Origin of the sequence: Pseudomonas sp. NPDC089918 (assembly GCF_050280605.1) — a bacterium.
Classification (GTDB): domain Bacteria; phylum Pseudomonadota; class Gammaproteobacteria; order Pseudomonadales; family Pseudomonadaceae; genus Aquipseudomonas.
In genome coordinates, this window is the sequence record NZ_JBNNVP010000011.1 from 113,604 (window position 1) to 160,730 (window position 47,127).

At 59.8% G+C, this 47,127-nt stretch carries 36 protein-coding genes and 7 tRNA genes; 36 read left to right on the forward strand and 7 right to left on the reverse strand.

The window, feature by feature from the left end:
• Nucleotides 1-177 precede the first annotated feature (177 nt).
• The gene (locus ACQKPC_RS10800; protein ID WP_427624529.1) at nt 178-1,695 is read right to left on the reverse strand and encodes an efflux transporter outer membrane subunit; all 1,518 of its coding nucleotides are present in this window, start codon (nt 1,693-1,695) and stop codon (nt 178-180) included.
• Between the two features lie 87 nt (nt 1,696-1,782).
• Here ACQKPC_RS10800 and ACQKPC_RS10805 point away from each other — a divergent pair, with 87 nt between their 5' ends.
• From ACQKPC_RS10805 to ACQKPC_RS10815, 3 genes are all read left to right on the forward strand, one after another.
• Nucleotides 1,783-2,403 carry a TetR/AcrR family transcriptional regulator gene (locus tag ACQKPC_RS10805; protein WP_007905997.1) on the forward strand — a complete coding sequence of 207 codons (621 nt, stop codon included), beginning with the start codon at nt 1,783-1,785 and terminating at the stop codon, nt 2,401-2,403.
• A gap of 179 nt (nt 2,404-2,582) precedes the next feature.
• Nucleotides 2,583-3,704 carry an efflux RND transporter periplasmic adaptor subunit gene (locus ACQKPC_RS10810; protein ID WP_427624531.1) on the forward strand — a complete coding sequence of 374 codons (1,122 nt, stop codon included), beginning with the start codon at nt 2,583-2,585 and terminating at the stop codon, nt 3,702-3,704.
• The gene (locus tag ACQKPC_RS10815; protein WP_008075954.1) at nt 3,701-6,787 is read left to right on the forward strand and encodes an efflux RND transporter permease subunit; all 3,087 of its coding nucleotides are present in this window, start codon (nt 3,701-3,703) and stop codon (nt 6,785-6,787) included. The genes ACQKPC_RS10810 and ACQKPC_RS10815 overlap by 4 nt, the downstream gene beginning before the upstream one ends.
• A gap of 99 nt (nt 6,788-6,886) precedes the next feature.
• Here the strand turns inward: ACQKPC_RS10815 and ACQKPC_RS10820 are convergent.
• Nucleotides 6,887-6,962, reverse strand: a tRNA-Asn gene (locus tag ACQKPC_RS10820).
• 225 nt (nt 6,963-7,187) lie between these two features.
• On the opposite strand from ACQKPC_RS10820, the gene ACQKPC_RS10825 reads away from it, so the two are divergent.
• Nucleotides 7,188-7,418: a hypothetical protein gene (locus ACQKPC_RS10825; RefSeq protein ID WP_008007186.1), complete on the forward strand. Its 231-nt coding sequence runs from the start codon at nt 7,188-7,190 to the stop codon at nt 7,416-7,418.
• Here the strand turns inward: ACQKPC_RS10825 and ACQKPC_RS10830 are convergent.
• Nucleotides 7,415-7,615, reverse strand: coding sequence for a hypothetical protein (locus tag ACQKPC_RS10830; RefSeq protein WP_007905992.1), 201 nt, complete (start codon nt 7,613-7,615; stop codon nt 7,415-7,417). The genes ACQKPC_RS10825 and ACQKPC_RS10830 overlap by 4 nt on opposite strands.
• 233 nt (nt 7,616-7,848) lie before the next feature.
• Nucleotides 7,849-9,045, reverse strand: coding sequence for an amino acid aminotransferase (locus ACQKPC_RS10835; protein ID WP_427624533.1), 1,197 nt, complete (start codon nt 9,043-9,045; stop codon nt 7,849-7,851).
• A gap of 337 nt (nt 9,046-9,382) precedes the next feature.
• On the opposite strand from ACQKPC_RS10835, the gene uvrB reads away from it, so the two are divergent.
• From uvrB to ACQKPC_RS10880, 9 genes are all read left to right on the forward strand, one after another.
• Nucleotides 9,383-11,398: an excinuclease ABC subunit UvrB gene (gene uvrB, locus ACQKPC_RS10840; protein WP_008007189.1), complete on the forward strand. Its 2,016-nt coding sequence runs from the start codon at nt 9,383-9,385 to the stop codon at nt 11,396-11,398.
• A 279-nt stretch (nt 11,399-11,677) separates the two neighbouring features.
• Nucleotides 11,678-13,159, forward strand: coding sequence for a glutamate--tRNA ligase (gene gltX, locus ACQKPC_RS10845; RefSeq protein WP_007905986.1), 1,482 nt, complete (start codon nt 11,678-11,680; stop codon nt 13,157-13,159).
• Nucleotides 13,160-13,349: 190 nt separating this feature from the next.
• Nucleotides 13,350-13,425: transfer RNA gene (locus tag ACQKPC_RS10850), tRNA-Ala, on the forward strand.
• 80 nt (nt 13,426-13,505) lie between these two features.
• Nucleotides 13,506-13,581 (forward strand) — tRNA-Glu (locus tag ACQKPC_RS10855).
• A gap of 182 nt (nt 13,582-13,763) precedes the next feature.
• Nucleotides 13,764-14,303, forward strand: a complete 540-nt coding sequence (locus ACQKPC_RS10860) for a TetR/AcrR family transcriptional regulator (protein ID WP_427624535.1) — start codon at nt 13,764-13,766, stop codon at nt 14,301-14,303.
• Between the two features lie 30 nt (nt 14,304-14,333).
• Nucleotides 14,334-15,167 (forward strand): alpha/beta fold hydrolase, encoded by an 834-nt coding sequence (locus tag ACQKPC_RS10865; protein ID WP_427624536.1) that lies wholly within the window; start codon nt 14,334-14,336, stop codon nt 15,165-15,167.
• A 48-nt stretch (nt 15,168-15,215) separates the two neighbouring features.
• Entirely contained in the window at nt 15,216-15,653 is a 438-nt protein-coding gene (locus ACQKPC_RS10870) for an acyl-CoA thioesterase (RefSeq protein WP_017337624.1), read from the forward strand.
• A 172-nt stretch (nt 15,654-15,825) separates the two neighbouring features.
• Nucleotides 15,826-16,785, forward strand: coding sequence for a tRNA dihydrouridine synthase (locus tag ACQKPC_RS10875; RefSeq protein ID WP_038980070.1), 960 nt, complete (start codon nt 15,826-15,828; stop codon nt 16,783-16,785).
• Between the two features lie 120 nt (nt 16,786-16,905).
• On the forward strand, nt 16,906-17,352 hold the full coding sequence (locus tag ACQKPC_RS10880; protein ID WP_007905974.1) for an Hsp20 family protein: 447 nt from the start codon (nt 16,906-16,908) through the stop codon (nt 17,350-17,352).
• Between the two features lie 60 nt (nt 17,353-17,412).
• On the opposite strand, the gene ACQKPC_RS10885 is transcribed toward ACQKPC_RS10880, so the two are convergent.
• Both ACQKPC_RS10885 and ACQKPC_RS10890 read right to left on the reverse strand, forming a co-directional pair.
• Nucleotides 17,413-20,691, reverse strand: coding sequence for a sensor domain-containing protein (locus ACQKPC_RS10885; protein WP_427624537.1), 3,279 nt, complete (start codon nt 20,689-20,691; stop codon nt 17,413-17,415).
• Between the two features lie 85 nt (nt 20,692-20,776).
• On the reverse strand, nt 20,777-21,667 hold the full coding sequence (locus tag ACQKPC_RS10890; protein WP_007905966.1) for a LysR family transcriptional regulator: 891 nt from the start codon (nt 21,665-21,667) through the stop codon (nt 20,777-20,779).
• Nucleotides 21,668-21,827: 160 nt separating this feature from the next.
• Here ACQKPC_RS10890 and leuC point away from each other — a divergent pair, with 160 nt between their 5' ends.
• The 22 genes from leuC (at nt 21,828) to ACQKPC_RS11000 (ending at nt 45,307) form a co-directional block, all read left to right on the forward strand.
• A complete protein-coding gene (leuC, locus tag ACQKPC_RS10895) occupies nt 21,828-23,246 on the forward strand; it encodes a 3-isopropylmalate dehydratase large subunit (RefSeq protein WP_427624539.1) in 1,419 nt (472 codons plus the stop codon).
• Nucleotides 23,247-23,257: 11 nt separating this feature from the next.
• A complete protein-coding gene (leuD, locus tag ACQKPC_RS10900) occupies nt 23,258-23,902 on the forward strand; it encodes a 3-isopropylmalate dehydratase small subunit (protein WP_007905962.1) in 645 nt (214 codons plus the stop codon).
• Between the two features lie 147 nt (nt 23,903-24,049).
• Nucleotides 24,050-24,817, forward strand: a complete 768-nt coding sequence (locus ACQKPC_RS10905; protein ID WP_427624541.1) for a class I SAM-dependent methyltransferase — start codon at nt 24,050-24,052, stop codon at nt 24,815-24,817.
• A 79-nt stretch (nt 24,818-24,896) separates the two neighbouring features.
• Nucleotides 24,897-25,979: a 3-isopropylmalate dehydrogenase gene (gene leuB, locus ACQKPC_RS10910; RefSeq protein WP_008007203.1), complete on the forward strand. Its 1,083-nt coding sequence runs from the start codon at nt 24,897-24,899 to the stop codon at nt 25,977-25,979.
• A 67-nt stretch (nt 25,980-26,046) separates the two neighbouring features.
• Entirely contained in the window at nt 26,047-27,159 is a 1,113-nt protein-coding gene (gene asd, locus ACQKPC_RS10915) for an aspartate-semialdehyde dehydrogenase (RefSeq protein ID WP_008075929.1), read from the forward strand.
• 249 nt (nt 27,160-27,408) lie between these two features.
• A complete protein-coding gene (locus ACQKPC_RS10920; RefSeq protein WP_048395145.1) occupies nt 27,409-28,419 on the forward strand; it encodes an aspartate-semialdehyde dehydrogenase in 1,011 nt (336 codons plus the stop codon).
• A 207-nt stretch (nt 28,420-28,626) separates the two neighbouring features.
• A complete protein-coding gene (locus ACQKPC_RS10925) occupies nt 28,627-31,278 on the forward strand; it encodes a FimV/HubP family polar landmark protein (RefSeq protein ID WP_427624542.1) in 2,652 nt (883 codons plus the stop codon).
• Nucleotides 31,279-31,621: 343 nt separating this feature from the next.
• A complete protein-coding gene (truA, locus tag ACQKPC_RS10930) occupies nt 31,622-32,446 on the forward strand; it encodes a tRNA pseudouridine(38-40) synthase TruA (RefSeq protein WP_032830732.1) in 825 nt (274 codons plus the stop codon).
• Between the two features lie 63 nt (nt 32,447-32,509).
• Nucleotides 32,510-33,130, forward strand: coding sequence for a phosphoribosylanthranilate isomerase (locus ACQKPC_RS10935; protein WP_305422085.1), 621 nt, complete (start codon nt 32,510-32,512; stop codon nt 33,128-33,130).
• A gap of 183 nt (nt 33,131-33,313) precedes the next feature.
• Nucleotides 33,314-34,234: an acetyl-CoA carboxylase, carboxyltransferase subunit beta gene (gene accD / locus ACQKPC_RS10940; RefSeq protein WP_007905946.1), complete on the forward strand. Its 921-nt coding sequence runs from the start codon at nt 33,314-33,316 to the stop codon at nt 34,232-34,234.
• On the forward strand, nt 34,231-35,538 hold the full coding sequence (gene folC, locus ACQKPC_RS10945) for a bifunctional tetrahydrofolate synthase/dihydrofolate synthase (protein WP_427624543.1): 1,308 nt from the start codon (nt 34,231-34,233) through the stop codon (nt 35,536-35,538). The genes accD and folC overlap by 4 nt, the downstream gene beginning before the upstream one ends.
• Nucleotides 35,522-36,202: an SPOR domain-containing protein gene (locus ACQKPC_RS10950; protein ID WP_427624544.1), complete on the forward strand. Its 681-nt coding sequence runs from the start codon at nt 35,522-35,524 to the stop codon at nt 36,200-36,202. Before folC ends, ACQKPC_RS10950 begins: the two co-directional genes overlap by 17 nt.
• A gap of 98 nt (nt 36,203-36,300) precedes the next feature.
• Nucleotides 36,301-36,861: a CvpA family protein gene (locus ACQKPC_RS10955; protein ID WP_427624545.1), complete on the forward strand. Its 561-nt coding sequence runs from the start codon at nt 36,301-36,303 to the stop codon at nt 36,859-36,861.
• Between the two features lie 41 nt (nt 36,862-36,902).
• Nucleotides 36,903-38,408 (forward strand): amidophosphoribosyltransferase, encoded by a 1,506-nt coding sequence (purF, locus tag ACQKPC_RS10960; RefSeq protein ID WP_007905939.1) that lies wholly within the window; start codon nt 36,903-36,905, stop codon nt 38,406-38,408.
• A gap of 78 nt (nt 38,409-38,486) precedes the next feature.
• On the forward strand, nt 38,487-39,698 hold the full coding sequence (locus ACQKPC_RS10965; protein WP_427624546.1) for an O-succinylhomoserine sulfhydrylase: 1,212 nt from the start codon (nt 38,487-38,489) through the stop codon (nt 39,696-39,698).
• On the forward strand, nt 39,695-40,471 hold the full coding sequence (locus ACQKPC_RS10970) for an SDR family oxidoreductase (protein WP_007905933.1): 777 nt from the start codon (nt 39,695-39,697) through the stop codon (nt 40,469-40,471). Before ACQKPC_RS10965 ends, ACQKPC_RS10970 begins: the two co-directional genes overlap by 4 nt.
• A gap of 257 nt (nt 40,472-40,728) precedes the next feature.
• Nucleotides 40,729-40,804: transfer RNA gene (locus ACQKPC_RS10975), tRNA-Val, on the forward strand.
• A gap of 55 nt (nt 40,805-40,859) precedes the next feature.
• Nucleotides 40,860-40,936: transfer RNA gene (locus ACQKPC_RS10980), tRNA-Asp, on the forward strand.
• Between the two features lie 93 nt (nt 40,937-41,029).
• Nucleotides 41,030-41,106: transfer RNA gene (locus ACQKPC_RS10985), tRNA-Asp, on the forward strand.
• A gap of 259 nt (nt 41,107-41,365) precedes the next feature.
• On the forward strand, nt 41,366-41,875 hold the full coding sequence (locus ACQKPC_RS10990; RefSeq protein WP_427624548.1) for a sigma-70 family RNA polymerase sigma factor: 510 nt from the start codon (nt 41,366-41,368) through the stop codon (nt 41,873-41,875).
• Nucleotides 41,872-42,816, forward strand: a complete 945-nt coding sequence (locus tag ACQKPC_RS10995; protein ID WP_427624549.1) for a FecR domain-containing protein — start codon at nt 41,872-41,874, stop codon at nt 42,814-42,816. Before ACQKPC_RS10990 ends, ACQKPC_RS10995 begins: the two co-directional genes overlap by 4 nt.
• A 67-nt stretch (nt 42,817-42,883) precedes the next feature.
• Entirely contained in the window at nt 42,884-45,307 is a 2,424-nt protein-coding gene (locus tag ACQKPC_RS11000) for a TonB-dependent siderophore receptor (protein WP_427624550.1), read from the forward strand.
• A 114-nt stretch (nt 45,308-45,421) separates the two neighbouring features.
• Here the strand turns inward: ACQKPC_RS11000 and ACQKPC_RS11005 are convergent, their stop codons facing one another.
• Nucleotides 45,422-46,705 (reverse strand): NAD(P)/FAD-dependent oxidoreductase, encoded by a 1,284-nt coding sequence (locus ACQKPC_RS11005; RefSeq protein ID WP_427624552.1) that lies wholly within the window; start codon nt 46,703-46,705, stop codon nt 45,422-45,424.
• A gap of 183 nt (nt 46,706-46,888) precedes the next feature.
• On the opposite strand from ACQKPC_RS11005, the gene ACQKPC_RS11010 reads away from it, so the two are divergent.
• Nucleotides 46,889-46,965 (forward strand) — tRNA-Val (locus ACQKPC_RS11010).
• The last annotated feature ends 162 nt before the right edge of the window (nt 46,966-47,127 follow it).

Sequence of the window (47,127 nt, forward strand, 5' to 3'; positions counted from 1 at the left end):
CGGTACCCCGTAAAAAGGCAGGTAGATCAAAAGATCGCAGCCTGCGGCAGCTCCTACGGGGAATCGCGTCGCACACGAATCTCCGTAGGAGCTGCCGCAGGCTGCGATCTTTTGACTTTATGGCGAGCACAAAAAAGCCCCTGAGTCTTTCGAATCAGGGGCTTTTCGGTCCGTATTCTATTGGAGTTCTTTCGATATCCCTGGATCAGGAAAAAACATTCGAGTTCCCGCTCTTTTTGAGATAACGCGAGCATCTGAGTCGTCCCGCTGCCAACCGCCGCCCAATGCTTTGAACGTGGCCACTGCAGCGCGAGCCGATTCAGTTTGTGCCTGAGCTCTGCCATCAGATGCCGCTAAAAGGTGTTCATCGGCATCCAGTACTTCGATCAGGCTGACCACGCCTTTTTCATAGGCGACAAACGACGTCGCTCGGGCTTTCGCATACGCCGACTCACCCTGGGCGAGTTGTGTCGATTGTTGCTCGCGGTTGATCAGCGCTGAAAAAGCGCTTTCCACATCTTCGCAGGCCCGCAGAACGGACTGGCGGTAAGCGGCTAAGGCTTCGGCTTCCTGGCCTTTCGCCAAATCAATTTGAGCGTTGATGCGGCCAAAATCGAACAGCCTCCAACGTAATCCCAGTGCCGCCGAAGCCTGACTGGCGCCGTTGCTGAACAGGTTTGTGCTGGATACCGAGGTAGCACTGCCGAGCAGCGCCCCCACAGACAGTTTGGGGTAGTACTCGGACATGGCTTCGCCGATGCGTGCGTTGGATGCCGCAAGTCGGCGCTCAGCGACGATCAAGTCTGGACGCCGACGCAGCAGGTCGGCCGGAGCCCCCATGTCCGAGAGGCCTGGCACATCAGGGATGGGCGCCGGCTTAGTCAACTGCGCACTATAAGTGCCGGGCGCCTTGCCCAACATGACATCCAGCGCATTCATTGCCGCGTCAATGCCTGCTTGCAGTACCGGAACGGTGGCCTGCGCTTGATTCAGCGCGCCTTGGGTCTGGTTCAACTGCAGTTCAGCCGCCAGGCCTTTTGCGTAGAGATGTTCGATGGTGGTGAGCAGTTGTTGTCGTGTGTCTACTTGCTGGCGGGCTATTTCCAGGCGTGCTTGAAGGCCACGGAGGCTAATGTAAAGATCGGCTGTCTGCGCGACCACTGCCAGGCGTGTGGCAATCGCCCCGGCTTGTGAGGCCTGATAATCGGCGAAGGCGGCTTCTTTACCTCGGCGCAGCCCGCCAAACACATCCAGCTCCCAACCGGCATTCAAATTCGCCTCATAGGCACTGCCGTAGCGATTGTAGGAAGGGGCTGAATTCAGCACTTGACCCAACGGAGTCTCCAATGACTGACGGGCTCGGGCCGCTTGACCGTTGACGGTAGCCGACGGCAGGAGAGCTGCGTTAGCTGCGCCCAAACCGGCGCGAGCCTGCTCGATCCTTGCGCTTGCCTGGGCTAAATCGAGGTTCTGTTCAAGTGCTCGATTTATCAGCTGATTGAGTATCGGGTCATTAAATGCGTTCCACCAAGCGGCGAGATCGGCATTTGCGGCGCCCATTTGTCGTGCCTTGGACGTTTGCGCCGAGAAATGCTCGGGCAATTCCACACTGGGTTCTGAGTAGTCGGGGCCCACTGCGCAACCTGCAACCATACCCAAACACAGTAAGACGGCGAAACGAGGAGGAGGGTGCATGCGATACCTGCGAAAGGGTCGTTTTGTGACGATATTACAATTTGGTCACAAGTTGTCAACCACCTTTGGGATGAGTAAGCTGCTCGCATGAATCAGCCATCAGTTTCTTCGCCCAGCGCCCGTGGCCCAGTCGATCATGACATTCGAGACCAGATTGTCGCGGCGGCCAACGAGCATTTCAGTCAGTACGGTTATGGCAAAACAACGGTTTCTGACCTAGCCAAGGCCATCGGCTTTTCCAAGGCTTACATCTACAAATTCTTTGAATCCAAGCAGGCGATTGGTGAAGCAATCTGTACAAATTGCCTGACTGAAATCGTTGCGGCAGTTGAGCAGGCCATCAATGTAGACGGCATCTCGCCGACTGAACGTTTTCGGCGCCTGGTCAAAACCTTAATCGCTACAGGTGTGAGCCTGTTCTTTAATGACCGTAAACTCTATGACATCGCAGCGTTCGCCGCATCGGAGCGCTGGCCCAGCTCACAAGTCTATGACGCTCAGATCAAGAGCTTCGTGTCGCAAATCGTGCGTGAGGGGCGAGAGCTCGGCGAGTTTGAACGCAAGACACCGCTGGACGAGACGGTAGAGGCGATTCATCTCGCTCTGCGGCCCTTTATCAATCCTTTGCTATTGCAGTACAACCTCGATTTTGTTGAAGAAGCCCCTTCTCTTATCTCCAATCTTGTTCTGCGCAGCCTGATGCCTTAAACCGTCCGCTGACGGATGCGCTACGCATCCGTATCAGCGTGTGCGCCTGAAAAAACCAGATATCAAGCCTCTCTGCCTTGCTCTGATCAAGTTGGGGAATGTTCATTCGTCTCGGCGGTGACTATTGACAGAATTGGTCACTTGAATAAGCATGGTGCATCCGCTACCGAGAGGTCTTTATGATCCAGCGCCATCGCATGTCACTCATTTTCATTGCCTTGTTGCCGTTTGCCCTGGCGGCCTGCAACGAGGCCACGCCTGCCGATCCTCGCCTTCAAGTGCCCTTGGTGCGCATCGGCGTGGTTCAACCCTCCGCGCCTGCGGCACGGGTATTCACCGGTATCGTCGCGGCTCGAGTTCAGAGCGATCTCGGTTTTCGGGTGCCTGGGAAAGTCTTGGAGCGCTTGGTGGACGCTGGGCAGAGTGTCAAACGTGGGCAGCCACTTATGCGCATCGATGCCAACGACCTGACGCTGACCGCCAGGGCGCAGCAGGAAGCGGTGCTGGCCGCTATGGCCCGAGCCCGGCAGGCCTCCGATGATGAACTTCGCTACCGTGATTTGGTGTCCGTCGGTGCGGTATCTGCCTCAGCTTACGCAGGGATCAAAGCGGCTGCCGACTCGGCGAAGGCTCAGCTAAACGCTGCCCGGGCTCAGGCTGATGTGGCGAAAAACGCGACCGGTTATTCGACGTTGCTGGCGGATGCTGATGGGGTTGTAGTGGATACCTTGGCGGAGCCGGGTCAGGTGGTTGGCGCAGGACAGATGGTGGTAAGCGTTGCCCATTCAGGGCAGCGCGAGGCCGTGATCCAGTTACCCGAGACGCTACGTCCTGCGCTGGGCTCGGCGGCGACGGTTGAGCTCTACGGGCAGAACCAGCGTGCAGGCAGCGCCCGTTTACGTCAGCTGTCCGACTCTGCAGACCGACAGACCCGAACGTTTGAAGCGCGTTATGTGCTGGAAGGGGCGCTCTCCAACGCCACCCTGGGTTCGACGATCTCAGTGGTTATCGCCGACACGGATGTTGCTGATGCCAAGGAATTCCAGGTCCCCATGGGGGCCCTCTACGACGCGGGTAAAGGCCCGGGTGTCTGGGTGGTTGGGGGAGAGCCGGAGCATGTGGTATGGCGCCCGATCAAGGTTCGCAGCCTGAATAACGAGGCCAGCGTGCGCGTGACGGGTGATCTGCAGGTGGGTGATCGTGTTGTCGCATTGGGTGCTCACTTGCTGAGCGAGGGAGAGAAGGTCAGGACTGAACTCGCCGATGCTCCGCAAAATTCAGTGGTTGAGGTAAGTCGATGAGCGGCTTCAATCTTTCGGCGCTGGCCGTACGCGAGCGCTCAATCACCCTGTTTTTGATCCTGCTGATTTCTGTGGGTGGGTTGTACGCCTTCTTCAAACTGGGGCGTGCGGAAGATCCCGCATTCACCATTAAACAAATGACGGTGGTCACCGCCTGGCCTGGGGCGACGGCCCAGGAGATGCAAGACCAGGTGGTAGAAAAGCTGGAAAAACGCATGCAGGAACTGCGTTGGTACGACCGGACCGAGACCTTTACCCGGCCCGGCTTGGCATTCACCACGGTTTATCTGCTTGATAGCACGCCGCCCTCAGCCGTCCAGGAGGAGTTTTACCAGGCGCGCAAGAAAATCCTGGATGAGCAGAAGGGGTTGCCGTCAGGGGTGATCGGCCCGATGGTCAATGATGAGTATTCCGATGTCACCTTCGCGCTCTATGCGCTCAAGGCCAAGGGCGAGCCGCAACGTCTGTTGGTGCGCGAAGCCGAGAGCTTGCGCCAGCGTCTGCTGCATGTGGCGGGTGTGAAGAAGGTCAACATCATCGGTGAACAGGCCGAGCGCATTTTTGTCGAGCTGTCCTACGAGCGTCTGGCGACATTGGGCATTTCCGCACGAGACATCTTCAGTGCGTTGAACACGCAGAACATGATAACGCCGGCCGGCTCGGTTGAAGCTAAGGGCCCACAGGTTTTCATCCGCCTGGATGGCGCGTTTGATGACCTGCAGAAGATTCGTAATACCCCACTGACGGTGCAGGGCAGAACCCTCAAGTTGTCCGATGTGGCTGAGGTCAAGCGCGGTTATGAGGACCCTGCGACGTTCCTGGTACGCAACAACGGCGAGCCCGCATTGTTGCTCGGCGTGGTCATGCGCGATGGCTGGAACGGTCTGGATCTGGGGAAGTCGCTGGAGGCCGAGGCAACAGCGATCAACGAGCAGATGCCTTTGGGCATGAGCCTGACCAAGGTCACGGATCAGGCGGTGAACATTGGCGCATCCGTCAACGAGTTCATGGTGAAGTTTTTTGCTGCCCTGGGCGTGGTGCTGCTGGTGTGTTTCCTCAGCATGGGCTGGCGTGTCGGCGTTGTGGTTGCCGCGGCGGTGCCGCTGACCCTGGCGGCCGTGTTCATTGTCATGGCGGCCACGGGCAAAGACTTCGATCGAATTACCCTGGGTTCGTTGATTCTGGCATTGGGGCTGCTGGTGGACGATGCAATCATTGCCATTGAAATGATGGTGGTGAAGATGGAGGAGGGCTACGACCGAATCAAGGCCTCCGCTTATGCCTGGAGCCACACGGCCGCGCCGATGTTGTCGGGGACATTGGTGACGGCGATCGGCTTTATGCCCAACGGTTTTGCCAAGTCGACCGCAGGTGAATACACCGCGAACATGTTCTGGATCGTTGGCATTGCGCTGATCACTTCCTGGGTGGTGGCCGTGGTGTTTACCCCTTACCTGGGCGTCAAACTGCTGCCGCAGATCAAGGTGCCTGAAGGCGGGCATACGGCGATTTACGGTACACCGAACTACCAGCGTTTCAGGCGCCTGCTGGGCAGTGTGATCCGCCGCAAAGGCCTGGTGGCTGCATCCGTCGTTGGCTTGTTTGTTGTTGCGATTCTGGGCATGGGCGTGGTCAAGAAGCAGTTCTTTCCAACGTCCGACCGACCTGAGGTGCTGGTTGAGGTGCAGATGCCTTACGGCACCTCTATAGAGCAGACTGATGTGGCCGCGGCCAAGGTCGAGGCGTGGTTGGCTCTGCAGTCGGAAGCCAGGATCGTCACCGCTTACATTGGCCAGGGCGCACCGCGCTTCTATTTGGCGATGGCCCCTGAGCTACCCGATCCATCCTTCGCAAAAATCGTCGTCCTGACCACGAGTCAGCAAGAGCGCGAGGCGCTCAAGCTCCGCCTCAGGCAAGCCGTAGCCGATGGCTTGGCGCCTGAAGCCCGGGTGCGGGTGACGCAGTTGGTATTTGGTCCTTATTCACCGTATCCGGTGGCCTTTCGGGTGATGGGCGCCGACCCCGCAGTGTTGCGGGATATCGCCGCGCAGGTGCGTGAGGTCATGACCGCCAGCCCCATGATGAGGACCGTCAACACCGATTTGGGCGAGCGCGCGCCGGCACTTCATCTCACGCTGGATCAGGATCGCCTGCAAGCATTCGGCTTGACCTCGACCGATGTCGCGCAACAGCTGCAATTCCTGCTCACGGGGGTGCCTGTCACCGAGGTGCGTGAGGATATTCGTTCGGTTCAGGTGGTTGCTCGCTCGGCGGGAGAGACGCGTCTGGATCCGTCGAAAATTGCCGCCTTCACGCTGACCGGTGCCCAAGGGCAGCGCGTGTCGCTGTCCCAGGTAGGGGCGGTGGATGTGCGCATGGAGGAACCCATTCTGCGACGTCGTGATCGTACGCCGACGATAACTGTGCGTGGTGACGTGGCTGAAGGTCTTCAGCCTCCCGATGTCTCCAACGCCTTGATAACGCAGTTGCAGCCCATCATCGAAAAACTGCCGGCGGGCTATCGGATTGAGTTTGCCGGCTCGATCGAGGAGTCGGGTAAAGCGAACAAGGCATTGCTACCGTTGTTCCCGATCATGATCGCGCTGATGTTGCTGACCATTATTATTCAGGTGCGCTCGATGTCGGCAATGATGATGGTGTTCGCCACTGCGCCTTTGGGCCTGATTGGTGTGGTGCCAATTCTGCTGCTGTTCCAGCAACCCTTCGGGATCAACGCGTTGGTGGGACTGATTGCCTTGTCAGGGATTCTGATGCGCAACACGCTGATCCTCATCGGGCAGATTCACTCCAATGAGCAAGCCGGCCTGTCGCCTTACAACGCCGTGGTCGAAGCCACTGTGCAGCGCGCGAGGCCCGTGATTCTCACGGCGTTGGCGGCAATGCTGGCGTTCATTCCGCTGACCCATTCGGTGTTCTGGGGAACGCTGGCCTACACCCTGATTGGCGGTACGTTTGCCGGCACCGTGCTGACCCTGGTGTTCCTGCCAGCGATGTACGCCCTCTGGTTCAAGATCAAGCCCGAGCCCGCGTATGAGCTTGCAGCGAACACTCATGTTGCTTGATACCTGCGTGCCGACAAAACGCCAAAACGAAAAAACCCGCCAAAAGGCGGGTTTTTCGGGGGTTTCAGAGATTTTGAAAGCCTTCTCTGGAACCTTGTCTGGCTCCACGACCTGGACTCGAACCAGGGACCCAGTGATTAACAGTCACTTGCTCTACCAACTGAGCTATCGCGGAATGGCGTCTATGTTACTGATTCAAAAAGAGAAGTCAAGCCTCTGTCGGCAGTTTGATGTTTTCATCGGATCGGAGGGGGTTATCGGCCATTGGCGGTTACCAGAATCGCGGTAGAGGTCTACCATGGTCGCCCGGAAGTGGTGACACGCGCTGCCGGCCCTCAGCCGAAAAGGTACGCGCCATGAATCATCCAGCCCTCACACTTCAAAACAGCGGGGTGTTCGCATGAGCATCGCTCAGATCAGCCTGCCCAAAGGCGTTGGTCCGCACGCCGAGAAACTGTTCGACGCAATCACTCAGGCCAGCACCGCTGACGAATTGAACCGCGCGGGCGGCAAGGCCGAAGGTTTTGTTTTGGGTCTGGAAAGCACCAAGGCGATCAAAAGCCAGGTGGCCGAGTCGCTTTATGTCGCCTATGACGATGCGGCCAGCCAGCGTGCAACTGAATTGGCTTAACCGCCGAAGGTAATAGTGCCGAGCATCAGCTTGGCGTACAGCATCGTGGCGGTCAGCTGCACCAGCCACAAGGCCAGGCCGCCAAGGAATACGCCCGCAGCCACTTGCAGCACCAGGTTATTACCGCGTTTGGCCGAAGAGCGGGGCACGAAGTGGTCCAGCTCGTCGCGGTCGGCGCGTAGGTCATCGTTTTTCATGTGGGTTCTCAAGAATTCTCGGGTGTACATAAAACCTGTGGGAGCGAGCCTGCTCGCGATGGCGGCGGCACAGCTTGTATCTATGTGACAGAAAGACCGCTATCGCGAGCAGGCTCGCTCCCACATTGGATTTGTGTGGAGTTTAAAGGGCGGAGCCGCTGCTTTGAGATTTATCAAAGACAAATAAAAAACGGGAAGCCCTGCGGCTTCCCGTTTTCGTATCACGCGAGGACTCAGATCACCTGAACGATGGCCTTGGTCACGGCGTCGATGTTGCTCTGGTTCAGCGCGGCAACACAGATGCGGCCGGTGTCCAGGGCATAGATGCCGAACTCGCTGCGCAGGCGGGTAACCTGCTCAACCGTCAGGCCGGAGTAGGAGAACATGCCGCGCTGGCGACCGACGAAGCTGAAATCGCGCTGTGGAGCGTTTTTCGCCAGCAAGTCGACCATCTGGGTGCGCATGCCGCGAATCCGCAGGCGCATTTCTGCCAGTTCCTCTTCCCACTGGGCACGCAGTACCGGGCTGTTCAGCACGGCGGCGACGATGCTTGCACCGTGGGTCGGCGGGTTGGAGTAGTTGGTGCGGATCACGCGTTTGACTTGCGACAGTACGCGCGCGCCTTCTTCTTTCGATTCGCTGACGATCGACAGAGCGCCAACGCGCTCGCCGTACAGCGAGAAGGATTTGGAGAACGAACTGGAAACGAAGAAGGTCAGGTCCGATTCGGCGAACAGGCGCACGGCCGCGGCGTCTTCATCGATGCCGTCGCCGAAGCCCTGGTAGGCCATGTCGAGGAACGGTACGTGACCTTTGGCCTTGACCACTTCCAGTACGTTTTTCCAGTCTGCCGGGCTCAGGTCCACGCCGGTCGGGTTGTGGCAGCAAGCGTGCAGCACAACGATGGAGCCGGACGGCAAGGCGTTCAGGTCTTCGAGCAGGCCTGTACGGTTAACGTCGTGGGTGGCGGCATCGTAGTAGCGATAGTTCTGCACCGGGAAACCAGCGGTTTCGAACAGGGCGCGGTGGTTTTCCCAGCTCGGGTCGCTGATGGCCACGACGGCGTTCGGCAGCAGTTGCTTGAGGAAATCAGCACCGATTTTCAGCGCGCCAGTACCGCCGACGGCTTGGGTGGTGATAACCCGGCCAGCGGCGATCAGCGGCGAATCATTGCCGAACAGCAGTTTCTGCACGGCCTGATCGTAGGCGGCGATGCCGTCGATCGGCAAGTAACCACGGGAAACGTGTTGAGCGGCGCGAATCGTCTCGGCTTCGACAACGGCGCGCAGGAGTGGAATTCGCCCCTCCTCGTCGCAGTAAACACCGACCCCCAGGTTGACCTTGTTGGTACGGGTATCGGCATTGAATGCTTCGTTGAGGCCCAGGATTGGATCGCGTGGTGCCATTTCGACAGCGGAGAACAGGCTCATTATTGCGGCGGCTCTGAATGGAGTGTGGAGGGACGTGTCGCGCTCCAGCCGAATGCACTAGAGCGGTGCACAAACGGGGAGCTAGTATAGAGGCCATCAGCGATTGATGGCGACAGGCGATTCGGCTTTTACGGTAAGTTTTTCCAATTATTTTTCGATCGTGGGTCGAGTGGTGTCGTCAAAGGTTTTACCCGATGTAGGACGTTTGCCTTGAAAGCGACGGCAATCGGCTCCACATTGAGCACAATCCAGTTTTTTCCTTGGGCGACATCGGTCGTTTGTGGTTTTTTTCGTCGCTGTCCGGTTTGACTGGGCAGGCGCGAATCCAGAGGTATGTATGTCTGAATTCCAGCTAGTCACCCGCTTCGAGCCCGCCGGCGATCAGCCGGAAGCCATCCGCCTGATGGTCGAGGGCATTGAGGCCGGGCTGGCGCACCAGACGTTGCTCGGTGTGACCGGCTCGGGCAAGACCTTCAGCATCGCCAACGTGATCGCCCAGATACAGCGCCCGACGCTGGTGCTGGCACCCAACAAGACCCTGGCCGCGCAGTTGTATGGTGAATTCAAGGCGTTCTTCCCGAACAACGCCGTTGAATACTTCGTGTCTTATTACGACTACTACCAGCCCGAAGCCTACGTGCCGTCGTCCGACACCTTCATCGAGAAGGATGCCTCGATCAACGACCACATCGAGCAGATGCGCCTGTCCGCGACCAAGGCGCTGCTGGAGCGCAAGGACGCGATCATCGTCACCACGGTGTCCTGCATCTACGGTCTGGGCAGCCCGGAAACCTATCTGAAGATGGTGTTGCACGTGGATCGCGGCGACAAGCTCGACCAACGCGCGCTGCTGCGTCGCCTGGCCGACCTGCAATACACCCGCAACGACATGGACTTCGCCCGGGCGACCTTTCGGGTGCGCGGCGATGTGATTGATATCCACCCGGCGGAATCCGATTTCGAAGCGATCCGTATCGAGCTGTTCGATGACGAAGTGGAGAGCCTGTCCGCCTTCGATCCGCTGACCGGTGAAGTCATCCGCAAACTGCCGCGTTTCACCTTCTATCCGAAGAGCCACTACGTGACCCCGCGGGAAACCCTGCTCGAGGCCACCGAAGGGATCAAGGTCGAATTGCAGGAGCGCCTGGAATACCTGCGCTCCAATAACAAACTGGTGGAAGCCCAGCGACTGGAGCAGCGCACCCGTTTCGACCTGGAGATGATCCTGGAGCTGGGCTACTGCAACGGCATCGAAAACTATTCGCGCTACCTGTCGGGCCGTGAATCCGGCCAGGCGCCGCCCACTTTGTTCGACTATCTGCCGGCTGACGCCTTGCTGGTGATCGACGAATCCCACGTCAGCGTGCCGCAAGTCGGCGCCATGTATAAAGGTGACCGTTCCCGAAAAGAAACTCTGGTGGAGTACGGCTTCCGTCTGCCGTCCGCGCTGGACAACCGGCCGATGCGTTTCGATGAGTTCGAAAGCATCAGTCCCCAAACGATTTTTGTCTCGGCCACGCCGGGCAATTATGAGGCGGAACATGCTGGCCGAGTGGTCGAGCAATTGGTGCGCCCGACCGGTCTGGTGGACCCGCAAATCGAAATCCGTCCGGCGTTGACCCAGGTCGACGACTTGCTCTCGGAAATCACCAAGCGTGTGGCCCTGGAAGAGCGGGTGCTGGTCACCACGCTGACCAAGCGCATGTCTGAAGATTTGACCGATTATCTGGCCGACCACGGCGTGCGCGTGCGTTATCTGCACTCGGACATCGACACCGTGGAGCGGGTCGAAATTATCCGTGACTTGCGTCTCGGCGTCTTCGATGTGCTGGTGGGGATCAACCTGCTGCGTGAAGGCCTGGACATGCCGGAAGTCTCGCTGGTGGCGATTCTCGACGCGGACAAGGAAGGTTTCCTGCGTTCCGAGCGCTCACTGATCCAGACCATTGGCCGGGCGGCGCGCAACCTCAATGGGCGGGCGATTCTGTATGCGGATCGCATCACCGGCTCCATGGAGCGGGCGATCGGCGAGACCGAGCGTCGTCGCGACAAGCAGATCGCCTTCAACCTGGCCAATGGCATCACGCCGAAGGGGGTGTTCAAGGACGTCGCCGACATTATGGAAGGCGCGGTCGTGCCGGGTTCGCGCAGCAAGAAGCGCAAAGGCATGGCCAAGGCCGCCGAGGAAAGTGCCAAGTACGAGGCCGAACTGCGCTCGCCGAGCGAGATCAGCAAACGCATTCGTCAGTTGGAAGAAAAAATGTACCAGCTCGCTCGCGACCTGGAATTCGAAGCCGCGGCGCAGTTGCGCGACGAAATCGGCAAGTTGCGGGAGCGGTTGATCGCTGTTTGATTTGTGGTGTCTGACAGGGCCTCTTCGCGAGCAAGCCCGCTCCCACAGTTGACCGAGTTGTCCAGGCGGACGCGGTCTAATGTGGGAGCGGGCTTGCTCGCGAAGGCGTACGACTGAACGCTATATTCGTCAGCTAAAGCGCTTCCCCCAGCCCTCAACCCACCTCGGCCTACGAGTGATGTGGAGGTAAATACCCCACTCACTGGAGCCGGGCGGCTATCGCCTGTTACCATTCGCCTCTTGTTTGATCTTCGCTTTTTATTCTTTTCGAGACATGCCATGACCACCGTCCGCACTCGCATCGCGCCATCGCCTACCGGGGACCCCCACGTAGGTACCGCTTACATCGCTTTGTTCAACTACTGCTTTGCCAAGCAGCATGGCGGTGAGTTCATCCTGCGGATCGAAGACACCGACCAGTTGCGTTCGACCCGCGAGTCCGAACAGCAGATTTTCGACGCCCTGCGCTGGTTGGGTATCGACTGGAGCGAAGGCCCGGATGTCGGTGGCCCGCACGGTCCTTATCGTCAAAGCGAGCGCGGCGATATCTATCAGAAGTACTGCCAGCAATTGGTCGACTTGGGTCATGCCTTCCCGTGCTTCTGCACGGCTGAAGAATTGGACCAGATGCGCGCCGAGCAAATGGCCCGCGGCGAAACCCCGCGTTACGACGGCCGTGCGCTGTTGCTCTCCAAGGAAGAAGTCGCGCGCCGCCTGGCTGCCGGCGAGCCACACGTCATCCGCATGAAAGTGCCGACCGAAGGCGTGTGCGTGGTGCCTGACATGCTGCGTGGCGACGTCGAGATCCCGTGGGATCGCATGGACATGCAAGTGCTGATGAAGACCGACGGCTTGCCGACGTACTTCCTGGCCAACGTGGTCGATGACCACCTGATGGGCATTACCCACGTTCTGCGCGGTGAAGAATGGCTGCCTTCGGCACCGAAACTGATCCTCTTGTACGAATACTTCGGCTGGGAACAACCGCAGCTGTGCTACATGCCGCTGCTGCGTAACCCGGACAAGAGCAAGCTGTCCAAGCGCAAGAACCCGACCTCGGTGACCTTCTACGAGCGCATGGGCTTCATGCCGGAAGCGATGCTCAACTACTTGGGCCGCATGGGCTGGTCGATGCCGGACGAGCGCGAGAAGTTCTCCCTGCAGGAAATGGTCGATAACTTCGACCTGAGCCGCGTCTCCCTCGGTGGGCCGATTTTCGACATCGAGAAGCTGTCGTGGCTCAACGGCCAGTGGCTGCGTGACCTGCCGGTGGAAGAGTTCGCCGCTCGTCTGCAAAAGTGGGCACTGAACCCTGAATACATGATGAAGATCGCGCCGCACGTGCAGGGCCGGGTTGAAACCTTCAGCCAGGTCGCACCGCTGGCCGGCTTCTTCTTCGCTGGTGGCGTGAACCCGGACGCCAAACTGTTCGAATCCAAGAAGCTCTCGGGCGATCAGGTTCGTCAGTTGATGCAGTTGATTCTGTGGAAGCTGGAAAGCCTGCGTCAGTGGGAGAAGGACAGCATTACCGCGACGATTCAGGCGGTGGTCGAATCCCTGGAGTTGAAGCTGCGTGATGCCATGCCGCTGATGTTCGCTGCGATCACGGGGCAGGCCAGCTCGGTGTCGGTGCTCGATGCGATGGAAATCCTCGGTCCGGACCTGACCCGTTTCCGTCTGCGCCAGGCTATCGACCTGCTGGGCGGCGTGTCGAAGAAGGAAAACAAGGAGTGGGAAAAACTCCTGGGCGCTATCGCTTAAGGCTGTTTAACCTTGTGTAGGAGCTGCCGAAGGCTGCGATCTTTTGATCTTGCTCTTCGGCGCCACCCCCGTTTTTCGGGGGGAGGGCGGTAAGTGATTGTTATGTGGGCAAAAAATTTTAGAAATTGTTAAAAATAAGTTTGACAGCCTTCCGATGCGCCATTAAGATTCGCCCCGTCCTCAGCGATGAGGGGCTATAGCTCAGCTGGGAGAGCGCTTGCATGGCATGCAAGAGGTCGACGGTTCGATCCCGTCTAGCTCCACCAATTTTACAGTTCAAGGTCTGGCCACACCGGCCTTGAATCGATCAGCTCTCAGGACTGATCAGTTGTATAGAAGGGTTTGTGTCCCCTTCGTCTAGTGGCCTAGGACACCGCCCTTTCACGGCGGTAACAGGGGTTCGAGTCCCCTAGGGGACGCCACGATTACCCGCTCTGCGGGATTTTTAAGGGTCATTCAATTATTGAATGGCCCTTTTGTTTGTCTGGCGTTTGGCCAACTCTCCTTTTTTCTCAAAACTGTTCTTCAGACCAGCGGTCACATCCGCGACTTGCGAAAAATTATTATGAGAATAATATTCTAGTCGTAATATTCGGAGGCAACGATGAACGATAAAAAAGCTCAAACCCGCGAACGCATCCTCAAGGCTGCCAGTGCAGCGCTGATCCAGCGCGGCCCGGCCGAGCCGAGCGTGGGTGAAGTGATGGGCGCAGCCGGCCTGACGGTCGGCGGCTTCTACGCGCACTTCGAAAGCAAGGACGCATTGATGCTGGAAGCGTTCAAGCAACTGCTCAGCCATCGTCGTGGCTTGATCGCCGACATGGATGCCGAGTTGACCGGCGAAGAGCGTCGCGCGTTGGTCGCAGCGTTCTACCTGTCGCGCAAGCACCGTGATTCCACCGAGCAGGCATGTCCGATTCCGGCGTCGGTCGGCGAGCTGGGCCGTCTGCCGGACGAATTTCGTGTGGCATTGAATGAGCATATTGAGTTGATGGTCGCGCAGTTGGCGGCCAGCCCGGAAGAGACCGACAAAGCCTTGGCCGACATGGCCTTGATGGTCGGTGGTTTGGCTCTGGCGCGGGCGCTGGGGCCAGGAGAGTTGTCCGATCGATTGCTGCGCGCCGCCAAGTCGGCGGTGCTGTGACCTAAAGGCATCAGCCTGAGGAGATGAGCGATGAACACGTTGAGCTGGGTTCGTGGCGTTAATGGCACCTTGGGCTGGTTCGCGCCGAAGCTGGTGGCGAGCAAGATGCGCCTGGCGTTCATGACTCCGCGGGAATTGCCGCCGCGTGATTGGGAATTGCCGCTACTGGCGAAATCCGAACGGATCACCTTGCGCTTCGGCCTCTCGGCGCTGCGCTGGGGCCAGGGGCCGGCAGTGTTGTTGATGCACGGCTGGGAAGGCCGGCCAACGCAGTTTGCTTCGTTGATCACCGCGCTGGTCGATGCCGGTTACACCGTGGTTGCCCTGGACGGCCCGGCTCACGGTCGCTCGCCTGGTCGCGAAGCAAATGTGGTGCTGTTCGCCCGAGCCATGCTCGAGGCGGCCGCTGAGTTGCCGCCGCTGCAAGCGGTCATCGGACACTCCATGGGTGGCGCCAGTGCCATGCTCGCAGTTCAGTTGGGCTTGCGCACCGAAACCCTGGTCTCAATCGCCGCCCCGGCGCGAATTCTCGGGGTACTGCGTGGGTTCGCACGCTATGTGCGCCTGCCGCCCAAAGCGCGTTCGGCGTTTATTCGCCAGGTCGAGAAAGACGTCGGCATGCGCGCCGCTGCGCTGGATGTTGCGCGCTATCAGCTCGACATGCCGGGGCTGATCGTCCATGCCGAGGACGACAACTTTGTTCCGGTCAAGGAATCCCAGTTGATCCACGAAGCCTGGTTCGACAGCCGTCTGTTGCGCCTGGAAGAGGGTGGGCATCAGCGGGTGCTGGCCGATCCTCGGGTGATCGACGGCGTTCTTTCGCTGCTGGCCGGTCGCAGTCTGCAATCGCGCCAATCGGCCTGAGCATCCGTTACACTGCCCCGGTCGAAATAATCTGACCAGGAGTGGGGCATGGGCTGGGATCGGGCAACGCCGTTTATCATTGATCTGGAAGTGGGCGCCGAGGACATCGACGGGTTGGGCCATGCGAACAACGCCGTGTACGTGACCTGGCTCGAGCGTTGCGCCTGGCGCCACTCGCAACGGCTTGGCCTGGATCTGGTCGAGTACCGGCGGCTGGACCGGGCGATGGCGGTGGTACGGCACGAGATCGATTATCTGGCGGCGGCCTATGAGGGCGATGAGTTGCAGTTGGCGACCTGGATCGTCGATTGGGACCAGCGTCTGAAAATGACCCGACACTTCCAGTTGAAGCGCCCCAGCGACAACACGACGTTACTGCGGGCGCAAACCACTTTCGTGTGCATTGAACTGTCGACCGGCAAGCCCAAGCGCATGCCGGCGGAGTTTATCGAGGGCTATGGCCCGGCGTTGCAAGTTCCAAGCTGACACGATCCTGTGGCGAGGGGGCTTGCCCCCGTTCGGCTGCGTAGCAGTCGTAAAATTTGGGGGTCGCTACGCAACCCAACGGGGGCAAGCCCCCTCGCCACAGAGGTATGCGCAAGTCTTTCATTAGATTATCCAGTAAACTGCCGCACGTTTTTCGTTGAGTGTGTTTTTCATGCAAATTGCTTTGGCGCCCATGGAGGGGTTGGTCGACAACATCCTGCGGGACGTGCTGACCCGTGTGGGCGGTATTGATTGGTGCGTGACCGAATTTATTCGGATCAACGATCAGCTGCTTACGCCTGCCTACTACCACAAGTTCGGCCCGGAACTGCTGACTGGCGCCCGAACCGCGTCCGGTGTGCCGCTGCGGGTGCAACTGCTGGGCTCCGATCCGGTGTGCCTGGCGGAAAACGCCGCGCTGGCCTGCGAGTTGGGTTCCGAGGTCATCGACCTGAACTTCGGCTGCCCGGCCAAGACCGTCAACAAATCCCGTGGCGGTGCGGTGCTGCTCAAAGAGCCTGAACTGCTCAACCAAATCGTCGAACACGTCCGTCGTGCGGTGCCAGCGCACATTCCAGTGACCGCCAAGATGCGCCTCGGTTTCGACAGCCCGGACGGTGCGCTGGTTTGCGCCACGGCCCTGGCTGAAGGCGGGGCGGCGCACATCGTGGTCCACGCGCGGACCAAGACCGATGGCTACAAGCCGCCAGCCCACTGGGAATGGATCCCTCGGGTGCAGGACGTGGTCAAGGTCCCGGTGTTTGCCAATGGCGACATCTGGAGTGTTGAGGACTGGCGTCGTTGCCGCGAGATCAGCGGCGTCGAAGACATCATGCTCGGTCGTGGACTGGTATCGCGCCCGGATCTGGCCCGGCAAATCGCTGCCGCTCGCGCCGGTGAAGACGTCGTTGAGATGACCTGGGCCGAGCTGCTGCCGCTGATTCAAGACTTCTGGCTGCAAGCCAAGGCGCAGATGACGCCACGCCAATCGCCGGGTCGCTTGAAGCAGTGGCTGGCGATGCTGACCCGCAATTATCCCGAAGCGGTAGAGCTGTTCACCGTTCTGCGTCGTGAGACCGAACTGGATAATGTCTCGCGTTTACTGGGGCTGCAGGTGTCTGAAGCGGCCTGAAAAAATCTTGAAATAATCTCTTGAAAAGTAATCAGCGGTCCTTATCTAAGGATTACGCGATGCCGAATTCGGGTCGCGGAGACAAAAAAACTTGCTGATTATGTTCAGGAGATTTGAATCATGAGTACTGCATTTTCCCTGGCCCCACTGTTCCGTTCCTCGGTAGGTTTCGACCGTTTCAACGACCTGTTCGAAACCGCCCTGCGCAATGAGCCAGGCAGCACCTATCCACCCTACAACGTTGAAAAATACGGTGATGATCAATACCGCATTGTCGTAGCGGCCGCCGGTTTCCAGGAAGAAGACCTGGACCTGCAAGTGGAGAAAGGTGTGCTGACCATCAGTGGCGGCAAACGTGACGCGGACGAAAGCGTCACTTACCTGTACCAAGGCATCGCTCAGCGCGCCTTCAAACTGTCGTTCCGTCTGGCGGACCATATTGAAATCAAGGCCGCCGAACTGCGCAACGGTTTGTTGAGCATCGACCTGCTGCGCGTAATTCCGGAAGAGGCGAAAGCCAAACGCATCCCGATCAACGGGACGCAGAAGCCGGCTCTGCAACACTGAGTCAGAGCAACAAAAAAAGGGCGCCATCCACTGGCGCCCTTTTTTGTGCCTGTGTCCGACTCATTTGAGGAGTTTCTGAAACTCCTCCACCGGCAGCGGCCGGCTGTGCAAATACCCTTGATACAAATGGCAGCCCAGCCCCTGCAAAAACGCCAGTTGCTCCAGGGTTTCCACCCCTTCGGCGATGACTTCCAACTCCAGACTGCGGGCCATGGCGACGATGGCGCGAATGATTTCGGCATCGTTGGGGTCGGTGGTGGCATCGCGGATGAACGACTGATCGATTTTCAGGGTGTCTACCGGCAGGCGCTTGAGGTAGGTCAGTGAGGAATAACCGGTACCGAAATCGTCCATCGCAAAGCTCACGCCGAGTTTTTTCAGGCGCCGCATTTTGCTGATGGTGTCGTCCAGGTTCTGGATGACGATGCCTTCGGTGATTTCCAGTTTCAGCAACGAGCAGGGCAGGCCGTGGCTGCCGAGGCTGTGTTCGATGCGTTCGACGAAATCGTTCTGGCGGAATTGTCGGGGGCTGATGTTCACGCACAGGCTGAAGTCGAGCGGATTGATCAGGCCCTTGGCGACCAGATGTTTGAAGGCTGCGCAGGCTTCGTCGAGGATCCACGTGCCGACTTCCAGAATCAGCCCGCTGTCTTCCAGCACCTTGATGAACTCGGTGGGCGATTGCGCGCCCAGTTGCGGGTGGTGCCAGCGCACCAAGGCTTCGGCGCCGGTAATGCGGTTATTGCGAGCGTCCACCTGCGGTTGGTACTGCACGCTGAACTCACCCCGGGAAAGGGCAAGGCGCAGGTCGGTTTCCATGCGCAGGCGTTCGCTGGCGGCCTTCTGCATAGTGTTGTGATACATCTGCGTGGTGTTGCGGCCTGAATCCTTGGCGCGGTAGAGGGCGATATCGGCGCGTTTGAGCAGGTCGGTCGGGGTCGAGCCGTGGTCGGGGATCAGCGCGATGCCGATGCTCGGTGTTACTTGCAGGCGCTGTCCGTCGAGGAACATCGGTTCGGACAGCAGTTCGCGCAAGGTATCCGCCAACTCCCGGACCTGAGCGCTGACGTCGCTGCGCGAACCTTCCAGGCCGCTGAGCAGCACCACGAATTCGTCACCGCCCAGACGCGCGACGGTGTCCTCCATGCGGACGCTGGCTTCAAGGCGCGCGGTGATGATCTTCAGCACTGTATCGCCCACCGGGTGGCCAAGGGAGTCGTTGATGTGCTTGAAGTGGTCGAGGTCGAGGAACATCAGCGCGCCACGCAGGCTGTGGCGTTTGAGCAGGGCGATCTGCTGGCTCAGACGATCCATCAACAGGGCGCGGTTGGGCAGGTTGGTCAGCGGGTCGTGGTAGGCCAGGTGACGGATCTGCGCTTCGGCGTTTTTCAGCAAGCTGACGTCTCGGGCGGTCAGCAGCAGGCACGCCGTTTCGTTGAGGGTGATCGGCTCCACCGAGACTTCGACGGTCAACAACTCGCCGCGTTTGTTGCGCCCGAGCATTTCCTGATGGTGAACCCGGCCCTTGATCTGTAGTTCCGCCAGCAACGCCGAGCGTTGTTTCTCTTCGGCCCAGATGCCCACCTGATACACCGTGCGGCCGACCACTTCATCGGCGCGGTAGCCAGTCAGGCGACAGAAGCCATCGTTAACTTCCAGGTAGCGTCCGGTGTCGCGCTCGGTAATGGTGATGGCGTCAGGGCTTGAGTGGAAGGCCTTGGCGAACTTCTCCTCGCTGGCCTTGAGCGCCGCTTCCGAGCGTTGCTGCTGGGTGATGTCGCGCAGGGTGGTGACGATGCAGGGTTGGTCGCCGACGCTGATCTGCCGGCTCGATATCACGCAGGTCAGGGACTGTCCGTCCTTGTGCCGGACGATGATCGCCACATTGTTCAGGCCCTGTTCGCGGATGACCCGCTCGATCCTTTGCAGGCTCTTCGCCGAAGCGTCCCACAGGCCGATTTCGTCGGCACTGCGGCCAATCACGTCGACGGTGCTCCAGCCGAACGTTTGAGTGAAGCTGGAGTTGATCTCGATGAAGTGACCGGTGTCCTGGCGCGTGACGCAGATCGGGTCCGGGCTGACCTGGAACAAGGTGGCGAATTTCTCTTCCGACGCCACCAGTTGCTGTTCGCGCTCTACCTGATCAGTGATGTCCAGCAGTGTGCCGGCCATGCGCAACGGGTTGCCCTGTTCATCGCGGTAGAGTCTGGCGCGGCTTTCCAGGTAGCGCGAGCTGCCATCCGTTAGCTGCACGCGGTAAGTCAGCTGGTAATTGCCGGCCGGGCCTTCGCGCAGGCTGCGGTAGGCGTCGCGCATGGTGCCGCGTTCTTCGTCGGGCACGCCTTCGAAAAACGCATCGAAGGATTCATGGAAGGGTTTGGGGTCCAGCCCATGTAACTGGGCGGCCCGCGCCGAGCCGTAAAGCATGCCGCTGGGAATGTGCCAGTCCCAGGTGCCGAGTTGCGCCGAATCCAGGGCCAGGTCGAGGCGTTCCTGGCTGTCTTTGAGGGCGTGCTCGGCGATTTTGCGTTCGGTGGTGTCGAGGAATGTGCTCAGCAGGTAAGGCTGGCCTTCGAGTTCGACCTTTTGCGCGCTGAGGATGCCGTCGTGAACCTGCCCGTTGCTGGCGCGAAATTGCACCTCCATGTTGATCAGCTCGCCTTTGGCCTTGGTGGCCTTGACCAGTTGCACCCGTTGCTCCGGGTTGACCCAAAGGCCCAGTTCCAGCGTGGTTCGGCCGATGGCGTCTTGCACCGGCCAGCCGAACAGGCTTTCGAAATACTGGTTGGCTTCGCTGATCAGGCCGTCTTCCTGGCGGGTCAGCAGGACCATGTTCGGGCACAGGTGAAACAGCGTGGCGAAGCGCTTTTCCGAGCTGCTCAGTGCCTGTTCGCGCTGGCGCTGATGGGTGATTTCACGAATGACCCCTATCATTCGTGGCCGGCCGTTTTTGTCCGGCAGCAGGCTGCCGTTGATCTCCAGCCAATGCAGACTGCCGTCGGGCCAGCGGATGCGGTGGTGCATCGCCTGTTCCAGCGGGGCGCCGGCGATCACTGCATTGAAGGCGCGGATGGCTTTCGCCCGATCCTCCTGAGGCAGCAGGTCGAGGTATTCCAGGTCCTCGGGCAACGGTTGCCGGGGATCGAAGCCGAACAACGCCTGAGTACCCCGTGACCAACTGATTTGCCCCCGCTCGATGTCCCAATACCAGGCGCCGAGCCGAGCGCCGTTGAGGGCCGCCAGCAACTGCGGGGCGCTTTCCCAGCTCTGCTCGGACCGTTTGGGGTCAAGTGCCTGAATTCGCGGCATCGGCGGCATACGTTCAACAGATTTGGGCATGGATAAACAGGCCTTGGGCTGAATTGGGCGTTAGGCACACGGTTTTGGGGCTCTATAGGCGTAGCACAAAAAGAAGAAGCACAGCTTAGCCGCGAGTCCCTGGCTGATCGATTTGTGCATCCAGCAGAGCCATGAAGGCCCGTGCCGCGTTCGACAGCGTCCGTTCGGTGTGCAGGATATAGCCTAGCTGGCGAGTGAGCTGTATGCCCGGCAAAGGTATGCGCGCCACTTGATCGTCCAGCATGGTGCGCGGCAAAACGCTCCAGGCGAGGCCAATCGAGACCATCATTTTTATGGTTTCCAGATAATTCGTGCTCATGGCGATGTTCGGCGTCAGGCCCTGGGCCTCGAACAGGCGCTGCACGATGTGGTGGGTAAAGGTGTTGCCACCGGGGAAAACCGCGGGGTGCAGGGCAATATCCGCCAGGCTGACTGGACCGTTAGCGATCAGCGAATGCTCTGGGGCGACCACGAAATCCAGCGGGTCGTCCCACACCGGCGTGGCCTTGACCAGTGCATGGGGCTCCGGAGCAAGAGTGATTACCGCCAGTTCGGCGCGGCCATGGAGGATTTCTTCGTAAGCCACTTCCGAATCGAGGAACTGAATATCCAGCGCCACTTGTGGGTAACGTCGGGTGAACTCCCTTAATAAGGGCGGTAAACGGTGCAGGCCGATGTGATGACTGGTGGCCAATGTCAGACGACCGGAGACTTCGCCGGTCAGGTTGGTCAGGGCGCGGCGGGTGTCATCCAGTACATTGAGGATCTGATAGGCCCGTGGCAGCAGGGCGCGACCGGCTTCGGTCAGGCTGACTTCCCGGCCCAGACGATCGAACAGCCGTACCTTCAATTGCTGCTCCAGCCCGGCGATGCGCTTGCTGATGGCGGGTTGCGTCAGGTGTAGCCGTTCGCCAGCGCCGGAGAAGCTTCCGGTCTCGGCAATCGCGATAAAAGCATTGAGGTTGGCGAGGTCCATGATGATGTCTCGGTGGCATTCCAGTTGGTTATGCAAAGCATAAAAAATATGAATTTGAGTTATTTAATGTAACCCCCTAGGATCGACCTCACAAGCCAAAGGGTTATTGAGATTGCTCAAGATCCAGGGCATAGAAACAAGCTGATGAGGAAACCGTCTGATGGCCGGCAAAACGCTCTACGACAAGCTCTGGGATTCGCATTTGGTCAAGCAGCGCGACGATGGCTCGGCGCTGATCTACATCGATCGTCACATCATCCACGAAGTGACCTCGCCGCAAGCCTTCGAAGGCCTGCGTCTGGCCGGGCGCAAGCCTTGGCGCATCGATGCCAACATCGCGACCCCGGACCACAACGTTCCGACTACTGCGGAGCGCAAGGGCGGCATCGAAGCGATTGTCGACCAGGTCTCGCGTTTGCAGGTTCAGACCCTCGACGATAACTGCGACGAATACGGCATCGTCGAATTCAAGATGAATGATGTCCGCCAAGGCATCGTCCACGTCATTGGCCCGGAGCAGGGCGCAACCTTGCCGGGCATGACCGTGGTTTGCGGCGACTCCCACACCTCGACCCACGGCGCGTTTGGTGCCCTGGCTCACGGTATCGGCACTTCCGAGGTCGAGCACGTGCTCGCCACTCAGTGCCTGGTCGCGAAAAAAATGAAGAACATGCTGGTGTCTGTCGAAGGCCAATTGCCGTTCGGCGTGACCGCCAAAGACATCGTCCTCGCAGTGATCGGAAAAATCGGCACCGCCGGCGGTAATGGCCACGCCATCGAATTCGCCGGTAGCGCAATTCGCGATCTGTCGGTCGAAGGCCGCATGACCATTTGCAACATGGCGATCGAGGCCGGCGCTCGCGTAGGTCTGGTGGCTGCCGACGAAAAAACCGTGGCTTACGTCAAGGGCCGTCCATTTGCTCCGAAAGGCGCGGAATGGGATTTGGCTGTCGAAGCCTGGAAAGACCTGGTCTCCGACGCGGATGCCAGGTTCGACACTATCGTCGAGCTCGATGCCACTCAGATCAAGCCGCAAGTCAGCTGGGGTACCTCGCCTGAGATGGTCTTGGCTGTCGATCAGAACGTTCCCGATCCTGCGAAGGAAATGGACCTGGTCAAGCGTGGCTCCATCGAACGCGCTTTGAAATACATGGGTTTGACCGCCAATCAGGCGATCACCGACATTCAGCTGGATCGCGTATTCATTGGCTCCTGCACCAACTCGCGGATCGAAGACCTGCGCGCTGCTGCCGTGATCGCCAAGGGCCGCAAAGTGGCTTCGACCATCAAGCAGGCCATCGTGGTGCCGGGTTCGGGGCTGGTGAAGGCTCAGGCCGAATCCGAAGGCCTGGACAAGATTTTCCTCGAAGCCGGTTTTGAATGGCGCGAACCGGGTTGCTCGATGTGCCTGGCGATGAACCCGGACCGCTTGGAGTCCGGCGAGCATTGCGCGTCGACCTCCAACCGTAACTTCGAAGGCCGTCAGGGCGCCGGTGGCCGTACGCACCTCGTCAGCCCGGCCATGGCCGCCGCCGCCGCCGTGAACGGTCGTTTCGTCGACGTCCGTGAATTGATCTAAAGGAGCGCAGCATGAAAGCTTTTACCCAGCACACTGGTCTTGTCGCGCCTTTGGATCGTGCCAACGTCGACACCGACCAGATCATTCCGAAGCAGTTCTTGAAGTCGATCAAGCGCACCGGGTTCGGCCCGAACCTGTTCGATGAGTGGCGTTACCTGGATGTCGGGCAGCCGTATCAGGACAACTCCAAGCGCCCGTTGAACAAGGACTTCGTCCTCAACGCCGAGCGTTATCAAGGCGCCAGCGTGTTGCTGGCCCGTGAGAACTTCGGTTGCGGCTCCAGCCGCGAGCACGCGCCGTGGGCGCTGGAAGAGTACGGTTTCCGCAGCATCATCGCGCCGAGCTATGCCGATATCTTCTTCAACAACAGCTTCAAGAACGGCCTGCTGCCGATCATTCTGAGCGACGCTGAAGTTGATGAACTGTTCCAGCAGGTTGAGGCGACTCCGGGCTATCAGTTGCAGGTTGATCTGCAAGCCCAGACCGTGACCCGTCCGGATGGCAAGGTGTTGAGTTTTGAGATCGATGCGTTCCGCAAGCACTGCCTGCTCAATGGCCTGGACGACATCGGCCTGACCTTGCAGGACCACGAGGCGATTGCCACGTTTGAAGCCAAACACCGCGCGAGCCAGCCGTGGTTGTTTCGTGATGCGTGATTGATCCGGGTTTTTTGTAGGCAGTTGTGGCCTCATCGCGAGCAGGCTCGCTCTCACATTGGATTTTTGGCGTTCACAGAACCCTTGTGGGAGCGAGCCTGCTCGCGATGAAGACAGCTCATACAACACCAATATCAGGACATAACTATGACCAGCACCGCCCCACACAGTCAGGTAGTACAAAAGCAATTCGGTGAACAGGCCTCGGCCTATCTGAGCAGCGCCGTACACGCTCAAGGCACTGAATTCGCGCTGCTACAGGCTGAACTGGCGGGGCAGGGTAATGCTCGTGTGCTCGACCTCGGTTGCGGGGCCGGTCATGTGAGTTTTCACGTGGCTTCGCTGGTCAAGGAAGTGGTGGCTTACGACCTGTCTCAACAAATGCTCGACGTGGTGGCCGCTGCTGCTGTCGATCGCGGCTTGGGCAATGTGTCCACCGTACTCGGTGCCGCCGAGCGCCTGCCGTTCGCCGATGGCGAGTTCGATTTCGTTTTCAGCCGCTACTCAGCGCACCATTGGAGCGACCTTGGGCTGGCCCTGCGCGAAGTTCGCCGGGTGCTGAAGCCGGGTGGGGTGGCGGCGTTCATCGATGTGTTGTCGCCGGGCAGCCCGTTATTCGACACTTACCTGCAAAGCGTCGAAGTGCTGCGCGACACCAGCCACGTGCGCGATTATTCTGCTGGCGAGTGGTTGCGTCAGGTCAGCGAAGCGGGGTTGCATACCCGCAGCACCACGCGCCAACGGCTGCGTCTGGAGTACACCTCCTGGGTCGAGCGCATGCGCACGCCGCAGGCGATGCGCGCGGCAATCCGCGAGTTGCAGCAATCGATGGGCAATGAAGTTCGCGAGTATTTTGAGATTGAGGCCGATGGCTCGTTCAGTACAGATGTGCTGGTGCTGATGGCTGAACGATAAGCTCTGAAGCATAAGCTCCGAGCGATAGAATTTTTCCGGGCGTGCCCAAGGGCGTGCCGACTGATGACATGAGGAAAGCATGAGCAAGCAGATTCTGATTCTCCCGGGTGACGGTATTGGCCCGGAAATCATGGCCGAAGCAGTCAAGGTGCTGGAGCTGGCGAACGACAAGTACAGCCTGGGTTTCGAACTGAGCCATGACGTGATCGGTGGCGCCGCCATCGACAAGCACGGCGTGCCGCTGGCTGATGAAACCCTGGCCCGTGCCCGTGCCGCCGATGCGGTATTGCTGGGCGCCGTGGGCGGCCCGAAATGGGACACCATCGAGCGTGACATTCGCCCTGAGCGCGGTCTGCTGAAAATCCGCGCGCAATTGGGCCTGTTCGGCAATCTGCGTCCGGCGATCCTGTACCCGCAACTGGCCGAGGCTTCCAGCCTGAAGGCAGAAATCGTGGCGGGCCTGGACATCCTGATCGTCCGTGAACTGACCGGCGGCATTTACTTCGGCGCGCCACGTGGCGTGCGTGAACTGGAAAACGGCGAGCGTCAGGCCTACGACACCCTGCCGTACAGCGAGACCGAAATCCGCCGTATCGCCCGTGTCGGTTTCGACATGGCCCGCGTACGCGGCAAGAAGCTGTGCTCGGTGGACAAGGCCAACGTGCTGGCCTCCAGCCAACTGTGGCGTGAAGTCGTCGAGCAAGTGGCCAAGGACTACCCGGACGTCGAACTGAGCCACATGTACGTCGACAACGCCGCCATGCAACTGGTGCGTGCACCGAAGCAATTCGACGTGATCGTCACCGACAACCTGTTCGGCGACATTCTTTCCGACGAAGCGTCGATGCTCACCGGTTCGATCGGTATGCTGCCGTCGGCGTCGCTGGATGCCAACAACAAAGGCATGTACGAGCCGTGCCACGGTTCGGCGCCAGACATCGCTGGCAAGGGCATTGCCAACCCGTTGGCGACCATTTTGTCGGTGTCGATGATGCTGCGTTACAGCTTCAATCTGCAGGATGCGGCCGATGCTATCGAGAAGGCCGTGAGCCTGGTATTGGACCAGGGCCTGCGCACGGGCGACATCTGGTCGGCCGGTTGCACCAAGGTCGGTACGCAGGAAATGGGCGACGCAGTAGTCGCCGCGCTGCGGAATCTGTAATCTCTTTGGCCCGCTGCAATTTTCAACCATGAAAGCAGCGGCCCACTTTTAAGAAGGTGTAGTTGCGATGAAACGTGTAGGTCTGATCGGTTGGCGCGGTATGGTCGGTTCCGTGCTCATGCAGCGGATGCTGGAAGAGCAGGATTTCGATCTTATTGAGCCGGTGTTTTTCACCACTTCCAATGTCGGTGGCCAAGGCCCGTCCGTGGGCAAGGACATTGCTCCGCTTAAGGACGCTTACAGCATTGAAGAGCTGAAAACCCTCGACGTGATTCTGACCTGCCAAGGTGGTGACTACACCAGCGAAGTTTTCCCGAAGCTGCGCGAAGCCGGCTGGCAGGGTTACTGGATCGACGCCGCTTCCAGCCTGCGCATGCAGGATGACGCGGTGATCGTGCTGGACCCGGTGAACCGCAAGGTCATCGACCAGCAGCTCGACGCGGGCACCAAGAACTACATCGGCGGCAACTGCACCGTCAGCCTGATGCTGATGGGCCTGGGTGGCCTGTTTGAAGCTGGTCTGGTCGAGTGGATGAGCGCCATGACCTATCAGGCTGCGTCCGGTGGCGGCGCGCAGCACATGCGTGAACTGATCAAGCAAATGGGTGTGACCCACGCCGCTGTCGCCGATCAACTGGCCGACCCGGCCAGTGCCATCCTCGACATCGACCGTCGTGTTGCCGAAGCCATGCGCAGCGACGCATACCCGACCGAAAACTTCGGTGTACCGCTGGCTGGCAGTCTGATCCCGTGGATCGACAAGGAACTGCCAAACGGCCAGAGCCGCGAAGAGTGGAAGGCTCAGGCCGAGACCAACAAGATCCTCGGTCGCTTCAAGAGCCCGATCCCGGTGGACGGCATCTGCGTGCGCATCGGCGCCATGCGTTGCCACAGCCAGGCGCTGACCATCAAGCTGAACAAAGATGTGCCGATCGCCGACATCGAAGGGCTGATCAGCCAGCACAACCCTTGGGTCAAGCTGGTGCCGAACAACCGCGAAATCAGCATGCAGGAGCTGAGCCCTACAAAGGTCACCGGCACCCTGAACGTGCCGGTTGGCCGTCTGCGCAAGCTGAACATGGGTTCGCAGTTCGTCGGTGCCTTCACCGTCGGCGACCAACTGCTGTGGGGCGCGGCCGAACCGCTGCGTCGCATGCTGCGGATTCTGCTTGAGCGTTGATTGATTGATGTAATGAAAGAGCCCGTGCCTTGAAAGAGGTGCGGGTTTTTTGTTCCCGCCGATCGTTCCCACGCTCTGCGTGGGAATGCATCCCGTGACGCTCCGCGTCACTGCCTCAACGGCGGACGCAGAGCGTCCATGGCGGCATTCCCACGCAGAGCGTGGGAACGATCAAATCCCCCGTCGAATTGCCTCACTGCCAACCACCCGGTAAAGTGCCGCTCCCCCCGTTTCGCCAGAGGTAGAACCATGAGCCAGTCCTTTGATATTGCCGTGATCGGCGCCACCGGTACTGTCGGCGAAACACTCGTCCAGATTCTCGAAGAGCGGGACTTTCCGGTCGGTAACCTGCACCTGCTGGCGAGCAGTGAATCGGCCGGTCATTCGGTGCCGTTTCGCGGCAAGAACGTGCGGGTGCGGGAAGTCGATGAGTTCGATTTCAGCAAAGTCCAGTTGGTGTTCTTCGCCGCCGGCCCGGCGGTGACCCTTAGTTTCGCTCCGCGTGCCACGGCCGCCGGTTGCTCGCTGATCGACCTGTCCGGCGCCTTGCCGGCCGATCAGGCGCCGCAAGTGGTGCCTGAGGCCAACGCTGAAATTCTGGCCGGCCTGAAAAAACCTTTCCAGGTCAGCAGCCCAAGTCCTTCGGCCGCGACGCTGGCGGTGGTGCTGGCGCCGTTGCTCGGTTTGCTCGACCTGCAACGCATCAGCCTGACGGCGTGTCTGGCGGTCTCTGCCCAAGGCCGCGAAGCGGTCACCGAGCTGGCCCGGCAAACCGCCGAGCTGCTTAACGTGCGTCCGCTGGAGCCGGCTTTCTTCGATCGGCAGATGGCTTTCAACCTGCTGGCGCAAGTCGGTAAACCTGATGATCAGGGCCATACGTTGCTGGAAAAACGCCTGGTGCGCGAACTGCGTCAGGTCATGGCGCTACCGTTATTAAAGATTTCCGTCACTTGTATTCAAGCTCCGGTGTTTTTTGGCGATAGCTTTAGCGTGACCTTGCAGTCGTCGAGCGCTGTCGACCTGGCGAAAGTCAACGCGGCTCTGGAAGCGGCGCCCGGTATCGAACTGGTCGAGGCGGGCGATTACCCGACCCCGGTAGGCGATGCGGTAGGGCAGGACGTGGTTTACGTTGGTCGGGTTCGTAGCGGGATCGACGACCCGGCGGAACTTAATGTGTGGCTGACGTCAGATAACGTACGCAAAGGCGCCGCGCTCAATGCTGTGCAGGTGGCTGAATTGTTGATAAAAGACCTGCTGTAAAAGATACTTGGCAACAATTTATCGAATGATTCCCGTCAAGCGTCATGCTTGGCCGGAATGCTTAAGGTGAGCCACCCCGCAGGGCTTCCCATTGCATGAATGAAATGATCGCGCGCGACGACCTTCGCCGCCGCGCGCAATGCCTTACGGCAGCGGCAATCAACACCTTCTCGCTGGCCGAGGAATGTTCAAACAAAGGAAGAGGTTATGGTTCAAGTTCGCAAACTGGTGTTAGCAATAGCGGCCGCCTCGGCGCTGTCCTCCGGTATGGCGCATGCCCTCGGGCTCGGGGAATTGACCCTGAAATCGACGCTGAACCAGCCTCTGGTCGCAGAAATCGAGTTGCTCGACGTCAAGGACCTCACGGCTGCCGAAGTGGTGCCGAGCCTGGCCTCGCCCGACGATTTCGCCAAGGCCGGTGTCGATCGTCAGGCGTTTCTCAATGACCTGACCTTCACCCCCGTGCTTAACGCCAGCGGCAAAAGCATCCTGCGCGTTACGTCCAGCAAACCGCTGTCCGAACCGATGGTGAAATTCCTGGTTCAGGTGATGTGGCCCAACGGTCGTCTGCTACGCGACTACAGCGTGCTGCTCGATCCGTCCAAATTCTCGCCGCAGACCGCCGATGCCGCCGCACAACCAGCGCCAGCCCAAACGGTGACTGCGCCAGTCACTGGCGCGACCAAATCGTCGCAATACACCACCACGCCGCGCGATACCCTATGGGAGATCGCCGCGAAGGCGCGTAATGGCGGTTCGATCCAGCAGACCATGCTGGCCATCCAGGCGCTGAATCCGGATGCGTTCATCGACGGCAACATCAATCGACTGAAAACCGGTCAGGTGCTGCGCCTGCCTGATCAGGTGCAGAGCACCAACCTGCCACAGCCCAAGGCCATCGCTGAGGTCTCCGCGCAGAACACCGCGTGGCGTCAGGGGCGTCGCTACGTGGCGAAACCGGGAACCGGTCAGCAGCAACTCGACGCCACCAAACGCGCTCGCGGTGAAGGTGCTTCATCGCAGCCTGCCGCAGACAAACTGAGCCTGGTGTCTGCCGATACCGGCAAGGGCGGCAAAGGTGCCGCTGGTGATGCGAAAGCGTTGAGCAACAAACTGGCTGTCACCCAGGAAAGCCTCGACACTACTCGTCGTGACAACGCTGAACTGAAAAGCCGCATGAGCGATCTGCAAAGTCAGCTGGACAAGCTGCAACGCCTGATCGAACTGAAGAACAACCAATTGGCCAAGTTGCAGGCCGAAGGCGGCGCGGATGCACCAGTGGCGGCTACGACCGCTCCGGCGATGTCGGCTGAGCTGGCGGCCAGTCCTGCGGCATCGCCTGCGGACGCGGCCCCGGCCCCTGCGCCAGAGGCTGCCGCACCAGAAGCCGTTCCGGCGCCAGCCGTCGAGCCAACACCTGCGACATCCGATGATCAGAAATTCAACGAGCTGCTGACCAATCCGATTCTGCTGGGGCTGGTGGGTGGCGGTGCGGTGGTGCTGTTGCTCTTGCTATTGTTGCTGGCCCGTCGCCGCAAAGCCCAGCAAGAAGCCGAGAAGCATCTGCGCATGGCCCGTGCCTTGGAGGAGGAGCAAGAGTTCTCCGTCGACCAGGACCTGCCGCCAAGCAGCTTCGAAGGCCTGGAAGTTCCGCCGCCGAGCGTGAAACTTGCGACCGCACCAACGCCTGCACCCGCGCCGGCCCCGGTGATTGCTCCGGTTGTGGTGACGCCGCCGATCGCTGCGCCACTGGTGTCGCCTGCCGCCGAGCGTTCCGATCGTTCCGGCGACGTACTGGCTCAGGCGCAGTCGCACATTGCCGGCGGTCGTCTGAATCAAGCCGCCGCATTGCTGGAAGACGCTATCAAGCAAGAGCCGCAACGCAGTGACCTGCGCTTGAAGTTGATGGAAGTCTACGGTCAGCAGGGCGACCGCGATGCGTTCGTCGCTCAGGAGCGTCAACTGGTGGCCAACGGCGATAACTTCGCCCGGGTTGAAGAATTGAAAAGCCGCTTCCCGGCCATGGCTGTTGTGGCGGCCAGCGGTCTGGCTGCCGCCGCCATCGCTGCCGAGCTGGACGCGCAATACGTCAAGGACCTGCTGCTGGACGAGCCGCAAGCCCCGGAGCCGGCATTGTCCGACTTCGACAGCGCCTTCGATCTGAGCCTGGACGATCTGGAGGCGGCTACGCCGATTGCGCCAGTTGTTGCTGCGGAGCCGGAGGTGGAGCCAACGCCCGCACCAGCACCAGAAGAGCTGGCTGAGCTGGACGAATTCCCGCTGGACGACGATCTGAGCTTTGAGTCGGTGTTGCAGCAACAGACTGAAATCAAGGAAAACCTCGACGATCTGTCGGTCTTCGACCTGGACATGGATCTGGGCGGCGACGCCTCGCCGGCAATCCTGGCCGAAGATGACTTCCTGCTGAGTCTGGATGACGATCTCAAGGATTTGCCTGTCGCCGAAGCGGCGCCCGTGATCGAGCCGACGCTCGACGACCTGGAGCTGCCAGCGGATTTCGACCTGTCGCTGGCCGATGAAATGGACGCCGCTGCCCCGGACCAGCCTGATGCCTTCGAAAGTGAACTCAACGACGTCAACGCTGAGCTGGATCGTCTGTCCCAGAGTTTAGGTGAGCCTAGCTTCACCGCCGAAGACGCTTTGGCCTCCGCAGCTGATGAGCCGGACTTCGATTTCCTCTCCGGCACCGACGAAGTCGCCACCAAACTCGACCTGGCCCAGGCCTACATCGACATGGGCGACAGCGACGGCGCTCGGGACATCCTCAATGAGGTAGTGACCGAGGGTGATGCGGGTCAGAAGAGCGAAGCCAAGGAAATGCTGTCGCGTCTGGCGTGATTGATCGATAAAGGTGTAAGTAAAACGGCAGCCCTGTGAGGCTGCCGTTTTTGTTTGGGTGCTGATGCATTGACGTCAGCTATACCGCCATCGCGAGCAGGCTCGCTCCCACAGGGTTTGGTGCCAGGCACACACGAGGCGAACAACCCCGATCAAATGTGGGAGCGAGCCTGCTCGCGATGAGGGCATCCCGTTCAGCATCAAACCCGGCATTGCACTGATTGGATGGGGCACGAAGATCACGCAGCTCTGGCGTCCCCGCCCGGCAGCCTTATAATGCATGCCTTTGCGCAGATCAGCAGGCTGTCACCCCTTGGCAAATATAGATAATCCGGCCGCCGAAATGGCGGCCGACGGCTTTTTCCGGATCGCGTTGGGCGTTGAATACAAAGGTTCGCGCTATCGCGGCTGGCAGCGCCAGGCCTCCGGTGTGCTCACGGTGCAGGAAACCCTTGAAAAGGCCTTGTCCAAAGTCGCCGACTCGCCGGTGTCGCTGCTCTGCGCCGGGCGCACTGACGCCGGTGTGCATGCCTGCGGTCAGGTGGTGCATTTCGATACCCAGGTCGAGCGTTCGATGAAGGCCTGGGTGATGGGCGCCAATATCAACTTGCCCCACGACGTCAGCGTCAGTTGGGCGAAGGTCATGCCGGCGCATTTCCATGCGCGGTTCAAGGCGATCGCCAGGCGCTATCGCTACGTGATCTACAACGATCAGATTCGTCCGGCGCACCTGAACGATGAAATTACCTGGAACCACCGCCCGCTGGACGTCGAGCGCATGTCCGAAGCCGCTCAGTATCTGGTCGGTACCCACGACTTCAGTGCATTCCGCGCCGGTCAGTGTCAGGCCAAGTCGCCGATCAAGGAGCTGCATCATTTACGTGTGACGCGCCACGGCAAAATGATCGTGCTGGATATTCGCGCCAGTGCGTTCCTGCACCACATGGTGCGCAACATCGCCGGTGTGCTGATGACCATCGGTGCCGGCGAGCGTCCCGTGGAGTGGATGAAAGAAGTCCTGGAAAGTCGTATCCGTCGTTCCGGCGGGGTGACGGCCCATCCGTTTGGCCTGTACCTGGTACAGGTCGAGTACCGCGACGAGTTCGAACTGCCCGAGCGTTACATCGGCCCACACTTCCTCACCGGTTTCTCGGAACTTGACGGCTGACGCCCTCGAACGCTTTTGTTACCATCCGGGACTTTCCCGGATTTGTCCTGAGGTTCTATCGACATGTCAGCCGTTCGCAGCAAAATTTGTGGGATTACCCGCATAGAGGATGCGTTGGCGGCGGTCGAGGCCGGGGCCGATGCCATCGGTTTTGTGTTCTACGCCAAAAGCCCACGGGCCGTGACGTTTCAGCAGGCGAGGGCGATCATCAAGGCCTTGCCGCCGTTCGTGACCACCGTGGGTTTGTTCGTCAATGCCAGCCGCTGCGAGTTGGGGGAAATTCTCGATGCCGTACCGCTGGATCTGTTGCAGTTCCATGGCGACGAAACCGCGGCCGACTGCGAGGGCTGGCATCGGCCATACATCAAGGCGTTGCGGGTCAAGGCCGGTGATGACATCGCAGCGGCTTGCGATGCCTATGCCAGTGCCAGCGGGATCCTGCTCGACACGTACGTCGAAGGCGTTCCCGGGGGAACCGGTGAAGCGTTCGACTGGTCTCTGATACCGCAAGGCCTGAGCAAGCCGATCATCCTGGCGGGCGGCTTGACACCGGACAACGTCGCAGAGGCGATTGCCCGGGTTCGGCCTTACGCGGTGGACGTCAGTGGTGGGGTAGAGGCGAGCAAGGGCATCAAGGATCACGCAAAGATTCAGGCGTTCATCAAGGCGGTTGTAGGGGCTTGATGTGACGGCTGGCACACTGCCGCCGTCCACAGGCATGGCTGAGGATATTTGGGGTTGTACGCAGGTCGCATCTCGCTGACCCGGCACGCCATCGATCATCGCCACACATATGAATTTAGCTCAAGGGCATACGCGGGGCTGCGAACCAGAGCGTTCGGGCCGCCGGTACTGGAGAAAGAAAGCATGAGCAACTGGTTAGTAGACAAACTGATCCCTTCGATCATGCGTTCCGAGGTCAAGAAGAGCTCGGTGCCTGAAGGTCTGTGGCACAAATGCCCGTCTTGCGAGGCGGTGCTGTATCGTCCGGAGCTGGAAAAGACCCTGGATGTTTGCCCCAAGTGCAACCACCACATGCGTATTGGCGCTCGCGCGCGTATTGACATCTTCCTCGACGCTGACGGCCGTGCCGAACTGGGCGCGGACCTGGAGCCGGTTGACCGTCTGAAATTCCGCGACGGCAAGAAGTACAAGGATCGCCTGACCGCTGCGCAAAAGCAGACCGGCGAAAAAGACGCACTGATCTCCATGAGCGGTACCTTGCTGGGCATGCCGGTCGTGGTGTCGGCCTTCGAATTCTCCTTCATGGGTGGCTCGATGGGCGCCATCGTCGGTGAGCGCTTCGTGCGTGCCGCCAATTACGCCCTGGAAAACCGTTGCCCGATGATCTGCTTCGCTGCCTCCGGTGGTGCGCGGATGCAGGAAGCGCTGATTTCCCTGATGCAAATGGCCAAGACCTCCGCGGTGCTGGCGCGTCTGCGTGAAGAAGGCATTCCGTTCATCTCGGTACTGACCGACCCGGTCTACGGCGGTGTTTCTGCCAGTCTGGCGATGCTCGGCGACGTAATTGTCGGTGAGCCGAAAGCCCTGATCGGTTTTGCCGGCCCGCGCGTTATCGAACAAACCGTTCGCGAAAAACTGCCGGAAGGCTTCCAGCGCAGTGAGTTCCTGCTGGAACACGGTGCGATCGACATGATCATTCACCGTCAGGAACTGCGTCCTCGTCTGGGCAACCTGCTGGCACAAATGATGGGCCTGCCGACGCCAAAATTCGTCGCCGCGCCGATCGAGCCGATCGTGGTTCCGCCGGTGCCTGCCAACATATGACCCAACGCACCCTTGGCGAGTGGCTCGCCTACCTTGAACAGTTGCATCCTTCGGCCATCGACATGGGGCTGGAGCGTTCGCAGCAGGTAGCGTCCCGCATGGGACTGGGCAAGCCGGCGCCTCGGGTGATCACGGTTACTGGCACCAACGGCAAGGGTTCTACCTGCGCGTTCGTGGCTTCGTTGCTGCGGGCGCAGGGCCTGAACGTGGGTGTCTACAATTCTCCGCACCTGCTGCGTTACAACGAGCGGGTGCAGGTCAATGGCGTCGAAGCCACTGACGCCCAGCTGTGCGAAGCCTTCGCTGCGGTCGAGGCCGGTCGTGGCGACACTTCCCTGACGTACTTCGAGATGGGCACCCTGGCGGCGTTCTGGCTGTTTCAACAGGCAGGGCTTGATGCGGTGGTGCTGGAAGTGGGGCTGGGCGGGCGCCTGGATACGGTCAACGTAGTCGACGCAGACATGGCGCTGGTCACCAGTATCGGTGTCGATCATGCGGACTATCTGGGTGATACCCGTGAGTCCGTGGCTTACGAGAAAGCCGGCATTTTCCGCCAGGGCGCGCCTGCGCTCTGTGGCGATCTGAATCCCCCTCAGCCTTTGCTGGATAAAGCGCGCGAGCTCAATTGCCCGTTTTTCCTGCGTGGACGCGATTTCGACCTGGGTATCACCGATCACAACTGGCAATGGCGCGGCCTTGATGCTCAAGGGCGTGCAGTCGAGTTGCATGATCTGCCATTGCTCGATCTGCCGATGGAGAACGCCGCCCTGGCGTTGCAGGCTTACCTGCTGCTCGGTTTGCCTTGGGTGGATGCGCAGATTATCGAAGCCCTGAAAGCGACACGCGTGGTCGGTCGTCTCGATCGCCGTCAGTTCGACTGGCAGGGCAAGCGTCTTAATGTGTTGCTGGACGTGGGGCACAACCCCCATGCGGCAGAATACCTGGCCCGTCGTCTGGCCAGTCGACCACCGGCCGGCAAGCGTCTGGCGGTGTTCGGGTTGTTGGCGGACAAGGATCTGGATGGTGTTGTCGGTGAATTGAATGCTAGTGTCCAGCATTGGGCTGTCGCCCCGCTGAATTCGCCGCGGGCGCGACCCGTTGAGCAGTTGCACGCGGCGTTGCAGAACCTTGGCGCCTCGGTAACGTCTTATGACAGCGTGGCCGCAGCCCTGGAAGGGCAGTGCGCGCAGGCGACGAGCGACGACGAAATTCTGTTGTTCGGATCATTTTATTGTGTCGCCGAGGCCCTTGAATGGCTGGCCCGGCACTCCACGGAGGAAGCGGCAAATGGCTTTGCTGGATAAGGCGTACAAGCAGCGCATGGTCGGTGCCCTGGTGCTGGTGGCGCTGGCGGTGATTTTCCTGCCAATGCTGTTTTCCCGTCAGGACGAACAGCGCCAGGTGAGGGTTGACGCGCCGGCTGCACCGCAAGCGCCGGCTGTGCCGCAAGTGCAGGTCGAACCGGTGGTGGTGCCTGAACCGCAGGCGTTGCCGCAGGAGCCTGTGCCAAGCGATGACGAAATTGCCGCGCAGCAAGCGCCGTCGACACCGATTGCGCCAAGTGCGCCAAGTGCGCCAAGTGCTCCCGTGGCCCCGGCGCCACCGGCTGCCAAACCGGTCACGCCACCTCCGGCGCCAGTCGCCAAGCCTGTACCGGCACCTGCCCAGCCAATCGCTGCTGCACCGACCAAGCCGGCTACCACCCCAAGCCGCGTCGATGCCAATGGCCTGTCAGTCAGTTGGTCGGTGCAACTGGCCAGTCTATCGAGCCGCGAGAGCGCTGAAAGCCTGCAGAAAACCCTGCGCAGCCAAGGCTATAACGCCTATATCCGCTCCGCCGATGGCAAGAATCGGGTGTTCGTCGGGCCGCTGATCGAGCGCGCGGAAGCCGATCGTCTGCGTGACTTGTTGAGTCGCCAGCAGAACCTCAAGGGTTTTGTGGTGCGTTTTCAGCCTGAGCGCGGTTAAAACTATCGCCCTGATTTGAAAAGCACTGATAATCTCAGCTTACCGACAGCCATGGGCTCTGCTAAAATGCGCCGCCTTATCTGTCTGTAGGCTGCACTGTGCCATTTACCTGGGTTGACTGGGCGATCGTTGCAATCGTCGCCATCTCCGCTTTGATCAGTCTTAGCCGCGGCTTCGTCAAAGAAGCACTCTCGCTGCTGACCTGGATCATCGCAGGAGCCGTTGCCTGGATGTTCGGTGGTTCATTGTCCGAGTACCTCGGCGGATACATCGAAACGCCATCGGCTCGTGTGATCACGGGCTGTGCCATCATGTTTGTCGCCACTTTAATCGTAGGCGCAATGATCAATTATCTTATCGGCGAATTGGTTCGCGTCACCGGGCTATCCGGGACCGATCGATTCCTCGGCATGGCCTTCGGCGCCGCGCGTGGCGTGTTGCTGGTGGTCGAGGCGGTCGGGCTGTTGAGCCTGGGGCCGGTACAGCAGGACGGGTGGTGGCAACAATCACAGCTCGTGCCAAAATTTCTATTGGTCGCAGACTGGTCCAAAAACCTGATTCTTGGGTGGAGCAGTCAGTGGCTTGCCAGCGGAATCAGCGTACCCGCTGATATACCGTTCAAGGAGCACCTCTTGCCGACGGCCAAAACGCCTCAGTGAGTTGTGTTCAGTTCAGATCCATTAAGTAGGGGTTGCGTCGCATGTGTGGCATCGTCGGTATCGTCGGTAAGTCGAACGTCAATCAGGCGCTGTATGACGCGCTAACCGTCCTCCAGCACCGCGGCCAGGACGCTGCCGGTATCGTGACCAGCCATGATGGCCGGTTATTCCTGCGCAAGGACAATGGGCTGGTGCGTGACGTGTTCCATCAACGTCACATGCAGCGCCTGGTCGGCCACATGGGCATTGGCCATGTGCGTTACCCGACCGCGGGCAGCTCGACTTCGGCCGAAGCCCAACCGTTTTACGTCAACTCGCCTTACGGCATTACCCTGGCGCATAACGGTAACCTGACCAACGTTGAGCAACTGGCCAAGGAGATTTACGAATCTGACCTGCGCCACGTCAACACCAATTCCGATTCGGAAGTGCTGCTCAACGTGTTCGCACACGAACTGGCCCAGCGCGGCAAGTTGCAGCCGACCGAAGAAGACGTGTTCGCTGCCGTCACCGACGTGCACAACCGTTGCGTCGGTGGTTACGCGGTCGTGGCGATGGTGACCGGCTACGGCATCGTCGGTTTCCGCGATCCACACGGCATCCGCCCGATCGTTTTCGGTCAGCGTCACACCGACGAAGGCGTCGAGTACATGATCGCCTCCGAAAGCGTTTCGCTTGACGTACTCGGTTTCACCCTGATTCGCGACCTGGCACCGGGCGAAGCGGTCTACATTACTGAAGACGGCAAGCTGCACACCCGTCAGTGCGCGACCAACCCGTCGCTGACTCCGTGCATTTTCGAGCACGTTTATCTGGCGCGTCCGGACTCGATCATCGACGGCGTCTCGGTCTACAAGGCCCGCCTGCGCATGGGCGAGAAGCTTGCCGAGAAGATCCTGCGCGAGCGTCCGGACCACGACATCGACGTGGTTATCCCGATTCCGGACACCAGCCGCACCGCGGCCCTGGAGCTGGCGAACCACTTGGGCGTCAAGTTCCGCGAAGGCTTCGTGAAGAACCGCTACATCGGCCGGACCTTCATCATGCCGGGCCAGGCTGCACGGAAAAAATCCGTACGCCAGAAGCTCAACGCCATCGAGCTGGAGTTCCGCGGCAAGAACGTGATGCTGGTGGACGACTCCATCGTTCGCGGCACAACCTGCAAGCAGATCATCCAGATGGCTCGCGAAGCCGGCGCCAAAAACGTCTATTTCTGCTCCGCGGCACCGGCTGTGCGTTACCCGAACGTCTACGGCATCGACATGCCGAGCGCTCACGAGTTGATCGCGCACAACCGTTCGACCCAGGACGTTGCCGACCTGATCGGCGCTGACTGGTTGATCTATCAGGACCTGCCTGACTTGATCGAAGCGGTCGGTGGCGGCAAGATCAAGATCGAGAAGTTCGATTGCGCGGTGTTCGACGGCCAGTACGTCACCGGCGACGTCGACGAGGCTTACCTGAACAAGATCGAGCAGGCGCGCAACGATGCCTCCAAGGTCAAGACCCAGGCAGTCAGTGCGATCATCGATCTGTACAACAACTGAGTAACTACCGGCCCCTAGGGGCCGGTTTTGTATCTACTAAAGACTCTCTAAATCAAGAGCAGGGCAAGGAGTGACAGCATGAGTCAGGATTGGGATGCCGGTCGGCTGGACAGCGACCTCGAAGGCGTAGCGTTCGATACCCTGGCCGTACGCGCCGGTCAGCACCGCACGCCGGAAGGCGAACACGGTGATCCGATGTTCTTCACTTCCAGCTACGTATTCCGTACCGCCGCCGACGCGGCCGCGCGCTTTGCTGGCGAAGTGCCGGGTAACGTTTACTCGCGCTACACCAACCCGACCGTGCGCGCGTTCGAAGAGCGCATTGCCGCGCTGGAAAGCGCCGAGCAAGCCGTGGCTACTGCCACTGGCATGGCCGCGATCATGGCGGTGGTGATGAGCCTGTGCAGTGCCGGCGACCATGTTCTGGTCTCGCGCAGCGTGTTCGGCTCGACCATCAGCCTGTTCGAGAAGTACTTCAAGCGCTTCGGCATCGAAGTCGATTACGTGCCCTTGGCGGACTTGTCCGGCTGGAATGCGGCAATCAAGTCCAATACCAAATTGCTGTTCGTCGAGTCGCCGTCCAATCCGTTGGCCGAACTGGTGGATATCAAGGCGCTGTCGGAAATTGCTCACGCCAAGGGCACGATGCTGGTAGTCGACAACTGCTTCTGCACGCCTGCGTTGCAACAGCCGCTGAAGCTGGGTGCGGACATCGTTGTGCACTCGGCGACCAAGTTCATCGACGGCCAGGGCCGTTGCATGGGCGGCGTTGTGGCCGGTCGTAGCGAGCAGATGAAAGAAGTCGTCGGTTTCCTGCGTACTGCCGGGCCGACCCTGAGCCCGTTCAACGCCTGGATCTTCCTCAAGGGGCTGGAAACGCTGAGTCTGCGCATGAAGGCGCACTGCGCCAATGCCCAGCAACTGGCCGAGTGGCTGGAGCAGCAGGACGGTATCGAGAAGGTCCATTACGCGGGCCTCAAGAGCCATCCGCAGCATGAGCTGGCCCAGCGTCAGCAGAAGGGTTTCGGTGCGGTCGTGAGTTTCGAGGTCAAGGGTGGCAAAGAGGGCGCCTGGCGCTTTATCGATGCGACGCGCCTGATCTCCATCACCGCCAACCTGGGCGACAGCAAAACAACTATCACTCACCCGAGCACCACCTCTCACGGCCGTCTCGCGCCGCAAGAGCGTGAAGCGGCGGGGATCCGTGACAGTCTGATCCGCATTGCGGTCGGTCTGGAAGACGTGGCAGACCTGCAGGCCGATCTGGCGCGCGGGTTGGCTGCCTTGTGATCGAGTTGTCGACGCCGACCACGGGTACCCATGGCCGCGTCGCGCTGGTCACCGGTGCTGCGCGCGGCATCGGTCTGGGGATTGCGGCCTGGCTGATCAGTGAAGGCTGGCAGGTGGTGCTGACCGATCTGGATCGGGAACGCGGTTCGAAAGTGGCGAAGGTGCTTGGCGAAAACGCCTGGTTCATCGCCATGGATGTCGCGAATGAAGCGCAGGTGGCGCTGGGGGTGGCCGAGGTGCTCGGGCAGTTCGGGCGTCTGGATGCGCTGGTGTGCAATGCCGCGGTGGCCGATCCGCACAACATCACCCTGGAAAGCCTCGATCTGGCCTACTGGAACCGGGTGTTGGCGGTAAACCTAAGCGGGCCGATGCTGTTGGCCAAGCACTGCGCGCCGTACCTGCGCGCTCACAGCGGCGCCATCGTCAATCTGGCCTCGACCCGTGCCGGCCAGTCAGAACCCGACACAGAGGCTTATGCGGCGAGCAAGGGCGGCCTGTTGGCCCTGACTCACGCCTTGGCCATCAGCTTGGGGCCGGAGATTCGCGTCAATGCGGTCAGCCCAGGCTGGATCGACGCGCGAGACCCTGCGGCACGGCGTGCCGAACCGCTGACCGACGCCGATCATGCGCAGCATCCTGCGGGCAGGGTAGGGACGGTCGAGGACGTGGCGGCGATGGTGGCGTGGTTGCTGTCCAAGAACGCCGGGTTCGTCACGGGCCAGGAGTTCGTGGTCGACGGTGGTATGACCAAGAAGATGATTTACAGCGAGTAAATCCAAGCGTGGCTGCGATGGATGTAGCCAGCATTGATGTTGAATGTGCCGCCGTCTTCGCGAGCAAGCCCGCACACACTGAATTTATGTCGATCACAAACCTGTGGTCTGCCGCAGATTCAGTGTGGGAGCGGGCTTGCTCGCGAAAGCGGTCTGACTGGGTAAGACACAATTTTGTCTTTTTCAGAAAAACTTCAAGCAGGGTATTGACTTAGCTTCGGTACCTGCGTAAATTTCGCGGCCTCGGAGATGCAAACGGGTGATTAGCTCAGCTGGGAGAGCGTCTGCCTTACAAGCAGAATGTCGGCGGTTCGATCCCGTCATCACCCACCAATTCCGAGAGTCTTGCGAAAGCAAGATGGAAGCTTTTAAAAGCCTCCACCGACGCGCAGCGGTAGTTCAGTCGGTTAGAATACCGGCCTGTCACGCCGGGGGTCGCGGGTTCGAGTCCCGTCCGCTGCGCCATATTTTCCGAGTCAGGTTTACCTGCCTCGAGATTGAAAGGCCTCGAGGCTTTCCAGTCAGACGAGTTACTTGGGCGAAAGTCCAAAGCGATACGCAGCGGTAGTTCAGTCGGTTAGAATACCGGCCTGTCACGCCGGGGGTCGCGGGTTCGAGTCCCGTCCGCTGCGCCATATCTGCCTCAAGGCCCACTGAACGCCTTGGAGCTACGAAGCAAGTCGCTGGTAAAACCGGCGGATGTTTCGAGTCGATAGCAAAAACCCTGGTCGAAAGACCGGGGTTTTTTGTGTCTGCGATTTGGCTTTTCCTCTCTCATGTCCTTCCCGCCCAACCTTTCTGCGCCCCAATTGCATAAAGGACTTGGTTCACAGCTCCGACATTAATTAGAATCACTCTCATTTACGATAACTCCTTGGCACAGGGCTTCTTGAGATGAGTGATGCAGCGATGCCGAAGGAGCAAACCTTCCACGAACTGTACCGCGATCACCGTGGCTGGCTGGAAGGCTGGTTGAGAAGACGCATGGGCAATGGCTGTGATGCGGCGGACCTGAGCCAGGATACGTTCCTGCGTTTGCTCGCCAGCTCTCAACGAATTGCCGATCTGCAAGAGCCCCGTGCCTATCTGCTTACCGTGGGCAAACGCCTGCTGAGTAATTTCTATAAACGTCGAAGCCTCGAGCAGGCTTATCTGACGGCACTGGCGGCGTTGCCGGAAGACTGTGTGCCGTCGCCCGAGCAGCGCTGGTTGTTGCTCGAAACCCTGCAAGCCCTGGATGAATTGCTCGATGGATTGCCGGCGGCAGTACGTAGGACGTTTCTCTGGAGCCAGCTGGAAGGCTTGAACTATCAGCAAATCGCCGAGCGCCTGCAGGTATCGGAGCGCACGATCAAGCGCTACATGGCGCAAGCCTATGAGCATTGCCTGTTGGTGGAACTGTGAACAGTCCGGTGCCAGATGCCCGTCAGGCGGTGCGAGCTGCCGCGCAGTGGCTCGCCTTGCTGGAATCTGGAAGTGCCAACGAGCAGGATCGTGCGAATCTGCAACGTTGGCGCGACAGTTGCGTCAGTCACGAGCAGGCTTGGCAGAAGGCTCAAGCCTTGCGTCAGCGGTTTGCCGATCTGCCTTCAGCGTTGGCGCTCAAAAGTCTGGATCGCCCCGATCCGGGTCGGCGTATGGTGCTCAAGCGTGCATTGGGTGCGGTGGCGTTGGTGCCGGCGGCTTGGCTGATCAGCCGACAATTGCCTTTGGATGTCTGGCGAGCCGATCTGCATACAGCCACCGGGGAGCGCAAACAGGTACAGCTCGCTGATGGCAGTTCCTTGCAGCTCAATACGGCCAGTGCCGTCGATATGGATTTGCAGAGCCGTCGCTTGAAGCTTATTGAGGGCGAGTTGTCGTTGAGGGTGCCGAGCGCGTCGCCGCTGACGATTCAAACGAAGTTTGGACAGATCATCGTCAGCCAAAGCGAAATCTGTGTTCGTCAGCAAGCGCGCGGTTGCCGCGTGTCGGTGTACAGCGGCGCCGTGCAGTTGAAGCCCTTGCAGGGGGCGGCGTTGGCTTTGCGCACTGGTCAACAAGTCAGCCTTCAAGCAACCGGTGTCGGGCCGATCAGCCCATTCGACGTGCTTGCGCCAGGTTGGCGAGAAGGCATGCTGATGGCGAAAAACCAACCGCTGGGAGATTTCCTGCGCGAACTCAGTGCTTATCGACCGGGTGTGCTGCGTTGGGAACCGGAGCTTGAAGCGTTGCGTGTCACCGGCAGTTTCCGTCTGGACGACACCGATCGCGTCCTCGCGTTGCTCGCGGCCAGTCTGCCGCTGGAGGTGCATTCACGTACCCGTTATTGGGTGACGTTGCTGCCGCGCAAAAATAGTGTGTGAAGCCTGTCCCCTTTTTTCGGCTCGCTTGTCATTCAAGGCATGTGAACGAATCAAGAGAACTCTATCAATGCCCGCAGTAATACCTTGCTGTCCGCGTCCGGCTTCTTCCCGCCTGCGTCCGTTGTTGCACCTGAGCCTGTTGCTGGGCCTGAGTGCCAGTCCATTATTCATCACAGCCAGTTGGGCCGAAGACAGTGCCCGGCGCAATTATCAGGTGCCTGCCGGCAGCCTGAGCGATGCGCTGACCCGCTTCGCCGGTCTGTCTGGCGTCAATCTCTCGGTAGACCCGGCACTGGTGGGTGGTCGCACCAGCCCTGGTCTTTCCGGCGAATTCGCGGTCGAGGAGGGCTTTGCCCGGCTATTGCAGGGTTCTGGTCTGCAGCTGCAGCCGGTGGGCGAACAGGCCTACATCCTGACCCCGGCGCCAGAAGGCAGCAGCCTGCAACTGGCCCCCACCTCGATTCTCGGTGCCACGGGCGGGGCGGACGGCGAGGTGTATGCCGGCGGCCAGGTCGCGCGTCGCGGGTCGCAAGGCTTGCTGGGCTCGAAAGATTTCATGGAAACGCCGTTCAGCATGACCACCTACACCGGCGAGGCAGTCAAAAACCTGCAGGCTCGGACCTTGGGCGACCTGATCGCCAGTGATCCTTCGGTTCGCGCCACCAACCCGGCGGGTGGGCGTTATGAGCAGTTCACCATTCGCGGGTTCAGCCTGTTCAACAGTGATGTCGCCTACAACGGTCTCTACGGCGTCCTGCCGACCTATACGATCGACATGGAGATGGCCGACCGCGTCGACATCATCAAAGGCCCGAGCCAGCTCATCAACGGCATCTCGCCGCGGGGCAGTGTGGGTGGCGGGATCAACGTGGTGCCCAAGCGCGCGACCGACAAGCCCATCACTTCGTTCACCGGTAGCTACGCTTCCGACAATCAGGTCGGCGGTGCCGTGGATGTTGGTCGGCGCTTTGGTGAGGACAACAAATTCGGTATTCGTTTCAACGGCGTGAAGCAGTCCGGCGACACCGAATGGGATCACCAGAGTGTCGACCGCGAGATGGCCGTGCTGGGCCTGGATTTTCGCGGTGAGCGCCTGCGACTCTCGACGGACATCGGGCGCACTGAGCGTGATACCGACGCCCCGCAGGAGCGCGTGCAGGTCGGCGCCAATGCGAAGGTGCCGAATGCGAACGATGTGCGCGACAACTATGCACAACCCTGGAGCAAGGCGAGTACCAACGACACGTTCGGGGCGGTGAACGGCGAATTTGATGTCAGCGATTCCATCATGCTGTACGGGGGCGTGGGCGCGCGTAAAAGCAATCATGACTTCCTCCGGCATGCCGTTGCAGTCACCAATGATGCCGGCGATTTCAGCGTTCAGCCGCGTGACTTCACCCGTGACGAAAATGTCCGGACGGCCACGGCAGGGGTGCGCAACTGGTTTCATACCGGCCCGGTGAGCCATGAAGTCAATCTGGCCGCCAGCTATTTCTACATGGACTTCGAAAATGGCGGCGCCCGTTATGCAGCGGCCCGCAGCAACCTCTACGACCCCGTGGAAACACCAACTCCTGGCAGACCGACTCGACTCGATTCGAAGGTCTACACCGAGAACCGCTTCAGCGGCGTGGCGTTGTCCGACACCCTGGGTTTCTTCGATGACCGGCTGCTGCTGACCCTCGGCGCCCGCTGGCAGCGCGTGAAGGTTGACGACTGGACGGATGATGTCAAAGGCGCCACGGCCTACGATGAAGAAAAGGTATCGCCGTCAGGCGGCATCCTGTTTAAGGCAACCGATAAGCTGTCGCTGTATGCCAACTACATGGAGGGCCTGAGCCAGGGCAAGATCGCGCCGTCGACCTCTGTGAACGAGGATGAGATATTCCCACCGTTCATCAGCCGCCAGGTCGAGGTCGGCGCCAAGTATGACGCGGGTGCGTTCGCTGTGACTGCCGCGGTGTTCCGGATCAAGCAGCCGGCCTATGAGACCAACGCCACGACGCGGGTTTTCGGCCCGAACGGCAAGCGCGAGAATACTGGCGTGGAGCTGAGTGTGTTCGGTGAACCGCTTAAAGGTTTCCGCCTGCTCGGCGGTGTCATGTACATCGACAGCGAGTTGAGCAACACCACCAACGGCACCTACGACGGCAACCGGGCACCGGCCACGCCGAAATACAACGTCAACCTGGGCGCCGAGTGGGACGTGCCGACCGTACAGGGCCTGACCCTGACCAGTCGCGGCCTCTATTCCAGCTCGCAGTATCTGGACCAGTCCAACAACAAGGAAATCGACGCCTGGGAGCGTTTCGACGTGGGTGCACGCTACGCGTTCAAGATCGATGAAAAGAACATCACCCTGCGTGCCAATGTCGAGAACGTGGCGGACAAACGCTACTGGAGTTCGGCCGGGGCCTCAGATGACAGCGAGCCTGGCTTGACGTTGTCGACCCCACGCACCTACCTCCTTTCGGCGACGGTCGACTTCTGAATACGGTCTATTTCTGAAAACAGATCAGAAGGTGTAAACCTTATTCAGGACGGGACATGCTGATTTAAAAAGGGGCAACTTTTCAGTTGCCCCTTTTTTCGTCTGTGTGTCCCGTCAGAAACCCAGTTTGTCTCGCAATCCGTAATACCAGGCGCCCAATGCAGCGAATGGTGTACGCAGCAATTGTCCGCCGGGAAACGGGTAGTGGGGCAGGTCGGCAAAGGCGTCGAAGCGCTCGGCCTGGCCGCGTAATGCTTCGGCCAGTACCTTGCCCGCCAGGTGTGTATACGTTACGCCGTGGCCGCTGCAACCCTGGGAATAGTAGATGTTGTCGCCCAGCCGTCCGACCTGGGGAAGTCGCGACAGGGTCAGCAGGAAATTACCGGTCCAGGCGTAATCGATTTTCACGTCCTTGAGCTGCGGGAAGGCCTTGATCATCTTCGGTCGAATGATCGCCTCGATGTTCGCCGGGTCGCGCGCACCGTAGACCACGCCGCCGCCGAAAATCAGGCGTTTGTCAGCGCTCAGGCGGTAGTAATCAAGCAGGTAGTTACAGTCTTCGACGCAGTAGTCCTGAGGCAACAGGCGCTTGGCCAATTCATCGCCCAAGGGTTCGGTGGCGATCACTTGAGTCCCGCAGGGCATCGACTTCGCCGCCAGCTCCGGCACCAGATTGCCGATGTAAGCGTTGCCGGCGACGATGATGAATTTGGCCCTGACCTTGCCCTGAGGCGTATACACCACCGGATTGGTGCCGCGCTCGATGCGCACCGCTGGCGACTGCTCGTAAATGGTGCCGCCCAGCGACTCCACGGCTGCTGCCTCGCCCAAGACAAGATTGAGCGGATGAATATGCCCGCCGCTCATATCGAGCATGCCGCCGACGTATTGATCGCAAGCCACCACTTCACGGATGCGTCGCTGATCCAATAGCTCAAGTTGCGTATGACCGAAGCGCTCCCACAGGCGCTTCTGGGATTCCAGATGGCCCATCTGCTTGGCGGTAATGGCGGCGAACACACCGCCGTCCTTCAGGTCGCACTGGATGTTGTATTTGGCCACCCGCTCACGAATGATCCGCCCACCCTCGAACGCCATTTGGCCCAATAGCTGAGCTTGCTTGGGGCCGACACTGCGCTCGATCACATCGATATCACGGCTGTAGCTGTTAACGATCTGGCCACCGTTGCGCCCCGATGCGCCAAAACCCACTTTGGCCGCTTCCAGCACCTTTACCCGAAAACCGTTCTCCAGCAGGAACAGGGCAGAGGACAGGCCGGTATAACCGGCGCCGATGACACAGACATCAGTCTCTACATCATCCTGCAAGGCCGGGCGCGGCGGCGCTACATTTGCCGATGCGGCGTAATAGGACTCTGGGTAGGGAGTGTTCGCCATCCTGCAGCCTCTGTTTAATATATTTTACGAGTGTATCGATCCTACCCGAGTTAAAAAACGACCGCCAGCCAGCGGAAAATCTTCTTTGCCACAGCAAAATTAAATATTTTGCATATTCATAGGGTTAGGTGAAAAAAAGGTGTTGACACCCCTTCGGAATTCCGTAGAATGCCGCCTCACAGCAGGCACGTAGCTCAGTTGGTTAGAGCACCACCTTGACATGGTGGGGGTCGTTGGTTCGAGTCCAATCGCGCCTACCAAACAAAATCCGCTCTGCTGGGCGGTCTAGAAGGGCTCACCGAAAGGTGGGCCCTTTTTTGTTGTCTGTGTCCCGTCCTGAATAAGGTTTACACCTTCTGATCTGTTTTTCAGGAGGACGTAATGGAATCAGCAAAAAGGCGTAGTCAGCGAGACTACACGCT

What these genes read in the sequence shown, in the direction of transcription:
- ACQKPC_RS10800 (WP_427624529.1), bottom strand. Translation starts at nt 1,695, where the DNA reads ATGCACCCTCCTCCTCGTTTCGCCGTCTTACTGTGTTTGGGTATGGTT.
- ACQKPC_RS10805 (WP_007905997.1), top strand. Translation starts at nt 1,783, where the DNA reads ATGAATCAGCCATCAGTTTCTTCGCCCAGCGCCCGTGGCCCAGTCGAT.
- ACQKPC_RS10810 (WP_427624531.1), top strand. Translation starts at nt 2,583, where the DNA reads ATGATCCAGCGCCATCGCATGTCACTCATTTTCATTGCCTTGTTGCCG.
- ACQKPC_RS10815 (WP_008075954.1), top strand. Translation starts at nt 3,701, where the DNA reads ATGAGCGGCTTCAATCTTTCGGCGCTGGCCGTACGCGAGCGCTCAATC.
- ACQKPC_RS10825 (WP_008007186.1), top strand. Translation starts at nt 7,188, where the DNA reads ATGAGCATCGCTCAGATCAGCCTGCCCAAAGGCGTTGGTCCGCACGCC.
- ACQKPC_RS10830 (WP_007905992.1), bottom strand. Translation starts at nt 7,615, where the DNA reads ATGAAAAACGATGACCTACGCGCCGACCGCGACGAGCTGGACCACTTC.
- ACQKPC_RS10835 (WP_427624533.1), bottom strand. Translation starts at nt 9,045, where the DNA reads ATGAGCCTGTTCTCCGCTGTCGAAATGGCACCACGCGATCCAATCCTG.
- uvrB (WP_008007189.1), top strand. Translation starts at nt 9,383, where the DNA reads ATGTCTGAATTCCAGCTAGTCACCCGCTTCGAGCCCGCCGGCGATCAG.
- gltX (WP_007905986.1), top strand. Translation starts at nt 11,678, where the DNA reads ATGACCACCGTCCGCACTCGCATCGCGCCATCGCCTACCGGGGACCCC.
- ACQKPC_RS10860 (WP_427624535.1), top strand. Translation starts at nt 13,764, where the DNA reads ATGAACGATAAAAAAGCTCAAACCCGCGAACGCATCCTCAAGGCTGCC.
- ACQKPC_RS10865 (WP_427624536.1), top strand. Translation starts at nt 14,334, where the DNA reads ATGAACACGTTGAGCTGGGTTCGTGGCGTTAATGGCACCTTGGGCTGG.
- ACQKPC_RS10870 (WP_017337624.1), top strand. Translation starts at nt 15,216, where the DNA reads ATGGGCTGGGATCGGGCAACGCCGTTTATCATTGATCTGGAAGTGGGC.
- ACQKPC_RS10875 (WP_038980070.1), top strand. Translation starts at nt 15,826, where the DNA reads ATGCAAATTGCTTTGGCGCCCATGGAGGGGTTGGTCGACAACATCCTG.
- ACQKPC_RS10880 (WP_007905974.1), top strand. Translation starts at nt 16,906, where the DNA reads ATGAGTACTGCATTTTCCCTGGCCCCACTGTTCCGTTCCTCGGTAGGT.
- ACQKPC_RS10885 (WP_427624537.1), bottom strand. Translation starts at nt 20,691, where the DNA reads ATGCCCAAATCTGTTGAACGTATGCCGCCGATGCCGCGAATTCAGGCA.
- ACQKPC_RS10890 (WP_007905966.1), bottom strand. Translation starts at nt 21,667, where the DNA reads ATGGACCTCGCCAACCTCAATGCTTTTATCGCGATTGCCGAGACCGGA.
- leuC (WP_427624539.1), top strand. Translation starts at nt 21,828, where the DNA reads ATGGCCGGCAAAACGCTCTACGACAAGCTCTGGGATTCGCATTTGGTC.
- leuD (WP_007905962.1), top strand. Translation starts at nt 23,258, where the DNA reads ATGAAAGCTTTTACCCAGCACACTGGTCTTGTCGCGCCTTTGGATCGT.
- ACQKPC_RS10905 (WP_427624541.1), top strand. Translation starts at nt 24,050, where the DNA reads ATGACCAGCACCGCCCCACACAGTCAGGTAGTACAAAAGCAATTCGGT.
- leuB (WP_008007203.1), top strand. Translation starts at nt 24,897, where the DNA reads ATGAGCAAGCAGATTCTGATTCTCCCGGGTGACGGTATTGGCCCGGAA.
- asd (WP_008075929.1), top strand. Translation starts at nt 26,047, where the DNA reads ATGAAACGTGTAGGTCTGATCGGTTGGCGCGGTATGGTCGGTTCCGTG.
- ACQKPC_RS10920 (WP_048395145.1), top strand. Translation starts at nt 27,409, where the DNA reads ATGAGCCAGTCCTTTGATATTGCCGTGATCGGCGCCACCGGTACTGTC.
- ACQKPC_RS10925 (WP_427624542.1), top strand. Translation starts at nt 28,627, where the DNA reads ATGGTTCAAGTTCGCAAACTGGTGTTAGCAATAGCGGCCGCCTCGGCG.
- truA (WP_032830732.1), top strand. Translation starts at nt 31,622, where the DNA reads ATGGCGGCCGACGGCTTTTTCCGGATCGCGTTGGGCGTTGAATACAAA.
- ACQKPC_RS10935 (WP_305422085.1), top strand. Translation starts at nt 32,510, where the DNA reads ATGTCAGCCGTTCGCAGCAAAATTTGTGGGATTACCCGCATAGAGGAT.
- accD (WP_007905946.1), top strand. Translation starts at nt 33,314, where the DNA reads ATGAGCAACTGGTTAGTAGACAAACTGATCCCTTCGATCATGCGTTCC.
- folC (WP_427624543.1), top strand. Translation starts at nt 34,231, where the DNA reads ATGACCCAACGCACCCTTGGCGAGTGGCTCGCCTACCTTGAACAGTTG.
- ACQKPC_RS10950 (WP_427624544.1), top strand. Translation starts at nt 35,522, where the DNA reads ATGGCTTTGCTGGATAAGGCGTACAAGCAGCGCATGGTCGGTGCCCTG.
- purF (WP_007905939.1), top strand. Translation starts at nt 36,903, where the DNA reads ATGTGTGGCATCGTCGGTATCGTCGGTAAGTCGAACGTCAATCAGGCG.
- ACQKPC_RS10965 (WP_427624546.1), top strand. Translation starts at nt 38,487, where the DNA reads ATGAGTCAGGATTGGGATGCCGGTCGGCTGGACAGCGACCTCGAAGGC.
- ACQKPC_RS10990 (WP_427624548.1), top strand. Translation starts at nt 41,366, where the DNA reads ATGAGTGATGCAGCGATGCCGAAGGAGCAAACCTTCCACGAACTGTAC.
- ACQKPC_RS11000 (WP_427624550.1), top strand. Translation starts at nt 42,884, where the DNA reads ATGCCCGCAGTAATACCTTGCTGTCCGCGTCCGGCTTCTTCCCGCCTG.
- ACQKPC_RS11005 (WP_427624552.1), bottom strand. Translation starts at nt 46,705, where the DNA reads ATGGCGAACACTCCCTACCCAGAGTCCTATTACGCCGCATCGGCAAAT.